The following is a 57,671-nucleotide window of genomic DNA, read 5'->3' as shown; positions in this document are numbered from 1 at the left end:
CGCGAATATTTAACAGAAAACCTCACAGTTTATACATTTAGAAAGAACGAAGCGATTTACAGTGAAGGTGAATTCCCGACTCAACTCATGTGTCTTTTATCCGGGAAGGTAAAAATATTCAAGAACGGTGTCAGCGGGCGTAATCAAATCATCCGCGTAATCAAGCCCGTAGAATACTTTGCCTATCGTGCGTACTTTGCCCATCAGGAGTTTCTGACTGCCGCTGCCGCATTCGAAGCCTCAACGATAGCCATGATTCCCATGTCTACCATCACGAAGTTGGTAAGTAGCAATAATGACTTGGCATGGTTTTTCATCAAACAATTATCTGTAGATTTGGGTATAGCCGACGAACGTACAGTCAACTTGACTCAAAAACACATACGGGGACGGTTGGCCGAATCAATTCTGTTTTTGAAGGAGAGTTACGGGTTGGAAGAAGATGGCTGCACACTCAGCATCTATCTGTCCCGTGAAGACTTGGCCAGCCTCTCCAACATGACAACTTCCAACGCCATTCGTACATTGACTAATTTCGCCTCTGAGAAAATCATCGCGATAGACGGCCGGAAAATCAAAATCATATCGGAAGACAGATTGGAAAAGATATCTAAAATAGGATAGGTCTCATGATTATTGTTTCCGAGCCGTTCAACCCGGTATGATGAAATTCACCCATTCTTGATGTATACCTATCTTCATGGGCGTAGAACCGTTCTCCCATACCGCTCCGTCCAAGCTGATCATAGCCTTTCCGTTATCAAAAAAGTCCACTTCTTTAGTCCTATACGACTTTACGGCTTTATGATTCAAGAAGCGACCTCGGAAAAGCATCCATAAAGCTTCCACCATTTGGCTGATTTCCGGATGCGACACGACTGAAACATCCAATAATCCATTGTACGGAACTCCGCTCGGAGTCTGGCCATACCCTCTGGCACTACTGATACATACCGTCATTACACTTTTCTCGATGTCATCCAAATTCACTTTGAAATGCATCTTGTGTTCCATACGCTGAAACAGCAACAAAAACATAGACGATAAATGAGAAAGGGTCAGCATACCCCAAAAACGGCGCGTCTTGTGCTTGATATTCATAATGTTCGCCACCAAACCGACATTCACACAATTTAAAAAGAAACGGGGATGGGCATCCCCTATCCGCTCCGGCACACAATACCCAACGTCCACTTTACGGACCCTTCGCTTTATCAGCCAATCTATCGTTTGCTTGTAATTATCTTCCTCAAATCCCCAGAAATGTGCAAAATCATTTCCCCAACCGTTAGGAATAACCCCGAAAGCAACGTTTCGACGAACCTCCTCTCCTTGCGATAGTACTCCGTTTAACGCACGGTTTAATGCAGCGTCGCCTCCCACAATGACAATCGTTGTATAGCCATTTGAAGCAAGCATACCCGCCAGGCGTTCTACGGATTTCGGCCCTTCGCTCTGCACGAAATCATAAAGTACGCCTTTCTCCGTCAAATATGAGCGTATAGCCTCCCACTCTTTATGTATGTGACGGACACCGTCTTTCGGACAGTATATAATCCCCCATCTTGATGGTTCCATAATCCTATTCACTAAAAACGCACAAATATACGCAAAACTATTTATTCTCTACTTGAATATTCTTCTAAATCTTCACGGACACAGCCTATCTTGAATCTGACCGATTTTCTTTTCCATAGGCCAACCTGCGTCCAACCAGTTTATCTTAATGCCACGGCGCTCCATTCCGCGGAACCAAGTCATCTGTCGCTTGGCAAACTGATGGATAGCGGTTTCCAAACCACGGAACATCTCCTCATACGCCAACTCTCCGAGTACGTATCGTGTCAGATACTTATACTCCAAGCCATAATATATCAGGTCTTCCGCCGGTATCCCCTCGTCTAACAGCCTTTTTATCTCATCAACCATCCCCTCATCCAAACGTTGCCTTAGACGTTCTGTTATTTTTTTACGTCTCAAATCCCGCTCTATGTCCACCCCTATGACCAAGGAACGGATTTCGGGAAAAGCCCTCGCCTCCGTAGGATGCAAACGATAATACTCCTCTATTTCTATCGCGCGTATCGCACGTTTCACGGTATCGACATCCGTCGTATTATGAAGCACCTTATATGAACCCAGTATCTTTGTCAGTTCGGGGAGGCTCTTTCGAGCCAAGTTTGCACGCAAATCCGGATTTTCCGGTACGGGCATCAGGTTATATCCTTTCAACACGGACTCGATATATAAGCCTGTACCTCCACATAATATAGGAAGCATACGACGTGCTTTCAACGCTTCATAAACTTTCAAGAAGTCCCGCTGATACTCAAACAAATTATATTTCGTACCCGGTTCTACTATATCAATCAAATGATAAGGAACAGAACAACCATTGACGACATAGTCTTTCAAGTCTTTTCCGGTTCCCAAATCCATACGCCTGTACACCTGCCGACTGTCACCACTGATTATCTCCGTCTTCAGTTCGCAGGCCAAAGCCACAGCTAATGCAGTCTTTCCCGACGCCGTAGGCCCTAATATCGTAATAAGGTCATAGTTCATCGTATCATCGTTTACCATATTATAATAATGAAAGCAAAGATACGAAAAAAGCCACCCTCTCAAAAGGAGGATGGCTTCATTTTTATCGTAGCAAACGGAATTAACCGTTAACTTTCTTCATGTGAGCGATCAATTCCAATACCTTGTTAGAATAACCGATTTCATTGTCATACCAAGAAACCACCTTAACAAAAGTATCTGTCAAAGCGATACCTGCCTTAGCATCGAAGATAGAAGTACGAGTGTCACCCAAGAAGTCAGAAGAAACCACTGCATCTTCAGTATAACCCAGAACACCCTTCAATTCGCCTTCAGAAGCAGCCTTCATTGCAGCGCAAATCTCTTCGTACTTAGCCGGTTTTGCCAAGTTTACAGTCAGGTCTACTACAGAAACGTCCAAAGTCGGAACACGCATAGACATACCGGTCAACTTACCGTTCAATTCAGGAATAACCTTACCTACAGCCTTAGCAGCACCTGTAGAAGACGGGATGATGTTGCCAGAAGCAGCACGACCACCACGCCAATCCTTCATAGAAGGACCGTCTACAGTCTTCTGAGTTGCAGTAGTAGAGTGAACAGTTGTCATCAAACCGTCTGTGATACCCCAGTTGTCATTCAAAACCTTAGCGATAGGAGCCAAACAGTTTGTCGTACAAGAAGCGTTAGAAACGAACTGAGTACCCTTTACGTATTTGTCGAAGTTTACACCACAAACGAACATCGGAGTAGCGTCCTTGGAAGGAGCCGACATAACTACGTACTTAGCACCTGCATCGATATGAGCTTGGGCCTTCTCCTGAGTCAGGAACAAACCTGTAGATTCAACTACATATTCAGCCTCAACTTCGTTCCACTTCAAATCAGCCGGATTACGTTCTGCCGTTACACGAATCTCTTTACCGTTTACAATCAACTTGCTGTTTTCAACATCAGCTTCGATTGTACCTTCGAAAGCACCGTGCATAGTATCATACTTCAGCATGTAAGCCAAGTAATCTACCGGACACAAGTCATTGATACCTACAATCTGGATGTCACTTCTGTTCTGAGCAGCACGGAATACGAAACGGCCGATACGACCGAAACCATTAATACCTACTTTAATCATTTTACTTAATCTTTAAAATTAAAGGTTCTAATATAAGTTATCTAACTCTTTTCTAATATTTTGCAGCACGAATATTTTGAAGTCAGCCTTCTCTCGGCTTGCGCACTGCAAATTTATGAATTTCTTTTGAAATAGAGCATATAAAAAAGGAAAAAATTAAAAGGAACGGAAATACAAGGAAGTCCCTGATGAGCGAAGCACCATACGGTCACCATCGAGCCGCACGACCTCAAAAGTCACATCTCCGGAAGGTATGCCAAAAAGCTTCAGCTTATCTACATCCGCCTCTTGAGACGGATTCCCTTTTACCCTGAAATTATACATACGCAAAGTTGCGGAACCTTCATTATAATCATACCTACACACGTACGTCCCATAACCGTTACCACCCAAATCCCGAATCTCGGACACACCGAGCTGAAATGCCCAAAACAGACGATTACATTCCGAATGCCCGTCCGTAGCCTCATCCTCTATACTCTCCTGTTTCCAATATCCTTCCAAATCAGGATATTCCGGTGCCTTGTCCGTACAAGACAAACAGAATGAGACGGTCAGGCATACACAAATCCATTTAAAAATCAAACTATTTATTTTATACATATTCCCTCCTTTCTTATGGTTATCATACCACCGCCGCTATTACCAAGATAATTACCGTGATCCACGGCCGCCGAAACGGAAAAATGCCATCCGGCCAATGCCTTGGGCGAATACGTCACTTCATACAGCGAACTGAACTGTTTGCATATCTTATCCAAAGGATTGACGTATGTTCCCCAATGAAGCGCGTATGACATCAGTACGCGATAGGCCCACTCGTCTGACGGTGTCCCGCTGAAAGCCCAATGGTTGGCACGCACACGGTTGCTCCGGAACTTAAGGCTGCCATCACGGTTGTAGATTGGTCCGGGCAACAATGGGTTACCGATTCCCATACCATAATGTTGCCAAGACTGGTAAAAGAAATTATTATAGTAATCGTCACAAGCACTTACTTGCATACCCGGAAAAGCCGCTCCCGGAAAACGTTCGTCTCCGTCATACAAAATAGGACCCGACTGGTCTTTCGTAGCCAATCCTTCCCAAAGCAAAGTATTGACCCAACGGTTCCGGGGCAAAGTAATCTCAAATCCTAAGTGCCCGTCTTTCCAACGTCCGTATTGGAGGAACATTTGTGAATGGTCGTCAAAGAAATGTTCATAATATGCACGGAACTTCCAATCGCGCCAATAATAATTCAACGCAAAGTTCCAACTGCCCACATGATTGCCTTCCACATTCACCTGATCTCCCCCGGTAGTGCCGTCTCCCCCGGCTTGGGCCAAGAAAACTTTGGCATAATTCTTCAATCCATGAGGCATCTCGTACACAGTCTCTTTCCACTCACCGTCTTTCAAAGAGAAGGTATGCTGCGTTCCTCCGAACTGCGCCGACATCAGCATGCCGAGTTCTGCTTCCAAAGGAAACCTTTCCTTGTTTCCCACCTTGAACATCAACTCCTTACTGTGATAAAGAATGTCTTCCACGTAGGCTTGGTGGTTTGCCCCCGCAAAATCACGTTGCCAACGGTCATCCGTAAAACGCCCGTAAGCGATATAGCCTTTAAAAGCAAACCACCCTTTTGTTCCCGGTACCGTATAATAATCCGCAATCTCTGCCCTAACCTGAGGAACAGGCCGCGCATTATTTCCTTCCACCATTCCGCCACTGCTCAACAGCGGGTTCTTCCCCAACGGATTGCGTTCCTTGTTCCCGATGCTCAAATTAAGAACTCTCCACGAAAAGTCCGCATAAGCCTGTTGCACGATAAATTCGGAAGGGCTGTTCACGGCCGCAGCCAAATCCAATCCGGCTCCAATCCGCCAACCATGATTAAAATATTTACGGTAAGCAAGTCCCGCACGCAAATAAGCACTGTTCGATTCCTGGCTTGACAGGCCGTTCCGGTTGGCTGTAAACCACAACGGTGCATAATCTCCGGAACTGGCATTCGCAGACATTTCCACATTGTACACCAATGTAGAGTCATTTTGTGCACAAACAATAGAAGAAAACACTACAGCCAATCCGAAAACCGCCCCTACTTTTTTCACCATTTTTATATTACTTTTATATAATCCGCCTCCCCCTAAAAAGAGACAGCATCTCCTCTAACCTAAATCCACTTATTTTTTAAATCGCTAAGCTTGGAATACATCCTCCTCATCCATAAGGAAGGTAATGACAAATATAATTTCGTTTTCAATGGCACGTCATAACCATACTTGCCAATATCCTCCTTCAATTCCATGTAGAAACGACTATGCCTCCACAAGCGGCACGGCTGACAACAAGCCACATCCAAGAGGTTGACCAACCTGTCGCTTATCGTATCCGACATGTATGTAGCCCACAAATGCTCGGGAATAGCGCCTTTACGTAATTCATGGATGGCTAAGGCATAACCCGCGTTCCATTTAAAATTCGCACAAGTCGTGTCCGCCCCTTTGTCATACACTTTCTCATATATTACATTCACGGGCTTACGTGTTTGAAAAATGACCCTTAACCAAAACACGTAGTCTTCTCCCATGTTGATCTCACGAGGAATATCCCACACCCAAGATGTCAAGACAGAACGACGGAACAAGCATCCCCATGGCACACCGATAGGCCCTTCCGCCCTTACCACCATATGACGGAATTCTTCTATGGAAATCTTAGGGCACCGCCTTCCCTTCGAAAATTTATAGCCATTCCCCAAAACAACATCCACGTCGTCAATAGCCTTGGCATACAAACGGGAAATAGCATCCTTTGGAAGCGTATCATCCGAATCGACATACCCAATCCATTTAGCCTGAGACATTATCGTCCCCACGCCACGCGCAGCAGAACGCCCCTTATTTTTTTGATGGATAACCTTGACACGACTATCTCTTCTAGCACAGTTGTCACATAAAACTCCACTACCATCATTACTTCCATCATCCACCACTATTATTTCCAAATCCGGAAAATCCTGCCCAAGTACACTGTCAATACAGTCTACAACCGTGTCCTCTGCATTATACACCGGAATGACTACCGAAACTTTCGGTAATCCGATGCTGCTACCAATGCTACCATTCACCATATATCTCCTTATAAAAGAAAAGGTAGCTGCGCATATCACGCACGGCTACCTCATAGTGGGTATACGATTGTCATTCCCATTCTATCGTCGAAGGCGGTTTGGAAGAGATGTCGTAACATACACGGTTCACTCCTTTCACCTTATTTATTATATCATTGCTCACCTTCGCCATGAAATCGTAAGGCAAATGTGCCCAATCGGCCGTCATTGCATCCGTACTGGTCACGGCACGCAAGGCTACAGCGCGTTCATACGTACGCTCGTCACCCATCACGCCTACGCTTTTCACGGGCAACAGGATTACACCGGCCTGCCAGACTTGATCGTACAACCCCCAGTCTCTCAACCCTTGGATAAAAATATCGTCGGCATCCTGCAACACACGTACCTTCTCCGGCGTAATGTCACCCAAGATACGCACGGCCAGTCCCGGTCCGGGGAACGGATGACGGGTAATCAAATGTTCCGGCATTCCCATCTGCCGCCCTACGCGGCGCACCTCGTCTTTAAACAACCATTTCAACGGTTCACAAAGTTGCAGGTTCATCTCCTCAGGCAAACCGCCCACATTGTGGTGGCTCTTGATTGTTTTTCCCGTAATATTCAGGCTCTCGATACGGTCGGGATAAATCGTTCCCTGCGCTAGCCACTTGGCATCGGTTATTTTCCGAGCCTCTGCATCGAACACCTCCACGAAGTCGCGGCCGATAATCTTACGCTTCTGCTCCGGATCGGTCACTCCTTCCAAATCCTTGAAGAACTTCGCACTGGCGTCCACGCCAATCACGTTCAGCCCCAGACACTCGTAGTCGTGCAACACATTCTTGAACTCGTTCTTACGCAACATCCCGTGGTCTACGAAGATACAGGTCAGGTTCTTACCAATAGCCTTGTTCAGCAACACGGCGGCCACGGAAGAATCCACACCTCCGCTCAACCCGAGAATCACACGGTCGTCTCCCAACTGTTCCTTCAGTTCCGCAACCGTGGTGTCCACAAACGAAGCCGCACTCCAATCCTGTTTGCTACCGCAAATGTCCACTACAAAGTTTTTCAACAACAACGTTCCTTGCACGGAATGGAACACTTCCGGATGGAACTGCACACCCCACAACTGCTCACCCACAGCTTGATAAGCGGCGTTCACTACTTTGTCGGTGGAAGCAATCACCTTAAAACCCTCTGGCAATTTCGTGATGGTGTCACCATGGCTCATCCACACTTGCGAATTTTCCTCAAATCCTTTGAACAGAGGATTCTCTTTGTCGAACGAAGCCAAATTGGCACGCCCGTATTCACGCGTCCCGGCCGGTTCCACATTGCCGCCTAAAGTATAACTCATGAACTGTGCGCCATAACAAATGCCCAACACAGGGTATTTCCCGCGAATTTCGTCCAAGTCGATTTTAAACGCCTCCTTATCATATACGCTGAAAGGCGAACCGCTTAAAATCACACCGATAACCGACGGATCTTCTTTCGGGAACTTGTTATAAGGCAATATCTCACAGAACGTGTCCAACTCACGGACACGGCGTCCGATAAGCTGCGTTGTCTGTGACCCGAAATCAAGAATGATGATTTTCTGTTGCATAAAAAGATTTTTATCTGATTTTGTACGCAAAAGTACAACAATTTATCGAGACGGGCAACATTCTGCCGACAAGAAATCCTCAGCCTTCTTCAAAGTATCCTGCTTCCCCACGTCCAGTATTTTAAGCCCGGGAAAAGGATAAGCATAAATCGGTTCGCGGTCGCACACCGAAAGGTAAAAGTCTATCACGGAAAACTTGTCCGGCCAAGCATCGAAATAAGGGAACAACTGCGGAGAAAACAAATGTACACCAGCAAAAGCATACTTCCGGCAAGCCTCCACGTCCAACCCTTTGTAGGGCGACTTCACTTCCCCGGTCTTGACGTTCGTCCACCCCACCAGACGGTTTTCCTCATCGAACAACAGATAACGTTGCGTCTGCCGTTCGCTCACTAGCAATAAAGCCGCCGCTCCTACCCCGTGCCGATAAAAATCCCGCAAATCCACATTGCTCAATATATCCACGTTGTGTACCAGAAACGGGCGTTCCGCGACACCGCTCTCTAATAAAAGAGGTATGGCCTTCTTGATACCTCCTCCTGTTTCCAGAAGTTTCCCGCTCTCGTCGCTGAAACGGACATCCGCACCGAAAGCGTCATGTTCCTCCACAAACCGGATAATCTGGTCAGCAAAATGGTGCACATTAATCACAATCTCCGTAAATCCGGAAGCCACCAGTTTACGAATCAATATCTCCAACAAGGGTTTTCCTCCCACCGGGACAAGCGCTTTCGGCATCGTGTCCGTCAAAGGCTTCAGGCGGGTTCCCAACCCCGCTGCAAAAATCATGGCTTTCATATTTGCAAATATACTGATATAATCTCGTTCAAGACATCACATTTCACACGTTTTATCCTTCCGAACAAAAAAAGAATAAAAACATTGGCGTTCCACGGAATAATCCGTATTTTTGTAAAAACGACACACTATGGATGCAAAGTTGAAAGACATAGCCGAATATATCGTTATCGCCATCCACGAATTTGCCAAGCGACATCAGTTGGAAGAAGAGCAAGCCTACCGCTCCTGAATCATTATAAAGCCATCGACTTCTTGGAAAGCCAGTACGACGTGGCACACACACACAAAGCTTCGATGACATCATCGAAGGTCTGACCACCCTTTGCCAACGCCACGGAGGGGCTTTAGTATGATTTTGTATCACGGAACAACATAGATTTCGGCACCTTTCTCAAAAAATTGGCTTTCATGAAAGGCATCACTTTCCAATACTTTTTCGGCATGCAACGTGCCATAGACCTTTTAGAAAAAATATGAGCGAGATTGAATATATGAAAGAATGTATGGCACGTGACTTAGTCGTCATGTTTGTGGACGAACAGAAAATGTCACTGCACGGAACGTTAGACGCTCTATACCAATCCGAAACCTACGCCAAACTAAAGGACACAAGGTCCGGTCTTTATTTCCAAAGTCCCGTTTACGTTTACGGATTCTTGCGCAAGGAGATATTGACGGGCAAGATGTAGCAAAAGAATATACAAAAGCGGAAAAATAAGCCAAAAATCCCAAACGGGATATTTTGCCAACTTTTCCGGCAGAATTGCCATGCGATTATCCGGATTTTTATCGGATATTTGCAATGTTCAATAAAAGTATTCACAAAACGTAGAATTATGAAACTGGTAAAGCCCATTATCGCCGCGCTGTGCCTGGCCTTAGGCCTCAACGCATGCGCCAACAACAAAGAAAGTAAAAAACAAAACAAGAAAGGAGCAAATATGGAAATCGTTCATTTAACCAAAACAGAGTTCTTAAACAAGGTATATAACTATGAGACCAACCCTAACGATTGGAAATATGAAGGTGACAAACCGTGCCTTGTGGATTTCTACGCCACGTGGTGCGGCCCGTGCAAGGCCCTTGCACCGGTGTTGGAAGAGTTGGCTAAGGAATACGACGGCAAAATCTACATCTACAAAGTAGACGTGGACAAGGAAGAGGAACTAGCTGCCACATTCGGCATACGCAGCATCCCCACCCTGTTGTGGATTCCGAAAGACAGCAAGCCGATCGTCACACAAGGCGCCATGCCCAAAACGGAACTGAAGAGGATGATAGAAGAGACGCTTCTCAAAGCGAAACCCTAATGCCACGCGCACACATCCGTCCGACTATAAACGAACGGCATGGAAACAAAGGGATGGGAAAAGAAATTACTCCCATCCCTTTCCTATTCCGGCATTTTGGACTATATTTACCCATCTAACGCAAAACCGAAAACATGGACTTCAAATTCAACACACGCATGGACGGTTTCTTCGCCCTGACGACGCGCCTGCATGAGGACACGGCATTACAAGGCGGAAAGGGGTTCTATAAGTTCATTTGGGTGAGGGACGGAAAACTGGACATCGAAGTGGACCACGTAGTCATGCACCTGCGAAAAGGCGAGCTTGTCACCCTCTCTCCCCTGCACCATGTGGACATGCTCCGCGCAGAAGGGCACTATCTTTCAGTGCTTTTCAACAGCAATTTCTACTGCATTTACGGTCACGGGGGCGAATCCTCCTGCCACGGCTTCCTGTTCCACGGTTCATCAAACATCCTGCACCTCTCATTGGACGCTACGGAGACGGAACGCCTGTCCCATATCACCGACACGTTGGCCGAAGAATGCGCCGTGGCCGACAACCTGCAAGAGGAAATGCTCCGCCTGCTGCTTAAACGGCTCATCATCGTATGCACCCGTATGGCACGCCTACGGTTGGAAACCGGTAAAGGCAGGGAAAACGGCTTCGACATCATCCGTCAGTTTTACGTGCTCGTGGATAACCATTTCAAAGAAAAGAAACAGGTGCAGGACTATGCGGAAATGCTCTACCGCTCTCCCAAGACCCTTTCCAACCTCTTCTCGCTCTACGGGCTGGATTCACCGTTGCACATCATCCACGAACGCATCGATGCCGAGGCACGCCGGCTGTTGCTCTATACCTCGAAGAGCGCCAAGGAAATCAGTGAGATACTTGGATTTGAAGATTTGGCCACGTTCAGCCGTTTTTTCAAGAAAATGAACAGGAAAAGCATCTCCGACTTCCGAAGAGAAGAGAAAAAGGAGGATGACCGTCCGACAGGCTTGGCTTGAAGGCCTGTCCTTCTGTCTAATTTTATCTATACCTACGAAATATAAAACCCTACGCCCGACTTACCCCTTGACAGCAGGCAGTACTTGCGTGATATTTTGCTCACGATGACATATCCGTACTTCAATGCCGAACTTCTCATGCAGATGCTCGGCCAGATGTTGGGCGGAATAGACGCTGCGGTGACGGCCGCCCGTACATCCGAAAGCAAACATCAAGTCAGTAAAACCGCGCCGGAGATAACGCGCCACATGGGCATCTGCCAATTTGCAAACGCTGTCCAAGAACATCAGAATCTCTCCGTCCTCTTCCAAAAAACGGATAACGGGTTCGTCCAAGCCCGTCAGGGATTTGTACGGTTCATACCTTCCGGGATTGTGCGTACTGCGGCAATCGAACACATAACCGCCTCCGTTCCCGCTGGTGTCTTCGGGAATCCTCTTCTTATAGGAGAAACTGAACACGCGCACGACCAACGGCCCCCGGCCATCGTACCGGGAAACCGAAGCCGGACCGATGTCCGCACGGAGCCTATCGGCTACACGCTCCATTCCTGCGTCCTTTCCGCACGGTTCGTCCGGCTGTGCGGGAACTTCTGTCTGGAAAGCGGGCAATTCCACCATCCGGCTCAACACGTCATATAAATAAGGATAAGGACACTCGCCCTCCGAGAGCCACTCGCGCAAATTCCGTATGGCCGGGGCGATGCTGTCCAAGAAATGCTTCTTCCGCTCGAAGTACCCCCTGAAACCGTATGCCCCCAACACCTGCAACGTGCGGAACAGGACGAACAGCCGCATACGTTCACGGAACCGTCCTTCGTCCACGTCCGTGTACAGCCGTGCCGCATCGAGGTACGTCGCCATCAGCTCGTGGCGCAGCTCCGGGGCGTAATGCGCCGAAGCCTGCCACAGGAAACTGGCCACGTCATACTCCACCGGCCCGCGCCGCCCGCCTTGGAAGTCGATGAAACGGGGCTGCCCGTCCCTGTCCAACATGACGTTGCGCGCCTGGAAATCCCGGTATTGGAACGCGTGCTTGTCCGGGTCTCCCACCAAATCCTCGGCCATCTCCGAAAACGCCTCTTCCAACCTTACCTCGTTAAAGTCCAATCCAGTAGTCTTCAGGAAGCAATATTTGAAATAGTTCAAATCGAAGAAAACAGCCGTCCTGTCCATGGAAGCCATCGGGTAACACTGTCCGAAATCCAAGCCTTCTGCCCCGACAAACTGGATGCGTGGCAGTTCCGCTATCGTCCGACGCAACAGCTCCTTCTCTTCAAGGGCGTAGCATCCGCCTTTTTCGCGACCGTCCGACAGTGCGTCGAACAGGCTGCGATGCCCCAAATCGTCCTGCAAATAACACAAGCGGCTCGTCGAAACGGCCACGACCCGGGGCACGGGCAACCGTTTCTCCCCGAAATGCCCGGCCAGATAAATGAAAGCCTCGTTCTCCTCCCGTGACGTGCCCACCACGCCTATCAGGGAATCCCCCCCGGCATCCCTGAACCGGTAATACGTACGGTTGCTTCCGGCTCCGGGCAACTGCTCCACGCTTTGCGGTGCACAGCCCCGCCAGTCTTCGTATAATCGCAACAACTCTTCCATGCCTCTCAGTCTTTATGTCTCCAAATGGCCATCACCTTGCGCTGTATAGCGCACACGTTCAACACGCTGACCGCCACACAGAGCACCACACCCAAGGCGCATGCAGGCCAAAGGCTTGCCTCCTCCATCTGGGGGAACAACAATAGGATCATATCCAAATAATAACCGCGAAGCCACGTCAGCAGGCCGATGGCCAACAGCAATACCAGCACGTTCATGCCCACCGTCAGGACCTGGTAAGGCAGGCCGACCCGCCAAGGGCTGTAACCGATGAGCAACAGGTTTTCTAACTTCGTCGTATTCTTCTGCACCAACAGGTAAATGCTCAGCATCAGGATGTAGAATGACAAGACGCTGATGAGCAGTCCCACACTCATCACCACACCCGACACGATTTTCAGGAAATAAGTGGTCTTTCCGGCATCCAACTTGTCTTCTTCCGTGTCATATCCTTTTTCCTGCAAGAAACGCGCGATGGCATCGTCTGCCGGATTGTACACTTCGACGATAAGCCGCGTGGGTCCGGCATCCCCGTCCGGGGCATACAGACTGTTGCTCCACTTCATGAAACTCTCGGGCACCAAGATGGTATTCAGCCGGTTGCTGAAACCGATGACCCGTCCTTTCATCACGCCCTCCCGGCCATTGCCCCGCAAACGTACGTTCAAGTCCAGCATGCTGACCACTCCTTCCGAAAGCTTAGGCAGCGAACGGCTTTGGGCAAAGCCGAAATTGTAGATAGTCAAGTAGCTACGCGGCAAAATGATGGGCACCACGGGGTCGCCCTCCGCGAAGTGCCAGTCTTTCAGGTCTGCGTCCACAAAACGGTCGGGCACGGATTCAAAGAACATTTCCGTACTCATGTAAGCCATGCCTTCCACGCCCATGCTCGCACTCACCTTATATCGGCTTGAAGTGAAAGCCCCCACGCTCTTGCAAAACTTCTGCGCCTTGATTTCATCGATGTCCGCCGCAGAAAACGCATTGCTCCGGCCACCGAAGGTACTGACCATACTGATCCGCTTGGAGACAATCAGATAATCTTTCTTGATGAAACTGTCGCCCTGCGTGAAAACAGGCAGGACGTCATAATAAAATTGTACACTCAACAGGACGATGAGCATACCCAACAAATTGGCAAAGAAGAAACCTGCAAACTGAGGTACGCTGACGTGCCGACGCAATAATTTCCAAACCAAACTCATAACCTGAATGTCTTTTCGTAGTCTAATGCGATATGCTTGCCGATACTGGTCACGATGACACCCGCTCCCTGCGAGCGGGCTTCCTCCATCATGATTTCTCCCATCGTCCTGCCGTTCTCCTCGTCCAGATGGCTTATCGGTTCGTCAGCCAACAAGAAATCGAAAGGCTGCACCAAAGCCCGGATCATGGCCACCCGCTGCTGCTGGCCGAAACTCATGCGGCTTATCGGAGCATGCAACTTGTCGCCGATGCCCAACGCGTCGAACCAAGCTTCTATCTGTTTTTTCTTCTTGAATCCCGTCAAATTGTTTTTAATCGCCACGTTCTCGTAAGCCGTCAACTCGGGAAACAAACGGAGTTCCTGAAACAAATGACTCAACGAACGTTTCCGCAGCTCCACCCAATCCTTCACCTTATAATTACGGATGTTCTTCCCGTCAAAGCTGATGATACCCTGATAGTCGTTACGATAACCGATGATATAACTGCAAAGGGATGATTTGCCGGTACCGGAACCGGCCTCGACCAAATACAAATGCCCCCGCTCGAACGTCACTTCCCGGTGCCAAATCTCGCTCCGGATGTCATCCCGTAAGGCAAACACCTCCGGCAACGCATTCTTCAATTCTATCTTGTCCATTATTTCAATAAATCCTTCAATAGATTCCGATTCCCACGCGTATGCAACTCCAAGGTCAGACGGCGGGCATCGGACGACCTCAGCACTACTGCATCGAACAAATCCAATACCTTTCGGCCTTCGTCCACACCGCTTTCCCGGCACAACGCACCCATCATCGGGTCACGTTTGACCTGTTCCAAATTCACCCACAAGAAGAAACGGCTGTCCTTTATCCGGCTGTTCCATTCCGAGAGGGTCTCTGTCTCCGGATTGCTTACCCAACCCGTCATTCCCTCTTCAGGCGTGACGTAGAGCGTCTCCCCTTCTACCCCGAAATAGGTCTGTACGCCATTGGCTGCCAAATAAAAGCGGTCGTTCCCGAAATCACGGAAAGTCCATGCGCCGTTTCGCGCAGCGCTTTCCTTCCAATATGCGGCTTCTTTCAAAAAGTCTTTCTCTGCCAGATGGGCCGTCACGAGGACATTGCCGGGATTCTGCAAGGCGGAAGCCGGAACGGTAACAGCCACGTCCCCCTTGATGCTGCGAATAATCAAGTCTGCATCCACACCCATGTTCAGCCCGATCAGGAACGTACGCGCCACGGGATTCTGCCGCAACATCTCCAACAAAGAGCCGCCGTCCACATTCACGCAAGCCCACGCCAAAGCATCCTCCGGCACCCGTCCGGCAAATTCGCCGTCCAACGGTTTGCCCAAGAAAGCCAACCGCTCATAATACTTATTGATGTCACTGTTCTGCGAACTGATTTCCGCCTCCACGGTCACCCCATGCGGAGAGAGGTTCAAACCGGCACAGACATACACATCGCTCAGATTCGCATGTTCGGGCAAGCCCTCCAAAAATCCCACACCACGGAAGTTGGGCAACACGTCCAACCGCGACACGACGCGGAAAGAAGCATCCTTACGGTCCAACTCAGCAAAGAGGGGCGAAGACATCCCGCTTTCCGCCTCTTTCTGCCTGAAACAAGCCAGCATGTCATAGCGCAACGCATCCATGTCGGCTTTCAGGCCCGGCCCCATCATAAGCAACGCACCGCCACCGAAACCCACTATCCAACTGCCGTCCCATACCGTCCAAGAGTAGCCCCGGTAGTCTTCCACAGGCGTGCACCGGCCTTTCTTTGCGGCCTCGTCCAACAAACACCGCAAGTCCGCCTCGTCTCTGACAGCAGCCAACAAGCCAACGTATTCTTTGGAAGAAACAAAGGCATACATTTTCTTCGACCAGTCGATTCCGGTCTGTCCGGGTTCCAACCCTTCCGGCAACAGTTTCTTCCAATCCTGCATGCCCATGTCGTTTTCTTCCGACAAGCGCACCCAGTCTACGGCTGCCAAAGCCAAGGGACGCGATGGCAAGGTACGGCGGTAATCGTCTGCCGTAAGAAACTTGTAAAGCCCTATTGAAAGGGCCAAAGCCAACACCACGGCCACGCCCCATATCCATTTCTTTTTCATCCTATCTCTGTATTGTGTTAATCTTGCAACCTTTTATACGCAGGCGTGGCGGATGTGCATCAGATGGACGGCCACCAACCCCGCCGTCTCCGTACGCAGGCGGCTCCGGCCCAAACTTACGGAACGGAAACCGTGGGCCTGCGCCAACCGCACTTCGTCGATGCTGAAATCCCCTTCAGGCCCCACCAACACCAAAGCGTCTTGTCCGGTATCCAATTCGTCCAACAGAAAAGGCTTTCCGCCGTCCATGGCCTTGTCTTCGGATGCCTTGGCCACACCGGCCACATCGGCTTCGTCATAACAATGCGCGATGAACTTCTGCCCGGCGAACGGACGAGCCACAAAACGCTTGAAATCCTCCATCCCGTTCAACAGCGGCTTACGAGCCTTATGGCTCTGCTTCATGGCCGACACCAAAATCTTGTCTATGCGCTCCGTCTTGACCACCTTGCGCTCCGAGTAACGGCAATCCAAGAACGTCAGCTCGTCGAAGCCGATTTCGGTGGCCTTCTCCGCCAACCACTCTATCCGGTCCATATTCTTGGTAGGAGCCAAGGCCAGATGCAGGTGCCCGCTCCACTCCTTGGGATGCGGAACGGCTTCCAAGACCTTAAAGAGGCATCGTTTTCCGGTGGCCGTTGTAATCTCGGCTTTATAAAACATTCCTTTCCCGTCGGTCAGGCGAATCTCATCTCCCGCCTGCAAGCGCAAGACCCGCAAGCAATGTGCAGCCTCATCTGCCGGCAATTCGTCATCCACCGCGACGTCCGGCGCATAAAAAAAACGGATTTCCTTCATTTCCTTCGTTCTATTTCGTCACGCAACTGCGAGGCCAATTCATAGTTTTCGTCTTCCACAGCCCTTTTCAATGCCTCCTTCAATGCCTCCACGCTCACCGAATTTACCGGAATGGAATACATCCCCTCTCCTATTTCACGCATGTACTGGTGCTCCAATAACGCTTCGCCAATGGTTATCGGGCAATCGAATGTATAGGCCAGAATCAGGCAATCGGATGCCTTGCAATAACGAATCATGTGAAAAACGCTCCCTTCGCGGTAAAGGACGTGACAGTAGGTTACGCCTCCCTCCACGGCGGCTATGCGCACTTCTTCTATGTCCATATTGCATTGCGTGAAAGCTGTCCGCATAATGTCGGCCATGGAAGAGGGCAAAGTATTCTTTTTATTCCCCTTCATCTTCATCAACAAGAGGAAAGCCTCGCTCCTCTCTATCAGGACCGGCAAAATACGTTCACCGTCCTTTTCTTTCAGAACGGCCATGTATGCGGCACCGTCTTCCGTACATTTGGACACGGTCAGCACTTTCAGTTCTTTTACCGCCTCGTTCATCTTACTCATCAATCTTTAACTACATGTTTATACTTAAAAAATATGGCAAACAAGACAGCCACAACCAAAGCATAGGCTGCAAATATATACCAACAGGTGTTCCACCCGGCTATGACCTCTTGTCCGGAGGCCGTTTCCGGCAAAGCGTACACAAAACGGTTGATGACGGCCTGAGCCGACAACGTCCCTATGGTAGCGCCCAAACCGTTGGTCATCATCATGAACAACCCCTGCGCACTGCTGCGTATGCTGATGTCCGTCTCCTTGTCGACAAACAAGGAACCCGACACATTGAAAAAGTCGAAAGCCACCCCGTAAACCAACATGGACAGGACGAACAACCACACGCCCGGCCCAGGATTGCCCAACGCAAAGAATCCGAAACGGAACACCCACGCCAACATCGCTATGAGCATCACCCGCTTGATGCCGAAACGGCCCAAAAAGAACGGTATCAACAAAATGCAAAACGTCTCACTGATTTGCGATATGGAAATCAGGATATTGGCATGCTGTACCCCGAACGTGTCCGCATATTCGGGAATGCCCCCGAAAGAGAAGATGAAAGGACTGGCAAAACCATTGGTGATCTGCAAACAGATGCCCAGACACATGGAAAAGATGAAAAACAAAGCCATACGCTTTTGACGGAACAGCGTGAAGGCACGAAGCCCTAAGGCTTCCACCACGCTCTTGCGTTCCGCCGCATGGCTTACCGGGCATGCCGGAAGCGTCAAAGCGTAAGCGGCCAACAACATGCTCAGGACACCGGAAAAGGCGAACTGTCCCGCATTCTCCTGCATGCCGCCCAAATCGACCGCCCACATGGAACAAATGAAACCGACCGTACCGAACACACGTATCGGAGGGAAATCTTTCACCGTGTCCAGACCGGCCCCCTCCAAGGCGGAATAAGCCACGGAATTGGCCAATGCTATGGTGGGCATGAAGAAAGCCACGCTCAGCGAATAAAGGGTGAACAAGGTGGAAAACGAGGCTTCCGCACCGGCTTCAAACCCATAAAGCGAAGCCCCCAACATGAAAACGCCCGCCAGAAAATGGCAGAGGCTCAACACCTTTTGCCCCTGCATCCAACGGTCTGCAATAATACCTATCAGCGCGGGCATGAACAAAGACACGATGCCCTGGACCGAATAAAACCAACCGATGTTCTCGGCCATACCGATTTTCACCAAATAACTTCCCATAGAGGTCAGATAAGCCCCCCACACGGCGTATTCCAGGAAGTTCATCACCGTCAAGCGCATCTTTAATCTCATAGCTCTCACGTTTTATGTATTCCACAGTCTATTATGATATGCAAACTTACACAAAAAAATCCGTTTCCATGCCGGTACGGACAAAAAAAGCGACACAAATATCCATTAAAAAATCCCAAACCGCAGATTACCTCAACCTGCAACGCAACACCACGTGGTTGCCGTCTTCCGACACAGACGGCACATTGCATACCATTGGATGTAAATATAAATAAAACCCAAGAAATGCACAAGGATTTTAGATGAATTTTACCGGCAACTTATTCAAAATGAATCGTAAACAAACAATAAAAGAATGCTCTCCGGCATCCTCCACAACCCATAAAATCAATCTGCGCCAAACGATTTTCCGTTCTCAGCCAAACGATTTTTCATTCTGCTGAGATTGATTTTCCATTCTCAGCAGAATGATTCATGTAAAAAAAGAAGAGCGAAAAGCACCGGGCAAGGGCACGGAACTTATTCTTCCGGTGCGGAAGGCCATTTGAAACGGAACATATACAGCCGCTCCCCCTCCTCGTCGGGCACCACATAGGAATAATAATAAGGCTCCACATAACCGGCCATCCGGAATCCCAAGGGTACGTCTACATCACCTACCAATACCCCATCGCGGTAAACCTGCAACCCGTCTGTAACCGAACCGCCGCCTTTCCGGTAAGAACGGAACAACAATCCCGTCTCGTCCACATATTCCACAGCATTATAAAAGCCCCTCGACATACGCTCGGCCAACCTTTCCTTCCAAGGCTGGTCATAACTGTCCCAACGGAGGTAGTTCAAATCCATGTCCCGTCCGGCAAAGCCGAAACAGGCCAACTGGTTATAATCATGGTCGTAACGGTACACCAAAGAATCGGCCTCGAACGACACGTAAAAATCCCCATTGTCCGCAATATCGAAAGCCAGTTGTGAAAAAAGCGTTTTGGTGAGGGGCTTGTCATAATAACTCTCAGGATACCCGAATGCCAACAACCGGCCGAAATCATGTTTGCCCAAGTCCACTTCCCGTATGTGAGCCGCTTTATCAAGATAAAGTTCCGTGTCTTCCAAATAATTATACCCCCATAATTCGTGCACCGTGCTATATATCTTATCACCATGGGAACGGAAGTGCATGTCCGACCCGTGGACGTAATACACAGGGTCGGAAAAGGCCGTCTCGTCCACCTTATCCTTGTCCTTGCGCCCGTTGTAGGAGATAAAGAACTGATCTTTGAAAAGGAAATCCTTGTCATAGACATAATGCCATCCGCTCGAATTATTGAGCAGGATTCCTCCACCGCCGAGCATGCAGCATCCATAGACATCTCCCGCTTCCGTCTCATTACGGGCATGCCCTTTCCCCAACTTCTTGTCACGCAACCGTCCCGTGGACTCGTAACGGTACACCACACAAAGTTTCTTGTCCACCACGTAGAGGTAATCGTCGTATACGCCCGACTCAATCATATAAGAAGTGGGCACCGTGTCCAACCACAAGGTATCCACGTCCACTGCAGACACCTCGACATCGGCCACCGAATCCGGTGTAAGCCGGAAGTTCGGGTTCGTATCCTTGCACCCGTAGAACAAAGCCGACAAAAGTGCCAACATACAAGTCTTTCTCATGATATCCAATATTTAACGGGACAAACTTACGGAAAATTCCGTCTGCAAGCAAAGAATCGGACTACTTTCTTTTGCACCGGGCCGACAGCCTGCCTTTCATTGAAAAGGGGGCACATCCCGACGGATGCGCCCCCTTAAAAAAAGAAGGTTGTCATCTCGACAACCAATCTTTCATTAACCTTAAATCTAATACCATGAAAAACACAGTACAAAGGTATGGGTTTCCCGTATATATTGCAAGTGTTTTGCTAAAAAACTTCTTGTATTTAACCTTATTTTACAAATAAGAGCCTTTTTCATCACTCTACATAGAGCACCAACCCCTTCAAATATTCCCCTTCAGGATGGTAGATATTGACGGGATGGTCGGCCGGTTGATGCAACTGATGAAGGATACGCACGCGGCGTCCGCTCTGCGCGGCGGCAGTGAACACGGCGGTACGGAAGTGGTCCTTACTTACCACTTGCGAACAACTGAACGTGAACAGGATGCCGCCCGGCTTGATTTTACTGAAAGCCTTGGCGTTCAAACGCGCATAGCCTTTCAGAGCCTGCCGAAGCGCATCCTTATGTTTGGCAAAAGCCGGAGGGTCGAGAATAATCAAATCATACTGGTCTCCCATCGCATCCAAATACTTGAAAGCGTCTTCGGCATACGCCTCGTGGCGGCCGTCGCCCGGAAAGTTCAGTTCCACGTTGGCACGGGTCAGGTCTATCGCCTTGGCCGAACTATCCACGGAATGCACCAACGTGGCTCCGCCACGCATGGCGTACACGCTGAATCCTCCGGTATAACAGAACATATTCAGCACGGCACGCCCGTGGGCATAATGTTCCAACAGCGAACGATTATCACGTTGGTCTACGAAGAATCCTGTCTTCTGGCCTTTCAACCAATCTATATGAAACTTCAAGCCGTTCTCTACCGCCACGTTTTCCGTGCTTCCGCCCACGATAAAACCGTTTTCCTGCCCCAGCTCCGCCTTGAAAGGCAGGGTGGTTTCGCTCTTATAATACACGTTTTCCACTGTTCCGCCCGTCACGGCCACAAGTGCCCGTGCTATTTCGTGACGCGCCACGTGCATGCCCACGCTATGAGCCTGCATGACGGCTGTCTTTCCATACACATCCACCACCAGTCCGGGCAAACAGTCTCCTTCGCCATGCACCAAACGATAGGTATCATTTTCCTTTTCATGTCCGGCCACTCCGATGGCGCATCGCAAGTCGTAAGCCACTCGCAGGCGGTCTTCCCAATAGGCTCCGTCCACCGCTTTGTCCTCGAAATCCAGCACCCTGACGGCAATGGAACCGATTTGCCAATGCCCCACGGCTATAAAATCGCCCTCGGACGTCAACACGCGTACCACCTCCCCTTCTTCAGGTTCTCCCTCTATATGATGGACGGCTCCGGAAAAAATCCAGGGATGAAAACGCTCCAGACTTTCTTCTTTTCCTTTTTTTAAATATAAGTTCTTATACATAGTCTTTACCCTCATTTATTTATGATTCCTGCACTACGGCAAGTTCATAGTCGTTATTTTCTTTCAATGTTTCCAGTTCCCGATACAACCGTATGCACGCCCAAGCATCAGTAGCCGCATACAGTTTCTGCCCCTCGGTCAGCACGTCCGCCTCCCAGTTGGTGAGACGCTGCCCTTTACTGATCTTCTGCCCGAAGATATTGGCATACAGCTTTTGCAGGCTCATGTCCTCGATACCAAAAGCACGGACATAATCCTGCAAATCCAGGAAGGCCCGAGGCTCGAACTCGCCACGCTTGTGGAGCGAGGCAAAGTCGTCGCGCAACGACAAACCTACTTTCAAGACATTTTCGTCCTGTAACAGACGTTTCACACTATCGGTCACTCCGATATAATTCAGTCGAAACAGGAAACATGTATCATCGGTAGAAACCTGTAACAAAGCCACTTTGTTCACACATCCCTTACGGAAGGAAGGGCGTGTTTCGGTATCCACTCCCAAAACGGCCGAAGCCAACAAATAATCTACCGCCCGAGACGCTTCCGCCTCCGTCTGAATCACAAAAATACGCCCCTCGAACAGGGCACGCGGCAAAGCCGCTATAAGTTTCTTGTCAAACTTACTATACAGTGTTTTCATCTTATTTTGGAAAGGTTAATCTACATCTAATTCCTCATCTTCATCGTCTTCCGGGCTGTACCTGACACGATGAAGGGCACGCATGGCATTCGTCAGCGTCTGCCCCCAATACAGCACGAACGCATTCCGCACTTCGGCCACAGCCTCGTACATGTTTTCCTCCAATCCGATACGGTAGGTCTCCACAAAATTCTTCAGCGCCTGATAAATATCCGCCAAATCCTCTGAAATTGTTTTTACGGCCGGCTCGTCGCTGAATTTCACTCCCTCATTGCAAAAATCCAGGTAATCGTCCCTCCCGTCCAATAAGGAAGAAAGCGTCAGACGGACAAATTCATAATCCTGCTCCGAAACGAAAGCTTCGGGAAGAAAGTCCTCCGCCCCCTCAATATCCTCCAACAAGGCAGCCTTCAAATAGAGTAAAGGCAAGAGTTTTAATACGGTATCCGTGAAATCCCGGCACTTCCTCCCTTCCGATTGTTCCAAATAGGCACAAAATTCGGCTGCCACGGTTACAAATTCCACAGTATTCCGAGAATATACTATCGTTTTCTTATCATTCACATTCATGGTGCTCTCTCATCATTTTCTAAAAACCGCAAAGCTACAAAAATTTGAGCGAAAAAATAGCAAAATTGATGATTTTCATTTACTTTTGTAGTTGTTTTCATACCGACAAGCCAAGATGAGTAAAAAAAATCCGACGATACAAACTACCAAATTAGGAAACAAAGTACAGAGAGGAAAAGGAAAAAAGCCCGAAAGAAAGACAGATACGGAAGGAAATGTGCTGAATGCCGGAGAAGAACCGGTGGGACATAAGGAAACCCTGCGCTTTTTTTTCGGACTGGTACTCTTAATCCTGGCTCTTTTCATGCTGTTGTCTTTCACCTCCCACCTGTTTACGGGCGCGGAAGACCAATGCCTGATAGAACAAGGAGCGATGGAGGGATTCCTGAATTATGCCGGAGCCGTGGGAGCCTACTGTGCCAATTATTGGATAAACCGCTGTTTCGGATTCTCGGCCTTCATACTTCCCGTATTTCTGATTATTGCAGCCATGAAACTTACCCGCGCCTATAAGGTCAGGCTGTGGAAGTGGTTTCTGAACTGTTCCATACTCATCATCTGGTTCTCCGTCACCTGTTCTTATTTTTTTCAACAAACATTTGAAAACTTAAATGACTGGAACTTCATCAACCCGGGCGGTGACCATGGCCTGTTCATCAGCAACTGGCTCAACCAACGTATCGGCAAGGTGGGAACATTCATGGCATTGCTTCTGACGGCCATCGCCTATTTGGCCTATTTAAGCAGTGAAACGATACAGTTGGTACGGAGAATATTAAACCCTGTGGACTATATCAAATCGAAACTTCCATCGAAAACAGCCACCAACGAGAACGAACCGACAGGAAATACTGCCATTCCTAAAACGACCGATGAAGCTGACGGCATCATAGAGGAAGACGAAGAAGAACATTTGGTTCAAACCATTGATTTCGACATGAATGTTCCTACCCGGGAAGAAGATAAAGAAAATACGGACGAAGAGGAAGAGGCTGACGTCGTAGACAAACGGGCTGAATCCCCTACCCTCCCTCCAAAATTGGACATCGTAGAAACAGAAAAAGAAGAACTTGCCGATACAAGCGGCAAGGGTGCCTTGGAACCTTACGATCCGAAGTTGGACTTGGAAAATTACCATTACCCTACGCTCGAACTGTTGGACAAACGTAACGATGAAGATGCGCCCATCGACATGGAAGAGCAAAATAAAAACAAAGATCAAATCATTGAAGTGCTCCAGAACTTCGGCGTAGGCATCTCTTCCATAAAGGCCACAGTAGGACCAACCATCACGTTGTATGAAATCACTCCGGCAAAAGGCGTACGCATCTCGCGTATCAAAAACTTAGAGGATGACATCGCACTGAGCCTGAGCGCACTGGGCATCCGTATCATCGCCCCCATACCGGGCAAAGGAACTATCGGTATAGAAGTGCCGAACGCACGGCCTCGCATGGTGTCGATGGAAAGCATCCTGAACAGCCGGAAATTCCGCGAATCGGACTACGAACTGCCCATCGCATTAGGCAAGACCATCACGAACGAGGTCTTTATGGTGGATTTGGCCAAAATGCCTCACCTTTTGGTAGCCGGTGCCACCGGACAGGGTAAATCCGTCGGACTGAATGCCATCATTACTTCCTTATTATATAAGAAGCATCCGGCGGAACTGAAGTTCGTCATGGTAGACCCGAAAAAGGTGGAATTCAGCATCTACTCACCCATCGAGAACCACTTCCTGGCGAAAATTGCCGACGGAGACGACGAGCCTATCATTACGGACGTACAAAAGGTGGTGGCCACGCTGAAAAGCCTATGCTGTGAAATGGACACGCGCTACGACTTGCTGAAAAAGGCCCGTGCCCGTAATATCAAAGAGTATAACGCCAAATTCAAAAACCGTCAGCTCAATCCGGAAAACGGGCATCGTTTCATGCCATACATCGTAGTCGTCATCGACGAGTTCGGAGATTTGATTATGACGGCCGGAAAAGAAATAGAACTGCCTATCGCCCGCATCGCACAATTGGCCCGGGCCGTGGGAATCCACATGATCATCGCTACCCAACGCCCGACCACCAATATCATTACGGGTACCATCAAGGCAAACTTCCCGGCACGCATGGCCTTTAAAGTAAGTGCCATGATCGACTCCCGTACGATTCTAGACCGCCCCGGAGCCAACCAACTTATCGGACGAGGCGACATGCTTTTCCTGAGCGGCAGCGAACCGGTACGGGTACAATGCGCTTTCGTCGATACACCGGAAGTGGAGCGAATCACGACCTATATCGCCAAACAACAAAGTTACCTCGGCCCGTTCGAACTACCCAAAGTGGAAATGGAAGGGGAAGAAAGTAACGCAGGTGCTGTAGACATGACCCATCTTGACCCACTGTTCGAAGAGGCCGCACGCCTTATCGTGGCTACTCAACAAGGTTCCACGTCCATGATACAACGTAAATTCGCCATCGGATACAACCGTGCGGGACGACTGATGGACCAACTGGAAAAAGCCGGTATCGTAGGAGCGGCACAAGGCAGCAAGCCCCGGGAAGTGCTGTGTATAGACGATACCGACTTGGAGATGAGACTGAACAATTTAAGATAACCTGATAAAGAAACTGAAAAGATGAAAAAGATATTATGGCCTGCGGCTTTGTGCCTTTCCCTTATCCCGGCAAAGGCGCAGCAAACGCCCGATGCACGAAAGATACTGGACGAAACAGCCTCCCTGTTTACGAGCAAAGGCGGTGTCAAAGCTACTTTTAAAGCCGACAATTTCACCGAAGGCAACCTACAAGGAAGTGCCACGGGCACGATGTGCATTCAAGGCAACAAATTCCAAATGACCACACCGGACATGATTACCTGGTACAACGGTGAAACGCAATGGAGTTACATGAAAGCCAACGAAGAAGTCAATGTAAGCGTACCTACTCCGGAAGAACAGCAAAGCATGAACCCCTACACGTTCGTCAACTTGTACAAAGAAGGATATCATTATCAACTCAAGAAAACGACCCTACGCGGAAAAAACTGTTATGAAATCACGCTGACCGCCCGCAACAAACAGAAAACCCCGCACACGATCATCCTGGATATCGACAAGGATAACCATAGCCTGATGTGCATCCGCATGCAACAACGTAAAAAAGGACAGTGGACACGTATCTCCATCCAACAGTTGCATACCGGACAATCGTTCGCAGCAACAGATTTCGAATTCAACCCGAAAGATTACCCGCAGGCTGAAATCATAGACCTGAGATAAGCCTGCTTATACATTAATTATATATACATACAAACCCCAAAAGATTATGGAACATATCCGTTGTTTGATTATCGGTTCCGGCCCTGCCGGATATACAGCGGCCATCTATGCTGGCCGTGCCAACCTTAACCCCGTATTGTACGAGGGCATACAGCCCGGCGGCCAGTTGACCACCACGACAGAAGTCGAAAATTTCCCGGGTTATCCCGAAGGCATAGCCGGTCCGGACCTGATGGAGGACTTACGCAAGCAGGCCGAACGCTTCGGAACGGACATCCGTAACGCCATTGCCATTAAAGCGGATCTAAGCGGACGTCCCTATAAAATCACATTCGACAACGACAGTACAGTGGAAACCGATGCGCTCATCATTGCCACCGGTGCCACCGCCAAATACTTGGGCCTGGATGATGAAAAGAAATATGCCGGTATGGGGGTCAGTGCCTGCGCCACCTGCGACGGGTTCTTTTACCGTAAAAAAACTGTAGCCGTAGTGGGCGGTGGAGATACGGCCTGCGAAGAAGCCACCTATTTGGCCGGACTGGCAGCCAAGGTTTATCTGCTCGTGCGCAAACCTTTCCTCCGCGCTTCCAAAATCATGCAGGAACGAGTACTGGAAAATCCTAAAATAGAGGTACTATTCGAACATAACGCAGAAGGCTTGTTCGGCGAAAACGGAGTGGAAGGCGTACACGTGGTAAAACGCAAAGGAGAAGCCGACGAGCAACATTACGACATTGCCATCGACGGGTTCTTTTTGGCTATCGGACATAAGCCCAACTCCGATATCTTCAAACCGTGGGTAAAGACCGACGAAACCGGCTATATCCTTACAGAGGGGGACTCTCCACGCACCGGTGTACCCGGTGTTTTTGCGGCCGGAGACGTAGCTGATCCACATTACCGGCAAGCCATCACGGCAGCTGGAAGCGGCTGCAAAGCGGCCATTGAGGCCGAACGCTATCTGGCAGAACACAAGTTATAAAAGGCAATACATATAAGTAGAAACAGTGCATTCTTCCATTTTTATACGGAGAAAAACGTTGAAAAGTTTGGCAGAATGCACTGTTATTCGTAACTTTGCAGCCGATTTAGTCCAAAGAGGCTCAAAAAAGCGAGGCCACAATGGCATCCGCCTCATGGAAAAACCCGTTTAATCCATTAAAAATGTACGTAATTGTAGAAATTAACGGTCAGCAGTTCAAGGCAGAAGAAGGCAAAAAGCTGTTTGTTCACCACATCCAGAACGCCGAGACCAACCAGACTGTTGAATTTGAGAAAGTGTTGTTGGTAGACAACAATGGTAACGTTACCGTAGGCGCTCCCACCGTAGAAGGTGCAAAAGTGGTTTGCGAAGTTGTATCTCCGTTGGTAAAGGGCGACAAGGTATTAGTGTTCCACAAGAAGAGAAGAAAAGGTTACCGTAAATTGAATGGCCATCGCCAACAGTTCACGGAATTGACCATCAAACAAGTTATTGCTTAATCCCTAAAAGTTAGAAGAAAATGGCACATAAAAAAGGTGTGGGTAGTTCTAAGAACGGCCGTGAATCGGAATCAAAAAGATTAGGCGTAAAGATTTTCGGTGGACAGAAGTGTGTAGCCGGTAACATCATTGTTCGCCAACGCGGCACAGTTCACTATCCCGGTACAAACGTAGGTATGGGTAAGGATCATACTCTTTACGCATTGGTAGACGGCGTAGTCACTTTCAAGAAAGGTGCTTACAAAGGTCGTCAAGACAGAAGCGTTGTTTCTGTAGAAGTTAAAGCTGAAGCATAATAACGAGTTATTGCAAACAGCATAAATAAAAGCCATTCTGAAAAGAATGGCTTTTATTTTGCCCTTTGTACAAAAGTCTGTCTCAACCGACCGACCTTGTCACCAGTACTTTGTCGATGCGCGCTCCGTCCATATCCATAATCTCAAATACGAAACTATTCCATTCCAACTTCTCTCCACTACGCGGAATACGCTGCAAACGGTCAAGTATCAGACCGGCCAACGTATGATAGCCGGAAGCTTCATACAAATCACCGCAGTCGAAGTAACACAACAGGTCGTATAAAGAACATTGGCCATCTACCAACCAACCTCCGTTGTCTGCACGTTTGATAATTTCCGGCTCATCTTCTTCATTATCCATACTTCCCACAAGTCCTTCAAATATATCCTTCAAAGTAACCAACCCCACAAAGTCACCGAACTCATCGCAAATCAATGCTCGGCTGATTTTTTTCAGCTTCATTTGCTCCAGAACTTTATAGATGCTCATTCCCTCATGGAAATATACAGCCTCCCGTGCCAAATCACCGACTTTGAAGTCTTCTTCACTTAACTTCATCACCAAATCCTTCAGCCAAATCATTCCCTTCACATGATCCAAATCACCGTCTGCCACCGGATAAGATTCATATAAATCCCGTTTCAGCACCTCCTGTATCTCCCGGGCCGACATTGCTGTATCCAACCATACCACGTCGCTTTTATGCGTCATGATAGAACCAATCTTCAAATCTCCCAACATGAAAACGCGTTGCATGATGTTCTGTTCCACGGGTTCTACAGCCCCTTCTTCCGCCCCTTCCTTAATGATAGATTTGATTTCTTCCTCGGTCACTTTTCCGTCATCTCCCTTTATTCCCAACAGATTAAAGATGAGTTCCGTACTCTTGGCAAGCAACCAAACGAAAGGAGAGGCTATCATCGCCAACACATTCATAGGTCGTGCCATCAACTTGGCCACGGCTTCCGCCACGCTCAAGCCGATACGCTTCGGGACCAACTCACCGAAAATAATCGTGAGGTAAGTCACCACCACCACAATCGTACCTTGCGCCAATACGGCAGCATAGGCAGAAGAGACACCACATGAAAGCATAAAATCCGTCAAGTCCGTAGCTATCTTATTACCGGAATAAATACCGGTCAAAATGCCAATCAGCGTAATGCCAATCTGTACGGTAGACAAAAATCTGTCGGGATTGCCAGACAGGTCCAAAGCTTTCTTTGCCGCCTTGCTCCCCTTCTTCGCATCCGTGGACAGACGAGACTTCCGCGCTGAAATCATGGCCACTTCCGACATCGAAAATACTCCGTTCAACAAAATCAATCCGATAATAATTAAAATCTCACTCATCCTACTTTTTCCGTCTATAATCTATAATTATTTATTTCTTTCAACAGTCCCATAAAAATGGAATTCGGCATTCTTAGAATGTCATGGCTATCACTTGAATAAACAAGATAAGAAAAACCATTGCAATGGGATAGACCGTAGCATATGCCACACCGGGAATGTTACTGTCCACCATAGAATCTGCTGCAGCCAGTCCCGGTGTACTCGTCATCCCTCCGGTAATCGTTCCTAAGAGATCTAACACCGAAACCTTAAAAATCAAACGCCCCACCAAAACCGATATCAGCATGGGTACTATCGTAATAGCCGCTCCCACTCCGAACAGCACCCAACCGCTGCTCTGAAATGTCGCCACCAAAGTCTTCCCGGCCGAAGTTCCCACTTCCGCCAAAAACAGAAGTAGCCCTAACTGCCGGAGCAAATGATTGGAAGGTCCTGACATGGACCATAATATGGGGCCGGTCTTTCCTATCGCACTCAACACCAAAGCCACGATAAGCACTCCTCCTGTCAACCCGGGAGAAAAAGACATTCCGTCACCGAACGATATATTCAGCTTACCGAACAATACGCCCAATACGATTCCCATGGCAATGGGGAAAAAATCGGTATCGGACAACAATTTGGCATTATTGCCCAACATGCAAGCCAAACCACTCAATCCGTCTTTTTCGCCCACCACCATCAGTTTGTCTCCGAACTTCAGGGCCAAATCGGGTGAAGGGGAAAGGTCTATACCGCTCCGCCTTACCCGCGTCACAGTACAGCCGAAGTTCTGGTGCAAATTCAAGTCCCCCAGTTGCTTGTTAATCATATTCTTGTTGGTCAACAGCAAAGACTGGATGTCCTGACTCTCTACCAACGGCAATTCGCCTTCCTTACGTTCGCCCAATAATACACCTAATTGAGAAAGGGCATCTTCGCTCCCCACGGCCTGCACCCAATCTTCGGCATGCAAAGGCGTATGCCCCATCGGGATTAGAATTTCTCCACCTGATTTGACACGCGACACCACGGCACCCGTCATGCGCCCTACATTCAGCTGCGCCAAGGTATGTCCGAACACCTGAGGATTAGTCACCTTGAAAATACAAGTCTGCAACTCCGGATACTTGCTCCGCCGTTCTGCTTCCAACCTACGGGCCTCCTGCTCAAGGTCCACACGCAACATCTTCGGCAACAGTTTGACAAAAAGTATCACCCCGATGACTCCGAACGGATAGGCAATACCGTATGCAATAGAAGCCAAAGGAGAGTTCGTACTGTCGATGGCCACAGCAAGCCCCGGCGTACTGGTCAACGCACCGGCTATCAACCCTACCACACTGGGAGTATCGATACCCAAAGCATATTTCAATCCTACGGCGGTCAACGAAGCCGAAGCCACTATCAACATAGTAATCAGAATCAACGTCTTGCCCTTCGTGCGAAAAGAATCAAAGAACCCCGGGCCCGCCTGAATACCTATGGTAAAGATGAACAACACCAATCCGAAGTTGCCTAATTCCTTAGGAATAGAAACCCCGAAATGCCCGAAGAGCAAAGCAATGAAAATAACAGCCGAAACATCAAGGGAAACTCCGCGAATTTTAACACGCCCCAACATAAAGCCCAAGGCCACAATAAGAAACAAGGCAAAATAAGAAGAATTCAATAGTTCTGTCCACATAGAATTATAATCATGAATGCGCTTTGCAAAGATAGGGATAAAAACGAAAGTCCTCCAAAAGTTTCATTAAAAACTTTCAGAGGACTTTATTATTATATGATGCCGCCCGAAAGCGACTTTCATCCATTACTCATTCATCGTCAGTGCTGCCCGGCTATTACCAACCTCTTCCACGGCCTTCACAGTCACCGCTACGTAGTCGGAAGATGTCTTGAACTTAGGCATGTCCGGAGCTACGACCGTAATCACCATGTCATCTTCTCCATTCTCATCGGCAAAGACCTGGTTGGTCGGATTAACACCATAATAGTACACGCCCTTCTTGGCATCGAATTTGGATTCGCCCGGCTGCAACGCATTACCGAAACTGAGTCTCAACACGCCGTCCTTCACGCTGCAACGCACGGCTCTTGCTATCACGGAATCCTTAGCCTCCACACTGAAGCCATAGTTTTCCCCCTTCACGAAACGTACACGAGCCGGAACGCTGACACGAGCCTCGTTGAACGCCACTGTCACCACTTCACTTGCATTTACGGCTGCCACCATCATCATGGCGCTAACCATTGTCATTAACTTCTTCATAATTTCAATCTTTTTACCTTTAATATATACTTGGCCTCCATGGCCTCTCCCAAAAACAATACAAAGGTACGGAGGTTTCCTCCCGAATGCAAGCAAAAAGACCTCTTTTAACACGCTCGGAGAAATAATATTGACCTATATCAAGAAATCCCGTTCATTCGTTTGTCTTTTATGTCAAAACAGTTACAATATGTTAGCAAACGGAGCTACCAGGCGTTTCTTACCGTATCACTTTTCTCGTCCTACGACGGTTCTTTTCGCCTTTTGACAAAGAAATAAGGAGTTTTTCAGGCTTTTCTTGCGCTCCCTACCTTTTTTTTAATTAATTTTGCAAGTTCAGGAAAATAGGATTATAAAACAAATAACAGTATGCTTACATTAAAACTCATCAACGAACGGACCGAATGGGTCATCAAAGGTCTGGAGAAAAAACATTTCCCCGGAGCCAAAGAAGCTATTGACAACGTGTTGGCCACCGACAAGAAACGCCGGGAGGCACAAACCCAGTTGGATATCAATTTGTCGGAAAGCAAGAAACTGGCCGCACAAATCGGCGCGTTGATGAAACAAGGCAAGAAAGAAGAGGCTGAATCCATCAAGACAGAAGTGGCACGGCTCAAAGATACCAACAAGGCATTGCAGGAAGCCATGGAGCAGGCACAGGAAGAGCTCACGGCGCAACTCTGCGCCATTCCCAACATCCCGTACGATATCGTGCCCGAAGGTAGCGGCGCGGAAGACAACGTGGTGGTGAAAATGGGCGGAATGGAAACGGAACTGCCCAAAGACGCGCTCCCACATTGGGAACTGGCCAAGAAGTATAACCTGATTGATTTCGACCTCGGCGTGAAAATCACCGGGGCGGGCTTCCCCGTATATCGCGGCAAAGGCGCACGGCTCCAACGTGCCCTCATCAACTTCTTTCTCGACGAGGCGCGTAAATCGGGCTATGAGGAAATCATGCCTCCCACAGTGGTCAACGAGGCTTCCGGTTACGGCACCGGACAGTTGCCCGACAAGGAAGGGCAGATGTACCACTGCAACCTCGACAACTTCTATCTCATCCCCACCGCCGAAGTACCCGTGACGAACATCTACCGCGATGTCATCCTCGACGAAAAGGACCTGCCCGTCAAGAATTGCGCCTACACGCAATGCTTCCGCCGTGAAGCCGGTTCCTACGGTAAGGATGTGCGCGGCCTGAACCGCCTGCATGAATTCTCGAAAGTGGAAATCGTGCGCATCGACAAGCCTGAGCACTCGGAACAGTCACATCAGGAAATGTTGGCCCATGTGGAAGGCCTGTTGCAAAAACTGGAACTCCCCTACCGCATCCTGCGCCTTTGCGGAGGCGACATGAGCTTCACGTCTTCCATCTGTTACGACTTTGAAGTCTATTCCGAAGCCCAAAAACGTTGGTTGGAGGTCAGCTCCGTGTCCAACTTCGACACTTACCAGGCCAACCGCCTGAAATGCCGTTACCGCCGTACGGATGACAAGAAGACGGAACTATGTCATACGCTGAACGGTTCGGCTTTGGCTTTGCCACGCATCGTGGCCGCCATCATGGAGAACAACCAGACACCCGAAGGCATCCGCGTGCCGAAATGCCTCGTGCCCTACTGCGGCTTTGAAATGTTGGACGGGCAACCGTGCTGAGCCATACCTATTATTATAAATCCAAACGAATAGAGTTATGAACAGAATCATATCCAAGACCCGCTTCTCCGAAAAAGTCTTCAAGTTCGAGATAGAAGCCCCACTGATTGCCAAAGCTCGGAAAGCCGGCCATTTCGTCATCGTCCGCGTGGGCGAAAAAGGGGAACGCATGCCGCTGACCATAGCCGGTGCCGATCCGGCCAAAGGTACCATTACCTTGGTGGTACAAGAAGTAGGACTTTCCTCCACCCGTCTGTGCCACCTGAATGAGGGGGACTATATCACCGACGTGGTCGGTCCGTTGGGCAAAGCCACTCATATCGAGAAATTCGGCACGGTGGTATGTGCAGGAGGAGGAGTAGGCGTAGCCCCCATGCTTCCCATCATCGAAGCCCTGAAGGCAGCAGGCAACCGGGTGATTTCCGTGTTGGCCGGACGAAGCAAAGAACTGATTATCCTGGAAGACGAAGTACGCAAGAGCTCTGACGAGGTCATCATCATGACCGATGACGGCAGCTATGGCCGCAAAGGATTGGTGACCGAAGGCATAGAAAGCGTCATCCAACGTGAAAAGGTGGACAAATGTTTCGCCATCGGCCCGGCGGTCATGATGAAATTCTGCTGCCTGCTCACTAAGAAATACGGTATCCCGACTGACGTGTCGCTGAATACCATCATGGTAGACGGCACGGGCATGTGCGGCGCCTGCCGCATCTCCGTGGACGGAAAGACACGCTTTGTCTGCGTGGACGGCCCCGAATTCGACGGGCATCAGGTAGACTTCGACGAGATGCTCAAGCGTATGGGTGCCTTTAAAAAGGAAGAGACGGAAGAGATGCAACGGTTTTCACAAGCATCCGGAAGCACGCCCGAAAGTACGGACTGCCAAGCAGAAAAAGCCTGTGCGGCCGATGCTTCCCAAATGGATACCACGACTTCGCTCAGCGAGCTGACCAACCGTAATGCACCGTGGCGGCAAGAAATCCGGAAGGCCATGAAGCCGAAAGAACGCACGGCCATCTCGCGTGTCGTCATGCCGGAACTCGATCCCGTGTACCGCGCTACCACGCGCACGGAAGAAGTGAATATCGGACTCAGCGCCGAGCAGGCCATGACCGAAGCCCGACGCTGTCTGGACTGCGCCAACCCGACATGTATGCAAGGATGCCCGGTAAGCATCAACATTCCGTCGTTCATCAAGAACATCGAACGGGGCGAATTCCTCAACGCCGCCCGCGTGTTGAAGAGTACTTCCGCGCTCCCGGCTGTCTGCGGACGTGTTTGTCCGCAAGAAAAACAATGCGAAAGCCAGTGCATCCACCTGAAGATGAACGAACCGGCCGTGGCCATCGGTTATCTGGAACGCTTCGCTGCCGACTTCGAGCGTGAGAGCGGCATGATGTCCGTCCCCGAATGTGCTCCGGCCAACGGTATCAAGGTGGCCGTCATCGGTTCGGGACCTGCCGGACTTTCATTCGCCGGCGACATGGCCAAATACGGGTATGACGTGACGGTGTTCGAAGCCTTGCATGAAATCGGCGGCGTACTGAAATACGGTATTCCTGAGTTCCGCTTGCCCAACAAGATTGTGGACGTGGAGATTCAGAATCTGGAAAAAATCGGTGTGAAGTTCGAAAAGGACTGTCTCGTAGGCAAAACCATTAGCGTACAGGAATTGGAAAACGAGGGCTTCAAAGGCATCTTCGTAGGTTCCGGCGCAGGACTGCCTAACTTCATGGGCATTCCGGGCGAGAACAGCATCAACATCATGTCGAGCAACGAATACCTGACGCGCGTCAACCTTATGGACGCCTCCAACCCGGATACGGACACTCCCATCCATTTGGCCAAGAACGTCATGGTAGTGGGCGGTGGCAACACAGCCATGGACTCTTGCCGTACGGCCAAACGCCTGGGTGCGGAACGGGTGATGATTGTCTACCGCCGTTCGGAAGCCGAGATGCCGGCCCGCCTCGAAGAAGTGAAGCACGCCAAAGAAGAGGGTATCGAGTTCCTCACCCTGCACAACCCGTTGGAATACATAGCCGACGAAAAGGGCGCGGTGAAGCAGGTGGTCTTGCAAAAGATGCAACTGGGCGAACCGGATGCTAGCGGACGTCGCAGTCCGGAACCGATACCGGGCGCCACGGAAACGTTGGACATCGACATGGCCATCGTAGCCGTGGGCGTATCCCCCAACCCGATTGTCCCCACTTCCATCCAAGGTTTGGAGTTGGGGCGCAAGAATACCATCGTGGTGAACGAGGGCATGCAGACCAACATTCCCTGCATCTTTGCCGGAGGGGATATCGTGCGCGGCGGTGCCACCGTCATCCTCGCCATGGGCGACGGTCGTCATGCAGCCAGCAGCATGCATGAGTATTTGCAGAAATAACCTGCATCACATCACATACATCAGCCCGTATGGACCGTGTGGTTCATACGGGCTGATTCGTTAGCGTACCGTACACAACGCCATCCTTCCCCATTTTGGCATTACAAACCCAGTTCCCGCCTCAACCATTCCTCCATCACCGGATCCGGAATGACAACCTGACGTTTTTCCATCTCGATAAGTTCTTTCTTCAATAATGCCCGTTTTACGATGCTCACATTGGCCGACGAGCCCAATTTGTACTTCTGCAAAACGGCACGCGTAGTGAATTCCCTGTGCACACCCTCCAGTACGGCCCGCAAAAAATTCATCTGATATGCAGTGAGGCTCTCTGTCTGCTTTTCGAACAGCGGCGTATTCTGGTCGATGATATCCTGATATGCCCCCTCGAAATCCTGTTCCGTGGCCGTCTCGTCTGTATGAATCCACACCAACCACGCCAACTGCTGCACATACGAAGAATGGTTGTCTACGGCCCGGCATATCTTCCCGGCCAACTCGGCGGAAATATGTTTGCCCGTAGCCTCAAAGCGTCCGCAAATGTAATCGACCCAATCCTCCGTCCCGATCTTGGGCAAATATACCGTATCGCCGAACTTGTAAAAAGGAAGGCTCTTTTTCTCAAAAAGTTCATTCATAAGATGCTTCTTGCTGCCAAACAGGCAATACGACACCGATTTCTGTAATTGCCAAACCGAACGCAAGCGTTTCTGAAAAGCCTTTGAATCTTTAAACTCGGCTATCTGTTGGAACTCGTCGATGCACACGACTACATCGATACCTTTTTTTTGCGCAATCTTTTCCGGAAGTTGCAGGATATCGTCCACATCGTCTGCCTTGGGATTGAGTTCCAACGAGATGGAAAAATCCGTCATAGGCTCCGTGCCCAACGAAATCTTAGGGCTGATCCGCGAAAGGAACAACCGGGCATTTTCCATCCACTCCTCCAGTTTGGAAGAAGTCTGTTTGAGCACAGCCGACGCGAAAGCATCGTAAAATTCCCGTTCGCTACGACAAGAAAAAATATCCAAATAGACTACTTTCAACGTATCAGACTGAGCCAAACGGCACACTTTACGGACCAAAGATGTCTTCCCCCAACGGCGCGGAGAAATCAACACCGTATTCACACCATGCCGGAAGTTGGACAACAAACGAGCTGTTTCCTTCTTGCGGTCGGTAAAATTGTCACCCGAAGTGGCCACACCAAAAACAAATGGCTTATTTTCCATAATCATCCTCTGTTTAACCCATCGCGAAGATAATGATTTTCCCGTTTAGTAACAACTTTATTACTAACAACCTTATTACAAATTGCACAACCGGCAGCTTCAACCTCCTTTTTTCCGCCCACGCGGCACAAGCAGCCCTATATTTTCGTAACTTTGCGCCCGGAAAAAAAGAAACGTAAAATGAACGCAGTCTACACCATCTTGCTGCTCATCAGCAGCAACATTTTCATGACGTTGGCCTGGTACGGCCATCTGAAGTTGCAGCAAACGGGCGTATCGTCCCATTGGCCGCTTATCGGTGTCATCCTTTTCTCGTGGATGATTGCCTTCGCGGAATACTGTTGCCAAGTACCGGCCAACCGACTTGGCTTTGAAGGTAACGGTGGCCCTTTCAACCTGATGCAACTTAAAGTGATTCAGGAAGTCATCTCGCTCATCGTCTTCACGGTCATCGCCACCGTGATGTTCCAAGGGCAAGCTCTGCACTGGAACCATCTGGCCGCCTTCTTCTGCCTCGTGTTGGCCGTATATTTCGTATTCCTTTAACCACAAGCCCCCGTAAAAGCATGCAACTCACGGAAGCACAACTCTTGGAACGCCGTATCTGGCGGCATTTCAGCAAAGGACTGACCCAATACCATTTGCTAGACGACGACGACCACATCCTGCTCGGTTTGTCCGGTGGCAAAGACTCGCTCGCCCTGCTCGACTTCATGGCACGCCGCGCCCGCATCCACCGGCCGAAACTCACCCTCACAGCCCTGCACGTACGCATGACGAACATTGCCTACGAAAGCGACACGGCCTACCTGGAGGACTTCGCTGCCGCACGCGGCGTACGCCTTATCGTGCGCGAGACCTCGTTCGACCCAAGCACCGACACGCGCAAAAGCCCCTGCTTCCTTTGCTCTTGGAACCGCCGGAAGGTGCTCTTCACCGTGGCGCAGGAACTGAGTTGCCACAAGATTGCGTTGGGCCACCATCAGGATGACATACTGCACACGCTGCTGCTCAACCTTTCTTTCCAAGGCCAGTTCGGCACGATGCCCGTACGGTTGCAAATGCGCAAGTTCCCCATGACCATCATCCGCCCGCTGTGCATGGTGCAGGAAAAAGACCTCGCAGCATGGGCGGAACTGCAAGGCTACCGCAAGCAAAAGAAGCTCTGCCCCTACGAGACCGATTCACATCGCTCTGACATCAAACAAATATTCGGACAAATAGAACAACTGAACCCGGAGGCCCGTTACTCAATGTGGAACGCTATGGAGCAAGAAGGCAAGCTCATGGAATAAATCACTGACATACAATATGATAAACAGCCATCCCCGACTAACCGGAGATGGCTGTTTCATTCTGCGCCAAATGATTTTTCAATCTCCTGAGATTGATTTTCCGTTCTGCGCCAAACGATTTTCAAATCTAAGGCGAACGATTTTCCATCCCGTTTTCCACCTCATCCCACCCTGCGTTTTCCGCAAAAGCCATCATTGAAAAACAGGACAAATCCTCCACGTCAACGCTGTTCCACCATACGGATGGTACCGTCTGCATTGTGGTAGAGCCGGTCCACACAAACGGAACGCAACCATGGGTCTCCGGATAGCGCACTATTGTGGTAAAAGGCAAACCACTGGCCTTTGTACTGCACGATGGAACCATGGTTGGTAACCCCCGTTTCCGGACGGGTGGGCTGCATGTAAATGCCAATATGTTTCCACGGCCCGAGCGGATGGTCACTGATGGCGTAACGCATGCGGTTATATCCGGGCACGCCCTCCTGACCCGGTTCATGGTTGTCGGAATAGGAAAGGTAATACTTGCCATTGTATTTGTGAATCCACGCAGCCTCGTGAAAATCCACAAGCCCTTCCATGGTCCGCATCGCGCCGTCCAGTTCCATCATGTTATCCTTCAGCCGTCCGCCCTTGCACGTGCCGCCTCCACCGTTATAGATGTAAGCCTGTCCGTCGTCGTCCACAAACACGCAAGGGTCGATGAGAGGATCCATCCCCTCAATGTACCCCTGCACGGTGAAGTTGGCAGCCGGTTCTTTGCTCGTGGCCACCCCTATTTTCCAACTCCAATGCCAGTCCGTCTCACTCGGATGGGGAAAATAGAAATAATACGTGCCGTCTTTGTAAGCACAATCCGGAGCCCACATGAAGCCGCCCTCCTTACGCCCCCAAGGCACCTGCGAGGCACGGAGAATTTCTCCGTGGTCGGTCCAATGCACCATGTCGTCGGTGGAAAACACATGATACTGGTCCATCAGGTCGCAACCGCGAGCCGGTGCGATGTCATGGGAGGCATACACATACAAGCGTCCATCGGCCCAGACGTGGGCTGAAGGATCAGCCGTATAGATATGGCGGATAAACGGATTCGGAGCCAGGCTGTCTATCACTTCTTTTCCTGTCCCAACTTCACTTGTGACGGTGGAGTGGCGTTGCGCCACGCACGCAGCCAACAAAAGGGCACATACGCCCCATATACTCTTTTTCATACATTCATCTTTGGTTACAGTAAAACTTTATTTCCCAAAAAGCCACCGGACTCCACAAGTGTCCGTCTCACTTGCGCCGCTCTACCATGCGGATGGTGCCGTCGGGATTGTAATACAAACGGTCCACGCAGACGGAACGCAGCGCGGGATTGCCGGACAAGGCAATGGAATGATAGAAAGCAAACCATTCGCCCTTGTATTCCACGATGGAGCCATGGTTGGTGAAACAGTCCGAACCGCCCATGTAAATGCCCATGTACTTCCACGGCCCGAGCGGATGGTCGCTCACGGCATAGCGCATGCGGTTATATCCCTCCTCGCCTTCTTGTCCGGGATTGTGGTTGTCGGAATACGAAAGATAATACTTCCCGTTGTATTTATGCACCCACGTAGCCTCATGGAAATCCACCAGTCCCTCCATGGCCTGCATCGCGCCGTCTATCTCCATCATGTTGTCCTTCAGCCGGCCGCCCTTGCACGTACCGCCCCCGCCTTGGTACAAGTAAGCCTGCCCGTCGTCGTCCACAAACACGCAGGGGTCAATAATCGGGTCCAAGCCCTCGATGTAGCCCTGCACGGTGAAATTGGCAGCCGGTTCCTTGCTCGTGGCCACCCCTATTTTCCAACTGTCATTGGTATACGTGCCGCTAGGATGGGGAAAATAGAAATAATACGTGCCGTCCTTGTAGGCACAGTCCGGTGCCCACATGAAGCCGCCCTCCTTGCGTCCCCAAGGCACTTGCGAGGCGCGGAGAATCTCGCCGTGGTCGGTCCAGTGCACCATGTCGTCGGTGGAAAACACATGATACTGGTCCATCAGGTCGCAACCACGCGGCGGGTCGATGTCATGGGAGGCATACACATACAAACGTCCGTCGGCCCAGACATGGGCAGAAGGATCGGCCGTATAGATATGGCGGATAAACGGATTGGGAGCGAGGCTGTCGACCTGCACAGTCTCCTTTTGTTCGCGGTCTTTGCTGCCGTCCGATGCGGGACGGGAGGCGGTACAGCCCGCCCACAGCAAAGCGCATACTGCATAAACGCATTTCTTCATAAATGTGGTTTGTTAGGTTGTTAAAACAAAAATCTTATCCTGCTCTTATCCCAAGCAAGGATGCCCGTTAGGGATTTTTCAAAACAAAATTATCGAAACAAGGCTGCCCTGCCAAGTTTCCGCAAGGATTTATGGCATCCCCTACCGTAAATTGACGCATTATTGCTATTTTTGCAATCAAACGTACACTTCCGCGCACTACGACATGAACGACTTTGCCGCCATAGATTTCGAGACCGCCAACGGGCAACGTTCCAGCATTTGCAGCGTGGGGCTCGTGGTGGTCCGCAACCGGGAAATTACCATCCGACACTACCGTCTGGTACGCCCCTATCCCAATTACTATAACTATTGGAACACACAGGTTCACGGGCTTTCCTTTCAGGATACAGCCCACGCCGCCCCTTTCCCGGAGGTATGGCGCGAAATCATACCCTTGATTGAAGGTTTGCCCTTGGTGGCCCACAACCGCCCGTTTGACGAAGGATGCCTGAAAGCCGCCTTCCAAGCCTATGGCATGGAATACCCCGGTTACCCGTTCCATTGCACCCTCCGCGCTTCCCGTCTTGCATTCGGCCGGGACTTGCCCAACCATCAACTGCAAACAGTAGCCCTCCGCTGCGGATACGACCTGACACAGCACCATCATGCCTTGGCCGACGCAGAAGCATGCGCCCGGATTGCCCTAAAAATCCTGTGACGGCCGCTCCGGCTACTGTACCAAAAAGACCGTCCCTGCACAGAAAGCATCCGTACAGGGACAGTCCCGGAAAATGAAAAACAGTTATATCTTATCACGATTCCGGCCGGAGCACTTCCACCGGCTTGTCGTTCATGCATCGGCGCACCTGTCCGTAAACGATGAGCGATACCACCACACACATGCCGCACACGATGGCCGCCATCAGTCCCACGCCCGGTGTCTCACCGTAGTGGAAATACTCCATCCATTTGCGCATGAGCAATGCTGCCGGGAAGTAGGCCAACACGCCACCCGCCACGACATAAAGCAGATAAGAACGGAGCTGCGGCCGGAAAACATCACGGAAACCTGCACCCATCACCCGGCGGATGGCCATGCTCCTTCGCCGCAGGCGTAAGGAATAGAGCAGCATGGAGAACACACCTGAGAACGTTATCAGTACGCTGAACACCGTCAAAGCACTCAGAAGATTGGCGTAATACGTTTCCTCTTTGTAATTTCCCGCGATGTATTCGTCCAAAGACGACAAGATGATTTTCTCTTCCGGCACGTCAAAACGGCTTAGCACGCGGCAGACAGCAGCCTCGGCATCTTCACGCTTACCCTCTTCATGCTTGATATATACGGCATCATGCTCAAAGAAATCACATTGATGATTCTCCGGAACACCTACCAACATCATCTCTTCTTCTCCTTTATGGAAATCCGACAAACGGATGTCCACTTCGCCCACAATATTCAATGCCTGATGCTCGTAATGCGTATTATAGTCTGTTTTTAACAGGATGCACTGCTCATTACCCGTCATTTTACCGGTGTACAACCGTGCCTTGCGCACATCCTTCACGTTGAACGCTTGCATGGCAGAGCCATTGAACAGGACTTGCAGTTTACCGGCCTGCTCGGCCTTGGGGGAGAACGTAGCACCATTCTTGGACTTGATTCCAAAAAACTCCATGGCACGGAAAGGAATCTCTGCATATCTCACACCCTTATCCCCACTTTCATAACTTTCTTTTCCTTCAGCCAGTTCTTCTTCCGTCCCTACCGAAATATAGTGCAACGACACCGGATTGAAAATATCACCGGGCATGGCTATTGCATCCGTAATACCCGAACTGGCTTCTTTACGGAACTCTTGGGGCAAATTTTTAAAAATAGACATATAGTTGTACACCTCATCCTGTCCCCGCAAAGTCAGCCACCCAGTGTACAACCGCAAGATGTTGTTGCGCTCGAAGCCCAAATCGGAATGAATCATCCCGGAAATCTGGCGTTGCATCCCCAACGAAAGGAAAAGCAGCAACGCACTCGCGAAACATTGCACCACAAGCATCCACGCGTGCGTCCGCTGTCCCTGAGACTGACCGCAGAAAGACAAGCGATAAGTATTCTGCATCTTCCACACCGGATACCCCATCCCTACGAGGCAAAGCAACACCACGAATCCCGACACCACCGCAAGGCAACGGCCTATCTGCCCGGCATCGCCCAACACATAACCCTCATACCTCAACCACTCTTCGCCCATCGCTGCCAACAACAGCCCGAGGAACACCACCGGTAACATCTCAGTAAGCATCCATTTGGCATTCTGCACATCCGAGGCACCCAAGCTCCGCCGCAAAGCATACTCACGGATTCGTCCTAAAAATATAGACGTGTAAACCGCCAACAGATTCACTACGGCACTCAACACCAATAGCAAAGACACTGCCACAAACGCCAGTTGGTAAAAGTAAGCCCGGACAAAACCGGAGCCGTCTCCCATCTTGTGAAACATACGTAAAGGGGTCAGCACCAGTTTTCCCGTGGGATAACTATCTTTTATATCCACGCGTGAAAGTTCGCTTTCCGTCCGCTCCGGACGGGATGTGCGTACCATAATCCTGAAATTTTCATGAACCGCACTATTCCTCTCATAATCCTCCACCCACAACGGGCTGATAAAGTCATAATGCAAATTGCTCTTTCCCCGGCAGTCCTCCACCACGGCTCCCACTGTATAAAGCAACTGCCGCCACTTCTGTATGTGACATACACTCTCGCCACACACATCTATGCGCCCGAACAACTTGCGGGCCATAGTTTCGGTCAAGACAATCCGGTTATCCGCAGCCGCCACTTCTTCAAGCGAACCGGAAAGAACACGGCATCCCAACAAGGCTACCATCTCCGTAGATGCAGACAGCTCTTGCGCATAAAAAAACGTTTCGGGACGATCCGGCAGGTAAACACGTTCCCGCCCCCCTTGGTAACGGTACATGCCAACCATAGCTTCCTTCCCCAACACACTGCTTACCCTGTCACCCCAACGATACAACAGGGATTCGGTATGCTCCAAAGAATCTTCCCGTTCCACCACATACAAATCCTTATACCCCGGCCGGAAACTGTCATAATGCGTCTCCGTCCACAGCCAGTTCACGCTGAACGTCAGGCACACGATGCTCACCGCCAAACCGGACACAGAGACCATGGCCTGCCACCCTTGGTGGCGCAGGCCGCGAAGGGCCTGCTTGAAATTCTGAATCCATAAACCCATGGCAACCTCCGCTTCTAAAGGTTCTGCAATCCAGCTTCTTCCTCACCCAGCACATGCCCGTCGAACAGATGGATGATGCGGTCGGCATAGCCCGCATCATGCTGCGAATGAGTCACCATGACGATGGTCGTCCCTTCGCGGTGCAGTTCGCCGAGCAAGCCCATCACCTCCTTGCCGTTCTTGGAATCCAAGTTTCCCGTCGGCTCGTCGGCCAGAATCAACTTCGGACGGGTCACGATGGCACGGGCGATGGCTGTGCGCTGCTGCTGTCCTCCGGAAATCTGACGGGGATAATGGCGTGAACGGTGCATGATGTCCATGCGGGCCATGGCCTCCTCCACCCTGCGCTGGCGTTCCTGCTTCGGCACACCCATGTAAAGTAATGGCAAGGCGATGTTCTCCTGCACCGTCAGCTCGTCGATGAGGTTGAAACTCTGGAACACGAACCCCAACATGCCTTTGCGCAATTCGTTCCGTTTCGACTCGCTACAAGAGGACACGTCTTTCCCGTCGAGCATATATTGCCCCGAAGACGGGCTGTCCAACAGGCCGAGAATGTGAAGCAACGTGGACTTGCCACAGCCCGAAGGCCCCATGACGGCCACAAACTCACCCTGACCTATCTCGATATTCACTTTGTCCAAAGCCCAAGTTTCCACTTCGTCTGTCTTGAACACTTTTGTCAATTCATTCACTTGAATCATCGTTTCCATACATTATTCTCATTTATCAATTAATATTTATGTTTAAGCTTCCGGCCGGAGCACTTCCACCGGCTTGTCGTTCATGCATCGGCGCACCTGTCCGTAAACGATGAGCGATACCACCACACACATGCCGCACACGATGGCCGCCATCAGTCCCACGCCCGGTGTCTCACCGTAGTGGAAATATTCCATCCATTTGTGCATGAGCAACGCCGCCGGGAAGTAGGCCAACACGCCGCCCACCACGACATAAAGCAAATAAGACCGGAGCTGCGGCCGGAAAACATCCCGGAAACCCGCGCCCATCACCCGGCGGATGGCCATGCTCCTCCGCCGCAAGCGCAAGGAGTAAAGCAGCATGGAGAACACGCCGGAAAACGTTATCAACACGCTGAACACCGTCAACGCCGAAAGCAAACCGGCGTAATAAGTCTCTTCCTTGTAGCTGTCTGCCATATATTGCTCTAACGGCATCAGGTGAATCTTATCCTCGGGGACGTCGAACCTCCGCAACACGCGGCGTATGGCAGCCTCTGCGTCCTCGCGTCGTCCCGGCGCATGTTTGACATACACCGCATCGTGTTCCACGAAACGGCATTCGTGACGGTCGGGGATACCGACCCACATCAATGGCCGTTCTTCTTCGTGGAAATCGCTCAAGCGCACGTCCATGATGCCTTTCACTTCCAACTTTCCGGCAATATGGTTAGTCCACGTAGTATACATCATTATATTATGCCCGGTATCATCGGAGCCGACATAAAGGTTCACCTTCCTGAAGTCTCCCGCCCGGAACTTCCTGCAAGCCGCCTCGTTGAACATGACCGGCTCCACACCGTCCTGTTCCGGCTGTCCTTCCAACCGCGCACCTCTCAGAATGTGCAGGTGGAAAAAGTCGAAAGCCGCATAAGGAACCTCCATATAATCTATTTCGTTTTCGGGTGTCAACCTGTCATCCTTCTTCCCGTTCCATTCTTCTTCGGTCAACAAATTGATGCGCCTCCGCGAAAAACGGTTGAAAATATCCGCAGGCAAGGCTATGGCATCCGTGATACCGGCTGCCGCCTCCTTCCGGAACTCCTGAGGCAAGTCGTAAAATATGGATTTGAAATCAAAAGGATCTTCTTCGCCGGGCCAGTATTTCCGCCCGGTGTGCAAACGCAATATGTCCTCACGTTCAAAGCCAAGGTCTTGGTTCATCATCCCCGACAACTGGCGTTGCATGCCTAAAGAGATGAACAGCAAGAAAGCCGACGCGAAACATTGCACCACCAACAGCCAAGCGTGGGAACGGCCTGCGGAAGCCCCTCCGCCCAACGTAAACCGATAAGCCCGGCGCACCTTGTGTACGGGATAACCCGTCCCGGCCACCACCAACACGAGCACTGCCCCCACGACTTGTGCGAAACAGACATACACATGCGAAAGATTGCCAGGCACTTGGCCTTCGTGCGCCAACCACTCCAAGGCCACGCAGCCCAACAAAATGCCCGACAAGGCAACGGGCATGACCTCCGTCAGCATCCAAACGGCATTCTGCCATGCCGACGCTCCCAAACTGCGGCGCAAGGCGTATTCGCGCACCCGTCCTAAAAAAACGGAAGTGTACACCGCCAAGAGGTTGACTACGGCACTACACAACAACAAGACGGAAATCAGCGTGAACGCCAAAGGGTAAAAATAAGCGTGCAGGAAAGATTCGCCGTAACCCACCTTATGAGCCGTGCGCAAAGGGATAAGCCGGAACTTCCAGTAACTCTTCTCCTGCGGCAAGTAAATCCGGCTGAACGCTTCCTCCACAACCCTGGGTTCTTCGGTCCGGACATAGACCATGTAAAGACCGAAAGCATTCCACTCCCGTTCACTTTCCTGCACATTCAGCGGCGACAACATATCGTACCCCCTAAACGTCCTACCTTCGTTATCGGCTATTACCGCCCCCACGGCCTGCGTCCCATCCACACCATAACCGGAGGTCTCAAAGGTTTGCCCCACGACATCCGTCCTTCCGAAAATCTTCCGGGCCAGACTTTCTGTCAGAACCACATGCCCGGGCATGGCCAATGCCTTTTCAGGGTCGCCGGACAGCACCGTAAGCCCCAAAGCACGCACCATCCCAGAAGAAGCAGCCAAGCTACTGGCTCGAAAATAGTCCTCTTTCCGACCGGAAGGATACACTTGGATACCCGATGTCATCCCTACCACTCCTACTTCAGCTTTTCCCTCCAACAAACTGTCCATCTGCACAGCCACATTGTAAACGACACTGACTGTCCAACGGGTAGAATCATTATACTGCACCAGATACAAGTCCTTGTAACCCGGACGGAAGTAATCGTAGTTCGTTTCCGTCCACAGCCAGTTCAGGCTGAACGTCAGGCACACGATGCCCACGGCCAATCCCATGGCAGAAATCCCAGCCTGCCAACCGTGGCTGCGCAGATTACGCAAGGCCTGTTTCAGGTTCTGCACCCACAAACTTATTGTTCCCATAGCTTCAAACTGTTTCCTTGGTTTCATTCGTCCCATGCCAATTCCTCCACGTCGCCATAACGGCTGTAGCCGGACGTAATGACACGGTCGCCGGGTTGCAGGCCTTCCAACACTTCATATTGCTTGGGGTTTTGCCTCCCCAAACGGATGAACGTGCGCACGGCACGGCTCTCGCCCGGCACCACCTTATAAATCCACTGTCCGCCCGTCACGGAATAGAAATCGCCACGAGGGATGGTCAGCACCCGTTCCGGGTTACCCAATTCTATCTGCACGCGCAGAGCCTGCCCGAGGCGCAAGGACGGAGGCACCTCGCCCGTAAAAGCCAAGTCCACGGTAAACATGCGGTCCTTGACCTCCGGTACGACGCGCCGCACCGACATGGCATACGGCTTGCCCTTGTAAGTGCCCTTGGCTGGAAGCCCGCTTACGATACGGTCGATGTAATACTCCCCGGGAGTGACCCGCACCTTATAGCGGTCGAGCACCTTGACTTCGCCGATTTCCCCTCCGGCCTGCACCTGTTGGCCGGGCACGACCGTGAGGTTGCTCAACTGCCCCGTGAGGGGCGCACGCACCACGAGCCACTCCTGCTTGGCCTTCACCCGCTCGAATTTCCGGATTTCCTGCTCCCTGTCGTTGCGGATGAGCGAGCGGCGCACGATGGTGGCCGCCGAATCGTGCTGCAGGCTCTCCTGTTCCAGTTCCGCCGCACGGGTCTTGTACTCGTACTCCTGCCGCGCCACCTCCAGTTCCGCCTTGCTCTTGATGCCCATGCGGAACTCCTCTTGGCTCAGGGCATAGCTGTCCGAAATGCGTTGCAACTCATAACGGTTCTGCAACACCTGCTTGCGCAGGAGCAAAGTCTTTTGTTCCATCTCGATTTCCTGCTCACGGTAGGACATGAGTTGCTTGTGCAGGGCGTTCTCCTGCACCTCCATCTCGTCCAACAATTCGGGATTGGATAGCACCAGCAACGTGTCGCCCTGCCGCACCCGTGCGCCCTCCTCGGCCACGATGCGCTCCACATAACCGCTTATCCGGCTGTTCACGCGCAAGGACAGCATGGGCTGCACCACCCCCTCCTGCTCCACGTATTCCAGGAAGTCGGCCTCCACGGCTTCGGCCAGTCCCAACGTATCGGCCGACACGCGCTGTTTCTCGGGCGAGAACAGCAAGGCCACCGTATAGGCAGCCAAGGAGAGGAACACGATGCCTCCCGACACATAATATTTGTGGCGCACGAACCACGGTTTTTTCTTGAGTTGTATGTCCATATATATAATAAGGTATAAACGTTACACATTCAGGTTCAGTCTTTCACCAGTTGCCCATAATCCACCTGCAACGGGCGGCCTTCGAAGAAGTCGTAGAGCGTCAGGCTGCGCAGAGTGTAGTAAAGGCTCCAGTAGGTGTGCAGGGCATTCAGGTAATTCCGGCGCGCGGCATCTTTCTCCTCGATAGAGGCGTTGAGGTCGAGCACACTGGATTTTCCCAACACGTACAGGCGGCGCGCCACCTCGCTGCGGCGCAAGGCCGTGCTGTCCGTGCGGGCCGCCACGCGCACACGTAGCCCCTGCAGGTTGAACTGCCCCACCAACTTGCGGATATTCTGGTCGAAGTCCGTACGGCTCTGCTCCACTTGCGTCTCCACCAAGTCCCGTTGCGAACGGGCCACGCGCACTTGCCCGCGCCCCTTTCCCCAGTCCAGGATGGGCAGGGTGATACCGATGCTCACCGCCTGTTGGTCGAGCGGATGGCGGTAGGTGGAAGAGAAATTCTCCGCCGTCTGCGTCAGACCGAAACGAAGATACAGGTCGGCTTTCAGGCCAGCGTTGGCCTTGGCCTGCGCCACGTTGCTTTCCGCCTCCAACTTGCGCCGCTTCATGTAGAGGATGTCGGGACTGTGGAGATGCGCCCACTGCAAGGCTGCCCCCTCCTCCACCATCACGTCGGGCACTTCCGTGACCATCCGTATCGCGGGCAAGGTATCGCCTTCATGCAAACCCAGATAGGAACGCAAGTCCAAGGCGCATTCGTCCATCTCGATACGGGCATTCAGCCGGTTGGTCTCCTCGTTCAGGCGGTTGATTTCGAGCTGGAGCATCTCGTTCTCGGTGGTCGTACCAATCTGGTAACGCCCCTGTGCGAAACGGTAGAGCGTGTCGGCATGGGCGAAATTCTGGCACGCCGTGGCATAGTTGCTCTGTGCCATGGCCAACGCGAAGAACTTGTCCACGGCCCGTGCGGCTACCAACTCCATCGTCTCCAGATAAGACCGCTGCGCCTCCTCGTAGCGCACCGGTTCGATGCGCCGCCTCCACTTCAGGTTGTTGTACCCGAAAAGTGACTGGCTGTAGCCGATGTTGACCGGCACGCTCTTCCATGAAAAAGTGCGGTCGCTCAGCAAATCCGTACGCAAGAGGGAGGATTCCAAGGACAACGTGCCACCCGTCCAACTGACATTCTGCTGCACGCGCAGGGACAGGTCGGTGTTCAACAGGTTTTGCTCGACGAAACGCACCGACCCGTCTTCCATCGTGATTTGGTTGATGGAACGGTCGAGGTTCGGCCCGGAAGTCAACGTGAGCGAAGGCAAGTAATCAGCCCGGAACGAGCGATAGTCCCAATAAGCCGAGCGGAATGTATGGCGCGCGGCCAACGCGTCGGGCGAAGACTGACAGGCCTGGAGCACCACGTCGTCCAGTCCCCAACCGCCCGTGGGCGGAAGAGGCTGTGCCGCCATCCCCAAGCCCCAACACGCTACGCATGCCACGCATCCTATCCGCATTCTGATGTCCATAAGTCTTTTTATCATTCGGTTACAACCAATCACATCCAATTTGCGTGCCAAAAATGCAAACAACTGTATTCCAAATGGATACCCCATCCACACCGGAAAACAAGTTGTGCGGATTTGCACTTTTTATGTGCGAAAATGCACATCCGCACACATTTTTGCGTAACTTTGCCTCGCATCAAATACCATATTCTATGCCTGCATTAGGAAAAATACTCATCATAGACGACAACGAAGACGTGCTCTTCGCCCTCCATCTCCTGCTTGAACCCTACGCGGAGAAAGTCAAGGTCATGCGCTCGCCCGACCGTATCGTACATTTCATCACCGACTTCCGGCCGGACATCGTACTGCTGGACATGAACTTCACCCGCGACACCGTGAGCGGACAGGAGGGCATGGACTGCCTGCAGGAAATCCTGAAACTGGACCGCCATGCCGTGGTGGTCATGATGACGGCCTATGCCGACACGGACAAAGCCGTGCAGGCCATCAAGGCCGGAGCTACGGACTTCGTGTCGAAACCTTGGGAAAACGACAAGCTGCTGGCCACGCTCCACGCCGCCATGAAGTTGCGCCGCTCACAGACGGAGGTGGGACGGCTCGAGGAGCGTGTGGAAGCCCTCAGTGCCGAACGGGAAACACCGCAACCCCTGCTCATCGGCGAGTCGGAGGGCATGAGGAACATCATCTCCACCATCGGACGCTTGCACGAGGCCAACGTGAACGTGCTCCTGTTGGGCGAGAACGGCACGGGGAAGGACGTAGTGGCCCGTTATCTTCTCGCCCATTCGTCGCGTGCGGCAGAACCGTTCGTGACCATCGACGTGGGTGCCGTGCCGGAAACCTTGTTCGAGAGCGAACTGTTCGGATACGAGAAAGGGGCCTTCACCGATGCCCGCAAAGAAAAGAAAGGACGGTTGGAACTGGCTCACGGGGGTACGCTCTTCCTCGACGAAGTGGGCAACCTCTCCCCCACCGCCCAAAGCAAGCTGCTCACGGCCTTGGAGAAAAGGCGCATCGTGAGGCTCGGCGGCACGCACGAGATTCCGATAGACGTGCGCCTGATATGCGCCACCAACGCCGACTTGCACGCGCAGGTGACGGAGGGCACGTTCCGGCAAGACCTGTTCTACCGCATCAACACGGTGGAAATCCACATCCCGCCCCTGCGCGAACGCGGCGAGGACATCCAACTGCTAGCCGACCATTTCCTGCGGACGTACGCACGGAAATACAAGAAAGACATCCAGCAAATCGCACGCGACGCGAGGGGCAAGCTGCAACGGTATGCCTGGCCGGGCAACGTGCGCGAACTGCAACATGCCATCGAACGCGCCGTCGTGCTCTGCAACGCCGACACCCTCCATGCCGACGACTTCCTGCTGCACGCCCCGGCATCGCCCGTGGCCGACGGCGGGACACTCAACTTGGAAGCACTGGAACGCAACGCCGTGGAAAAAGCCGTCCGCCTGTGCGAAGGCAACATGAGCCGCGCCGCCCAGATGTTGGGCATCACGCGCTACTCGCTCTATCGCAAACTCGAAAAATTAGGCTTATGAAAATCCCCCCTCATTGGCAGGCAGCCGCCTGCGGCGCAGGGTTGTTCCTGACGGCCTCAGCCGCCTGTTTCTGCGCTGCGGAGCAACTGTGGCTCACCGCTGCCGTGTGCGTCGCGGCCTTCATCGGCCTGTATGCTTCCCTCCACCACCGGCAGACACGCCAAATCCGGCTGTTGCGCTCTTTCATACGGGGCATCCGCCACAGCGGGTTGAAAGAGATTCCCCGTTTCGCCCCGGAGGAATCCGGCCACGCCCTCGGCCTGGAACGGGAAATCGAACACACGCTCGCCGCATACCGGCAACAGCTGTTCGACGAGGCCACACGGCAGAAATATTACCAACTCCTGCTCGACCACGTGGACACCGGCATCGTCTCGTGCGACGGCGAAGGGCACGTGGAATGGATGAACCGGGCGGCCACGGCACAAGTCGGCACGTGTCGGCGCGTGCCGGAGGAATGGTTGCGGCGGTCCGGACCGGAGGCGTGCGTAGTGCCGGTGGAACGCCACGGGCAAACGAAAGAGCTCTTGCTCTCGTCCACACGCTTCACTTTGGACAACCGCCCACGGATACTCCTCACGCTCAAAGACATACACCACGTGTTGGAAGAACAGCAACTGGAATCGTGGAAGACGCTCACCCGGGTACTGACCCACGAAATCATGAACTCCCTCACCCCCATCCTGTCACTGAGCGAGACGCTCACCCGGCAAGCCCCCACGGCAGAACCTTCCGCCCAACAGTACGGCCAGATGCAGCAAGCCTTACAGGCCATCTACCGCCGCAGCAAGGGCCTGCTCCACTTCACGGAGAACTACCGCAAACTGACCCGTGTGCCCCCTCCGCAATACGCAGCCATCCGTGTGGACGAGCTTTTCGACGACTTGAAAAAGCTGTTCGAGGGCACGCACCTCACCTTCGACCAACCTTATCCCGGTTTCACGTTCCAGGCCGACCGCTCCCAAATCGAACAGGTCTTGATTAACCTGATTACCAACGCACGCGACGCGTCCCCAAGCCCCGAAAGCGAAATAAAAATCCATTTGCGCCGGAACACGGCCGAGGACGAAGTGCAAATCAGCGTGCAGGACTACGGGCAAGGCATCCCCGTGGAGGCGCAGGAGCGCATCTTCGTCCCGTTCTACACCACCAAACCGAACGGTTCGGGCATCGGTCTGGCCCTATGCAAGCAAATCGTCAACCAACACCACGGCTACATCATCCTGCATTCCGCCGTGGGGAAAGGCAGCATGTTCACCCTCTGCCTGCCGCGCAACGGCCTGCGTGCGCCCCAAACTTGAAACGCACAGGACGAATGCTTTTATACAGATTTTTTACCACCGCCGCACCGTTTTATTGCGCACTGAAAATCAATAACATACAACAGCGAAATCAATCTCCGCAGAACGAAAAATCATTTGGCGCAGAATGAAAAATCGTTTGGCTTAGATTGATTTTCCGTTCTGCGGCAAATGAAACGAGCCTTTCAGCGACAGGAAAAATGTAACGCTTTAGGAAGAAAGAGGATTCCTTTACACCGACCTAAAAGACCGCGTGGAGCGTCCTTTCCACGTTAAATATTATTAGAAAAGGATACAGGATAAAGAATAAATCCCTACCTTTGAATAAATAAGGTATAACCATCAGTTTGAACATGAAGAAATATATATTGCCGGTATTTTGTTCCCTTTTGCTTTCCTTACCTTCGCAAGCGCAGAAGAACGGGCAGGCCATACCAACCCCGACGGCTGAATATTATATGAATCATTACCAGTTTGACGAGGCGGAAGAACTCCTTAATCAGGATATCAAGAAGCTGAAACGCAAACGGCAACCGACCGACGTGGAAGAAGGAAAATTGCAGAAAATAGCCCGGTTGCGCTCCATGATGAGAGCTACGGAACGGGTGACGGTCATAGACAGCCTGGTCGTGGACAAGAATACGTTCCTGAACCACATCAAACTCAGTCCGGAAAGCGGGGAAATCAGTCCGTACGGCACATTCTTCAACCGTCCGGACGAAAACAATTGCACAGTCTACCTGTCCGAATTGGGCAATAAGATATATTTCGCACAACCGGACGAGAACAAATACCTCCGGTTGTTTACCAGCGACCTTGTGGGAGGCCAATGGACCAATCCCCATAAATTGGATGAGTTGGACGGAGATGACGCGCAGAACTATCCGTTCATGCTATCCGATGGCATCACGCTTTACTATGCCGCCCAAGGAGAGGAAAGCATCGGAGGATATGACATCTTCGTGACACGCTATGACATGGATGAGAAGAAATTCCTCTATCCGGAAAACCTTGGCATGCCTTTCAACTCGCCTGCCAATGACTACATGTTGGCCATTGACGAGTTCAACCAACTGGGATGGTTCGTGTCCGACCGGAACCAACCGGAGGACAAGGTGTGTATCTACATCTTCATCCCGAACGATGTCCGCAAGGTGTATGATGCCAATATATACGAGGAGGATGAACTATGCCGTCTGGCCCTTATCCACAGTATCGCGGAGACATGGGGGGACAAGGAAGCCGTGGCACAGGCACGGCAAAGGCTGCAAGCCGCACTGAGTGCACCCAAGGTGGTCAAGAAGCAGAAGGACTTCGAGTTTGTCATAGACAACCGCAACACTTACACCTTGTTGGACGACTTCAAATCTCCGGAAGCACGCAAAAAAATGGCTGCATGGCAGAAGAACCGTATGCAACTGGACAAAGACCGCCAACAACTGCAAACCCTGCGCGACCGGTATGCCAACGGCAACGACGCGCAACGTCAAACGTTGAGCCAACAAATCCTTCAGCTTGAAGCACAATGCGAAAAGGCTGAAACGGCACTGCGTGCGGAAGCCAAAACCATCCGCAATATAGAAATACAATCACACAAAAAATGATCATGTTTATCTTTTAAAACCATAACGCTTATGAACAAGTATTTTGCACCATCAGAGCTTATCATCAACGAAGACGGGAGCATATTCCATCTTCACGTAAAACCGGAACAACTGGCAGACAAGGTCATCCTCGTGGGCGACCCGGGGCGTGTCCCCGTAGTGGCAGCCCATTTCGACACCCAGGAATGCGACATCTCTAGCCGCGAATTCAGAACAATCACGGGTACGCATAAAGGAAAACGTATCACGGTCGTATCCACCGGCATAGGCTGCGACAACATCGACATCGTCATGAACGAACTGGACGCCTTGGCCAACATCGACTTCAACAGCCGCAGGGAAAAAGCAAAGCTCCGCAGCTTGGAACTGGTGCGCATCGGTACATGCGGCGGGCTTCAGCCTTATACGCCGGTCGGCACATTCATTTGTTCCGTAAAATCAGTCGGTTTCGACGGTTTGCTGAACTTCTATGAAGGGCGCAATGCCGTATGCGACCTGCCGTTAGAACGCGCGTTGCTTAATCATTTGGGATGGAGCGGAAACCTGTGCGCCCCTGCTCCTTACGTCATCGACGCACATCCGGAACTGATAGAACGCATAGCTGCCGACGATATGGTACGGGGCATCACCGTAGCCTGCGGTGGATTCTTCGGCCCGCAAGGCCGTCAGCTCCGCATTCCTTTGGCGGACCCCCGTCAGAATGAGAAGATTGAAAGCTTTTCTTACAACGGACTTCAAATCACCAATTTCGAAATGGAGAGTTCCGCACTGGCCGGATTGGCCCGTCTGATGGGACACAAGGCCACGACATGTTGCATGGTGATAGCCAACCGGGTGGCCGGAGAAGCCGATCCAAGTTACAAAAACAAAATCGACGATCTGATTCAGTTGGTCATCGACCGGATTTAAACGATTATACAAGCATGAATATCGATTTCAAACCCTCTGAGGATTCAGACAAAAGCGAACGCTACCGCCAATTTCTCAAACATTACGCCGCGCTTATCGAAGGGGAACGGGACGAGATAAGCGTAATGGCCAACACGGTGGCTGCACTGAAAGAAGCGTTCGGGTTCTTCTGGGTAGGATTTTATCTGGTGAAATCCGAACAAGAACTCACACTCGGGCCGTTCCAAGGGAGCATTGCCTGCTACCGTATCCGGAAAGGACGTGGTGTCTGCGGTACGGCATGGGAGAAGGAATGCCCTCTGATAGTGCCCGATGTGGATCTTTTTCCCGGACATATCGCATGCAGCAGCGAATCCCGTTCTGAAATCGTGATTCCAATCATATATAATAAGGTAATAAAAGGAGTATTGGACATAGATAGTGACAAAGCGGACAGTTTCGACAAAACCGACCGTAAGGGGTTGGAAGAAATGGTCAACCTGATGGCTGCCACACTGTACCAATGACCTATTAAACATTCATATCCCCCTCCGTCCGTCTGCACTACAGACGCGACGGGGAGTTTCTGAAATAGCAAACAGCTCTCATGAACACGCAAGATACAATTTGTGCCATTGCCACTGCACAAGGAGGTGCCATTGGCGTAATCCGCATCTCAGGAAAAGATGCCATCGCCATAACCGACCGTATTTTTACTCCCGCAGGTAAACACCCCCTCCCCCTTTCCGAACGCAAGGCTTACACCATGGCATTCGGACATATCCGGCAAGACGATGGGGAGATCATTGATGAAGTATTGATCGGTTTGTTCAAGTCACCTCATTCTTACACGGGCGAAGATTGCGTGGAAATCTCATGCCACGGTTCGTCTTTCATCTTGCAACAAGTCATGCAACTGCTCATCCGGAAAGGATGCAGGGCGGCCGGTCCGGGCGAGTTCACACAACGTGCCTTCCTGAACGGAAAGATGGATTTGAGCCAGGCAGAGGCCGTGGCAGACCTGATAGCCTCTTCGTCCGCTGCCACCCACCGGATGGCCATGAACCAGATGAGGGGCGGTTTCAGCCGCGAACTGTCTGCCTTGCGCGAACGCTTGCTCCACCTCACCTCCCTGATGGAACTGGAATTGGATTTCAGTGACCATGAGGAACTGGAGTTTGCCGACCGTAGCGAATTGGAAACCATTGCCGGAGATATAGAAAAAGTCATCAGTGGATTGGTCCACTCATTCAGCGTGGGAAACGTCCTCAAAAATGGAATACCCGTAGCGATTGTCGGTGAAACCAATGCAGGAAAGTCCACACTCCTGAACACGCTGCTCAACGAAGAAAAGGCTATTGTGAGCGACATACACGGCACAACGCGCGATGTGATTGAAGACACGGTAAACCTCAGCGGCATCACGTTCAGATTTATCGACACCGCCGGTATACGCGACACCCACGACACAATAGAAAACATGGGGATTGCACGCAGTTTCCACAAGATGGAACAAGCGGAAATTGTCCTATGGGTCGTAGACAATACTTGTGCGGAAGCCCAAATCCGACAACTTTCGCCCCGTATCCTCCCTCTCTGTTCCAACAAACAACTCATCATCTTGTTGAACAAATCAGACCAAGCATCGCCTGTCCCGACAAAGCTATCCGGCTTGCCAGAAAACACTGTCACGCTATCTATTTCTGCCAAAGAAAAAACAGGTATCCAAGAACTGCAAAATCTCCTTGTAAAGGTAGCCTCTGTCCCTGAACTGACTTCTTCCGACCTCATCGTCACGAATGTGAGACACTACGAGGCATTATCTCTGGCTCTCGAAGATATCCACCGCGTACAAAACGGACTTCAAACTCACCTTTCCGGTGATTTCATCAGTCAGGATTTACGTGAATGCCTTTTCCATCTGGCCGAAATTGTAGGCGGTGAAATTACTACAGATGAAGTATTGGGGAATATTTTTAAGAAATTCTGCATCGGCAAGTAACTATCTGATTATCAATGAATTAAATTGATTGTAATCGATTAATATGGCGCTCTTTATGGGGCGCCTTTTTTGTTGCACAAGTATCGTTGATAATCGTTGCTAAGCCTTTTTACGCCATTTTTTGTACCTCTTGTGTACCTCACCACGAAAATCTGAGGATTATCGTTGGCAAGGTCGTGGAGAACTTTTACGCCATTTTACGGGATTTT

Annotated in this window: 50 protein-coding genes (1 of these 50 running past the window's edge); 20 read left to right on the top strand and 30 right to left on the bottom strand. The window is 50.9% G+C overall.

Going from position 1 to position 57,671, the window contains the following annotated elements:
- On the top strand, positions 1 to 624 hold the 3' portion of the coding sequence (locus AC5RDV_RS10570; RefSeq protein ID WP_008624402.1) for a Crp/Fnr family transcriptional regulator. Its footprint begins 78 nt before the window's first position; only the last 624 of its 702 coding nucleotides appear in the window; its start codon lies off the left edge, out of view; it ends in the stop codon at positions 622 to 624.
- Positions 625 to 651: 27 nt separating this feature from the next.
- Here the strand turns inward: AC5RDV_RS10570 and AC5RDV_RS10565 are convergent, their stop codons facing one another.
- From AC5RDV_RS10565 to AC5RDV_RS10530, 8 genes are all read right to left on the bottom strand, one after another.
- On the bottom strand, positions 652 to 1,578 hold the full coding sequence (locus tag AC5RDV_RS10565) for a diacylglycerol/lipid kinase family protein (RefSeq protein ID WP_008624400.1): 927 nt from the start codon (positions 1,576 to 1,578) through the stop codon (positions 652 to 654).
- A gap of 72 nt (positions 1,579 to 1,650) precedes the next feature.
- Positions 1,651 to 2,583: a tRNA (adenosine(37)-N6)-dimethylallyltransferase MiaA gene (gene miaA / locus AC5RDV_RS10560; RefSeq protein ID WP_282748161.1), complete on the bottom strand. Its 933-nt coding sequence runs from the start codon at positions 2,581 to 2,583 to the stop codon at positions 1,651 to 1,653.
- An 82-nt stretch (positions 2,584 to 2,665) separates the two neighbouring features.
- Positions 2,666 to 3,676, bottom strand: a complete 1,011-nt coding sequence (gene gap, locus AC5RDV_RS10555; RefSeq protein ID WP_008624396.1) for a type I glyceraldehyde-3-phosphate dehydrogenase — start codon at positions 3,674 to 3,676, stop codon at positions 2,666 to 2,668.
- Positions 3,677 to 3,832: 156 nt separating this feature from the next.
- The gene (locus AC5RDV_RS10550; protein WP_008624394.1) at positions 3,833 to 4,279 is read right to left on the bottom strand and encodes a lipocalin-like domain-containing protein; all 447 of its coding nucleotides are present in this window, start codon (positions 4,277 to 4,279) and stop codon (positions 3,833 to 3,835) included.
- Positions 4,267 to 5,775, bottom strand: a complete 1,509-nt coding sequence (locus AC5RDV_RS10545; protein WP_008624392.1) for a capsule assembly Wzi family protein — start codon at positions 5,773 to 5,775, stop codon at positions 4,267 to 4,269. The genes AC5RDV_RS10550 and AC5RDV_RS10545 overlap by 13 nt, the downstream gene beginning before the upstream one ends.
- Positions 5,776 to 5,834: 59 nt before the next feature.
- A complete protein-coding gene (locus AC5RDV_RS10540) occupies positions 5,835 to 6,794 on the bottom strand; it encodes a glycosyltransferase family 2 protein (protein WP_282748162.1) in 960 nt (319 codons plus the stop codon).
- Positions 6,795 to 6,864: 70 nt separating this feature from the next.
- Positions 6,865 to 8,388 carry a glutamine-hydrolyzing GMP synthase gene (gene guaA, locus AC5RDV_RS10535; RefSeq protein WP_130893229.1) on the bottom strand — a complete coding sequence of 508 codons (1,524 nt, stop codon included), beginning with the start codon at positions 8,386 to 8,388 and terminating at the stop codon, positions 6,865 to 6,867.
- Positions 8,389 to 8,430: 42 nt separating this feature from the next.
- The gene (locus AC5RDV_RS10530) at positions 8,431 to 9,186 is read right to left on the bottom strand and encodes a nucleotidyltransferase family protein (RefSeq protein WP_282748163.1); all 756 of its coding nucleotides are present in this window, start codon (positions 9,184 to 9,186) and stop codon (positions 8,431 to 8,433) included.
- A gap of 476 nt (positions 9,187 to 9,662) precedes the next feature.
- Between AC5RDV_RS10530 and AC5RDV_RS10525 the strand changes: the two genes are divergently transcribed.
- The 3 genes from AC5RDV_RS10525 (at position 9,663) to AC5RDV_RS10515 (ending at position 11,494) form a co-directional block, all read left to right on the top strand.
- Positions 9,663 to 9,878 carry a hypothetical protein gene (locus AC5RDV_RS10525; protein ID WP_130893231.1) on the top strand — a complete coding sequence of 72 codons (216 nt, stop codon included), beginning with the start codon at positions 9,663 to 9,665 and terminating at the stop codon, positions 9,876 to 9,878.
- 147 nt (positions 9,879 to 10,025) lie between these two features.
- Complete coding sequence (trxA, locus tag AC5RDV_RS10520) at positions 10,026 to 10,499, top strand: thioredoxin (RefSeq protein ID WP_130893232.1); 474 nt, start codon at positions 10,026 to 10,028, stop codon at positions 10,497 to 10,499.
- 134 nt (positions 10,500 to 10,633) lie between these two features.
- Positions 10,634 to 11,494, top strand: coding sequence for an AraC family transcriptional regulator (locus AC5RDV_RS10515; RefSeq protein ID WP_282748164.1), 861 nt, complete (start codon positions 10,634 to 10,636; stop codon positions 11,492 to 11,494).
- A gap of 60 nt (positions 11,495 to 11,554) precedes the next feature.
- Here AC5RDV_RS10515 and AC5RDV_RS10510 read toward each other — a convergent pair whose 3' ends face one another.
- The 11 genes from AC5RDV_RS10510 to AC5RDV_RS10460 form a co-directional block, all read right to left on the bottom strand.
- Complete coding sequence (locus AC5RDV_RS10510; protein WP_282748165.1) at positions 11,555 to 13,099, bottom strand: RapZ C-terminal domain-containing protein; 1,545 nt, start codon at positions 13,097 to 13,099, stop codon at positions 11,555 to 11,557.
- Between the two features lie 5 nt (positions 13,100 to 13,104).
- Complete coding sequence (locus AC5RDV_RS10505; RefSeq protein WP_282748166.1) at positions 13,105 to 14,304, bottom strand: ABC transporter permease; 1,200 nt, start codon at positions 14,302 to 14,304, stop codon at positions 13,105 to 13,107.
- Positions 14,301 to 14,945 (bottom strand): ATP-binding cassette domain-containing protein, encoded by a 645-nt coding sequence (locus AC5RDV_RS10500; protein ID WP_282748167.1) that lies wholly within the window; start codon positions 14,943 to 14,945, stop codon positions 14,301 to 14,303. Before AC5RDV_RS10500 ends, AC5RDV_RS10505 begins: the two co-directional genes overlap by 4 nt.
- Positions 14,945 to 16,405, bottom strand: a complete 1,461-nt coding sequence (locus AC5RDV_RS10495; RefSeq protein WP_282748168.1) for a DUF4836 family protein — start codon at positions 16,403 to 16,405, stop codon at positions 14,945 to 14,947. Before AC5RDV_RS10495 ends, AC5RDV_RS10500 begins: the two co-directional genes overlap by 1 nt.
- A gap of 33 nt (positions 16,406 to 16,438) precedes the next feature.
- Positions 16,439 to 17,194 carry a 16S rRNA (uracil(1498)-N(3))-methyltransferase gene (locus AC5RDV_RS10490; protein WP_428388650.1) on the bottom strand — a complete coding sequence of 252 codons (756 nt, stop codon included), beginning with the start codon at positions 17,192 to 17,194 and terminating at the stop codon, positions 16,439 to 16,441.
- A gap of 5 nt (positions 17,195 to 17,199) precedes the next feature.
- Positions 17,200 to 17,766: a bifunctional nuclease family protein gene (locus AC5RDV_RS10485; protein WP_008629965.1), complete on the bottom strand. Its 567-nt coding sequence runs from the start codon at positions 17,764 to 17,766 to the stop codon at positions 17,200 to 17,202.
- The gene (locus AC5RDV_RS10480) at positions 17,766 to 19,037 is read right to left on the bottom strand and encodes a nucleoside permease (protein ID WP_008629966.1); all 1,272 of its coding nucleotides are present in this window, start codon (positions 19,035 to 19,037) and stop codon (positions 17,766 to 17,768) included. The genes AC5RDV_RS10485 and AC5RDV_RS10480 overlap by 1 nt, the downstream gene beginning before the upstream one ends.
- A 459-nt stretch (positions 19,038 to 19,496) precedes the next feature.
- Positions 19,497 to 20,648, bottom strand: a complete 1,152-nt coding sequence (locus AC5RDV_RS10475; protein WP_282748169.1) for a hypothetical protein — start codon at positions 20,646 to 20,648, stop codon at positions 19,497 to 19,499.
- A gap of 299 nt (positions 20,649 to 20,947) precedes the next feature.
- Positions 20,948 to 22,132, bottom strand: a complete 1,185-nt coding sequence (locus AC5RDV_RS10470) for a class I SAM-dependent rRNA methyltransferase (RefSeq protein ID WP_130893239.1) — start codon at positions 22,130 to 22,132, stop codon at positions 20,948 to 20,950.
- A 19-nt stretch (positions 22,133 to 22,151) separates the two neighbouring features.
- Positions 22,152 to 22,772, bottom strand: coding sequence for a 3'-5' exonuclease (locus AC5RDV_RS10465; protein WP_130893240.1), 621 nt, complete (start codon positions 22,770 to 22,772; stop codon positions 22,152 to 22,154).
- A 15-nt stretch (positions 22,773 to 22,787) separates the two neighbouring features.
- Complete coding sequence (locus tag AC5RDV_RS10460; protein ID WP_282748170.1) at positions 22,788 to 23,342, bottom strand: DUF5063 domain-containing protein; 555 nt, start codon at positions 23,340 to 23,342, stop codon at positions 22,788 to 22,790.
- 115 nt (positions 23,343 to 23,457) lie between these two features.
- Here AC5RDV_RS10460 and AC5RDV_RS10455 point away from each other — a divergent pair, with 115 nt between their 5' ends.
- From AC5RDV_RS10455 to rpmA, 5 genes are all read left to right on the top strand, one after another.
- Complete coding sequence (locus AC5RDV_RS10455; protein WP_282748171.1) at positions 23,458 to 25,953, top strand: FtsK/SpoIIIE family DNA translocase; 2,496 nt, start codon at positions 23,458 to 23,460, stop codon at positions 25,951 to 25,953.
- 21 nt (positions 25,954 to 25,974) lie between these two features.
- On the top strand, positions 25,975 to 26,616 hold the full coding sequence (gene lolA1 / locus AC5RDV_RS10450) for an outer membrane lipoprotein periplasmic chaperone LolA1 (RefSeq protein WP_282748172.1): 642 nt from the start codon (positions 25,975 to 25,977) through the stop codon (positions 26,614 to 26,616).
- 46 nt (positions 26,617 to 26,662) lie between these two features.
- Positions 26,663 to 27,601, top strand: coding sequence for a thioredoxin-disulfide reductase (gene trxB / locus AC5RDV_RS10445; RefSeq protein ID WP_282748173.1), 939 nt, complete (start codon positions 26,663 to 26,665; stop codon positions 27,599 to 27,601).
- Positions 27,602 to 27,783: 182 nt separating this feature from the next.
- Positions 27,784 to 28,101: a 50S ribosomal protein L21 gene (rplU, locus tag AC5RDV_RS10440; protein ID WP_008629981.1), complete on the top strand. Its 318-nt coding sequence runs from the start codon at positions 27,784 to 27,786 to the stop codon at positions 28,099 to 28,101.
- Positions 28,102 to 28,121: 20 nt separating this feature from the next.
- Positions 28,122 to 28,397, top strand: coding sequence for a 50S ribosomal protein L27 (rpmA, locus tag AC5RDV_RS10435; RefSeq protein ID WP_130893245.1), 276 nt, complete (start codon positions 28,122 to 28,124; stop codon positions 28,395 to 28,397).
- An 82-nt stretch (positions 28,398 to 28,479) separates the two neighbouring features.
- On the opposite strand, the gene AC5RDV_RS10430 is transcribed toward rpmA, so the two are convergent.
- The 3 genes from AC5RDV_RS10430 to AC5RDV_RS10420 form a co-directional block, all read right to left on the bottom strand.
- The gene (locus AC5RDV_RS10430; protein WP_282748174.1) at positions 28,480 to 29,754 is read right to left on the bottom strand and encodes a hemolysin family protein; all 1,275 of its coding nucleotides are present in this window, start codon (positions 29,752 to 29,754) and stop codon (positions 28,480 to 28,482) included.
- Between the two features lie 73 nt (positions 29,755 to 29,827).
- Entirely contained in the window at positions 29,828 to 31,423 is a 1,596-nt protein-coding gene (locus AC5RDV_RS10425; protein ID WP_008629987.1) for an aspartate:alanine exchanger family transporter, read from the bottom strand.
- Between the two features lie 126 nt (positions 31,424 to 31,549).
- A complete protein-coding gene (locus AC5RDV_RS10420; RefSeq protein WP_253271124.1) occupies positions 31,550 to 32,008 on the bottom strand; it encodes a hypothetical protein in 459 nt (152 codons plus the stop codon).
- 369 nt (positions 32,009 to 32,377) lie between these two features.
- Between AC5RDV_RS10420 and serS the strand changes: the two genes are divergently transcribed.
- Positions 32,378 to 33,667 (top strand): serine--tRNA ligase, encoded by a 1,290-nt coding sequence (gene serS, locus AC5RDV_RS10415; RefSeq protein ID WP_282748176.1) that lies wholly within the window; start codon positions 32,378 to 32,380, stop codon positions 33,665 to 33,667.
- Positions 33,668 to 33,704: 37 nt separating this feature from the next.
- Entirely contained in the window at positions 33,705 to 36,062 is a 2,358-nt protein-coding gene (locus tag AC5RDV_RS10410; RefSeq protein WP_282748177.1) for a bifunctional dihydroorotate dehydrogenase B NAD binding subunit/NADPH-dependent glutamate synthase, read from the top strand.
- Positions 36,063 to 36,163: 101 nt separating this feature from the next.
- Here AC5RDV_RS10410 and AC5RDV_RS10405 read toward each other — a convergent pair whose 3' ends face one another.
- On the bottom strand, positions 36,164 to 37,294 hold the full coding sequence (locus AC5RDV_RS10405) for an AAA family ATPase (protein ID WP_281794992.1): 1,131 nt from the start codon (positions 37,292 to 37,294) through the stop codon (positions 36,164 to 36,166).
- Between the two features lie 180 nt (positions 37,295 to 37,474).
- Here AC5RDV_RS10405 and AC5RDV_RS10400 point away from each other — a divergent pair, with 180 nt between their 5' ends.
- Together AC5RDV_RS10400 and AC5RDV_RS10395 are read left to right on the top strand one after the other, a co-directional pair.
- Positions 37,475 to 37,840, top strand: coding sequence for a DMT family protein (locus AC5RDV_RS10400; protein WP_040603217.1), 366 nt, complete (start codon positions 37,475 to 37,477; stop codon positions 37,838 to 37,840).
- 20 nt (positions 37,841 to 37,860) lie between these two features.
- Positions 37,861 to 38,589 (top strand): tRNA 2-thiocytidine biosynthesis TtcA family protein, encoded by a 729-nt coding sequence (locus tag AC5RDV_RS10395; protein WP_282748178.1) that lies wholly within the window; start codon positions 37,861 to 37,863, stop codon positions 38,587 to 38,589.
- Between the two features lie 221 nt (positions 38,590 to 38,810).
- Here the strand turns inward: AC5RDV_RS10395 and AC5RDV_RS10390 are convergent, their stop codons facing one another.
- Positions 38,811 to 39,800: a family 43 glycosylhydrolase gene (locus AC5RDV_RS10390; RefSeq protein WP_276788818.1), complete on the bottom strand. Its 990-nt coding sequence runs from the start codon at positions 39,798 to 39,800 to the stop codon at positions 38,811 to 38,813.
- A gap of 67 nt (positions 39,801 to 39,867) precedes the next feature.
- Positions 39,868 to 40,857: a family 43 glycosylhydrolase gene (locus AC5RDV_RS10385; RefSeq protein ID WP_282748179.1), complete on the bottom strand. Its 990-nt coding sequence runs from the start codon at positions 40,855 to 40,857 to the stop codon at positions 39,868 to 39,870.
- 205 nt (positions 40,858 to 41,062) lie between these two features.
- Here AC5RDV_RS10385 and AC5RDV_RS10380 point away from each other — a divergent pair, with 205 nt between their 5' ends.
- Entirely contained in the window at positions 41,063 to 41,557 is a 495-nt protein-coding gene (locus AC5RDV_RS10380; RefSeq protein ID WP_008630014.1) for a 3'-5' exonuclease, read from the top strand.
- 94 nt (positions 41,558 to 41,651) lie between these two features.
- Here AC5RDV_RS10380 and AC5RDV_RS10375 read toward each other — a convergent pair whose 3' ends face one another.
- The 5 genes from AC5RDV_RS10375 to AC5RDV_RS10355 are packed head-to-tail and all read right to left on the bottom strand — an operon-like array spanning position 41,652 to position 50,051.
- Positions 41,652 to 44,105, bottom strand: a complete 2,454-nt coding sequence (locus tag AC5RDV_RS10375) for an ABC transporter permease (RefSeq protein ID WP_282748180.1) — start codon at positions 44,103 to 44,105, stop codon at positions 41,652 to 41,654.
- Between the two features lie 14 nt (positions 44,106 to 44,119).
- The gene (locus AC5RDV_RS10370) at positions 44,120 to 44,809 is read right to left on the bottom strand and encodes an ABC transporter ATP-binding protein (protein WP_282748190.1); all 690 of its coding nucleotides are present in this window, start codon (positions 44,807 to 44,809) and stop codon (positions 44,120 to 44,122) included.
- 42 nt (positions 44,810 to 44,851) lie between these two features.
- A complete protein-coding gene (locus AC5RDV_RS10365) occupies positions 44,852 to 47,305 on the bottom strand; it encodes an FtsX-like permease family protein (protein ID WP_282748181.1) in 2,454 nt (817 codons plus the stop codon).
- Between the two features lie 23 nt (positions 47,306 to 47,328).
- Entirely contained in the window at positions 47,329 to 48,582 is a 1,254-nt protein-coding gene (locus AC5RDV_RS10360; RefSeq protein WP_282748182.1) for an efflux RND transporter periplasmic adaptor subunit, read from the bottom strand.
- A gap of 35 nt (positions 48,583 to 48,617) precedes the next feature.
- Positions 48,618 to 50,051 (bottom strand): TolC family protein, encoded by a 1,434-nt coding sequence (locus tag AC5RDV_RS10355; RefSeq protein WP_282748191.1) that lies wholly within the window; start codon positions 50,049 to 50,051, stop codon positions 48,618 to 48,620.
- Between the two features lie 248 nt (positions 50,052 to 50,299).
- Between AC5RDV_RS10355 and AC5RDV_RS10350 the strand changes: the two genes are divergently transcribed.
- From AC5RDV_RS10350 to mnmE, 6 genes are all read left to right on the top strand, one after another.
- Positions 50,300 to 51,667, top strand: a complete 1,368-nt coding sequence (locus tag AC5RDV_RS10350; RefSeq protein ID WP_282748183.1) for a sigma-54-dependent transcriptional regulator — start codon at positions 50,300 to 50,302, stop codon at positions 51,665 to 51,667.
- On the top strand, positions 51,664 to 52,968 hold the full coding sequence (locus tag AC5RDV_RS10345) for a sensor histidine kinase (protein WP_282748184.1): 1,305 nt from the start codon (positions 51,664 to 51,666) through the stop codon (positions 52,966 to 52,968). Before AC5RDV_RS10350 ends, AC5RDV_RS10345 begins: the two co-directional genes overlap by 4 nt.
- 353 nt (positions 52,969 to 53,321) lie before the next feature.
- Entirely contained in the window at positions 53,322 to 54,572 is a 1,251-nt protein-coding gene (locus AC5RDV_RS10340; protein WP_130893261.1) for a hypothetical protein, read from the top strand.
- 30 nt (positions 54,573 to 54,602) lie between these two features.
- Entirely contained in the window at positions 54,603 to 55,481 is an 879-nt protein-coding gene (locus AC5RDV_RS10335) for a nucleoside phosphorylase (RefSeq protein WP_282748186.1), read from the top strand.
- A gap of 14 nt (positions 55,482 to 55,495) precedes the next feature.
- Positions 55,496 to 55,987, top strand: coding sequence for a GAF domain-containing protein (locus AC5RDV_RS10330; protein WP_282748187.1), 492 nt, complete (start codon positions 55,496 to 55,498; stop codon positions 55,985 to 55,987).
- Positions 55,988 to 56,067: 80 nt separating this feature from the next.
- On the top strand, positions 56,068 to 57,462 hold the full coding sequence (mnmE, locus tag AC5RDV_RS10325; protein ID WP_282748188.1) for a tRNA uridine-5-carboxymethylaminomethyl(34) synthesis GTPase MnmE: 1,395 nt from the start codon (positions 56,068 to 56,070) through the stop codon (positions 57,460 to 57,462).
- Positions 57,463 to 57,671: the final 209 nt, after the last annotated feature.

The sequence above is a fragment of the Paraprevotella sp. genome, from assembly GCF_986071375.1.
This window is presented reverse-complemented; position numbering and strand designations above follow the sequence as displayed.

Coding starts and splice junctions, on each gene's coding strand:
- miaA (WP_282748161.1), bottom strand. CDS start 2,583: ATGGTAAACGATGATACGATGAACTATGACCTTATTACGATATTAGGG.
- AC5RDV_RS10465 (WP_130893240.1), bottom strand. CDS start 22,772: ATGAAAACACTGTATAGTAAGTTTGACAAGAAACTTATAGCGGCTTTG.
- AC5RDV_RS10525 (WP_130893231.1), top strand. CDS start 9,663: ATGAGCGAGATTGAATATATGAAAGAATGTATGGCACGTGACTTAGTC.
- AC5RDV_RS10550 (WP_008624394.1), bottom strand. CDS start 4,279: ATGTATAAAATAAATAGTTTGATTTTTAAATGGATTTGTGTATGCCTG.
- AC5RDV_RS10330 (WP_282748187.1), top strand. CDS start 55,496: ATGAATATCGATTTCAAACCCTCTGAGGATTCAGACAAAAGCGAACGC.
- AC5RDV_RS10495 (WP_282748168.1), bottom strand. CDS start 16,405: ATGAAAAAGAAATGGATATGGGGCGTGGCCGTGGTGTTGGCTTTGGCC.
- AC5RDV_RS10545 (WP_008624392.1), bottom strand. CDS start 5,775: ATGGTGAAAAAAGTAGGGGCGGTTTTCGGATTGGCTGTAGTGTTTTCT.
- AC5RDV_RS10360 (WP_282748182.1), bottom strand. CDS start 48,582: ATGGACATACAACTCAAGAAAAAACCGTGGTTCGTGCGCCACAAATAT.
- AC5RDV_RS10500 (WP_282748167.1), bottom strand. CDS start 14,945: ATGGACAAGATAGAATTGAAGAATGCGTTGCCGGAGGTGTTTGCCTTA.
- rplU (WP_008629981.1), top strand. CDS start 27,784: ATGTACGTAATTGTAGAAATTAACGGTCAGCAGTTCAAGGCAGAAGAA.
- AC5RDV_RS10505 (WP_282748166.1), bottom strand. CDS start 14,304: ATGAGTTTGGTTTGGAAATTATTGCGTCGGCACGTCAGCGTACCTCAG.
- mnmE (WP_282748188.1), top strand. CDS start 56,068: ATGAACACGCAAGATACAATTTGTGCCATTGCCACTGCACAAGGAGGT.
- trxB (WP_282748173.1), top strand. CDS start 26,663: ATGGAACATATCCGTTGTTTGATTATCGGTTCCGGCCCTGCCGGATAT.
- AC5RDV_RS10345 (WP_282748184.1), top strand. CDS start 51,664: ATGAAAATCCCCCCTCATTGGCAGGCAGCCGCCTGCGGCGCAGGGTTG.
- AC5RDV_RS10380 (WP_008630014.1), top strand. CDS start 41,063: ATGAACGACTTTGCCGCCATAGATTTCGAGACCGCCAACGGGCAACGT.
- AC5RDV_RS10430 (WP_282748174.1), bottom strand. CDS start 29,754: ATGAGTGAGATTTTAATTATTATCGGATTGATTTTGTTGAACGGAGTA.
- AC5RDV_RS10350 (WP_282748183.1), top strand. CDS start 50,300: ATGCCTGCATTAGGAAAAATACTCATCATAGACGACAACGAAGACGTG.
- AC5RDV_RS10390 (WP_276788818.1), bottom strand. CDS start 39,800: ATGAAAAAGAGTATATGGGGCGTATGTGCCCTTTTGTTGGCTGCGTGC.
- guaA (WP_130893229.1), bottom strand. CDS start 8,388: ATGCAACAGAAAATCATCATTCTTGATTTCGGGTCACAGACAACGCAG.
- gap (WP_008624396.1), bottom strand. CDS start 3,676: ATGATTAAAGTAGGTATTAATGGTTTCGGTCGTATCGGCCGTTTCGTA.
- AC5RDV_RS10470 (WP_130893239.1), bottom strand. CDS start 22,132: ATGTATAAGAACTTATATTTAAAAAAAGGAAAAGAAGAAAGTCTGGAG.
- AC5RDV_RS10485 (WP_008629965.1), bottom strand. CDS start 17,766: ATGAGTAAGATGAACGAGGCGGTAAAAGAACTGAAAGTGCTGACCGTG.
- AC5RDV_RS10405 (WP_281794992.1), bottom strand. CDS start 37,294: ATGGAAAATAAGCCATTTGTTTTTGGTGTGGCCACTTCGGGTGACAAT.
- AC5RDV_RS10410 (WP_282748177.1), top strand. CDS start 33,705: ATGAACAGAATCATATCCAAGACCCGCTTCTCCGAAAAAGTCTTCAAG.
- AC5RDV_RS10455 (WP_282748171.1), top strand. CDS start 23,458: ATGAGTAAAAAAAATCCGACGATACAAACTACCAAATTAGGAAACAAA.
- AC5RDV_RS10425 (WP_008629987.1), bottom strand. CDS start 31,423: ATGTGGACAGAACTATTGAATTCTTCTTATTTTGCCTTGTTTCTTATT.
- AC5RDV_RS10335 (WP_282748186.1), top strand. CDS start 54,603: ATGAACAAGTATTTTGCACCATCAGAGCTTATCATCAACGAAGACGGG.
- rpmA (WP_130893245.1), top strand. CDS start 28,122: ATGGCACATAAAAAAGGTGTGGGTAGTTCTAAGAACGGCCGTGAATCG.
- lolA1 (WP_282748172.1), top strand. CDS start 25,975: ATGAAAAAGATATTATGGCCTGCGGCTTTGTGCCTTTCCCTTATCCCG.
- AC5RDV_RS10385 (WP_282748179.1), bottom strand. CDS start 40,857: ATGAAGAAATGCGTTTATGCAGTATGCGCTTTGCTGTGGGCGGGCTGT.
- AC5RDV_RS10400 (WP_040603217.1), top strand. CDS start 37,475: ATGAACGCAGTCTACACCATCTTGCTGCTCATCAGCAGCAACATTTTC.
- AC5RDV_RS10395 (WP_282748178.1), top strand. CDS start 37,861: ATGCAACTCACGGAAGCACAACTCTTGGAACGCCGTATCTGGCGGCAT.
- AC5RDV_RS10340 (WP_130893261.1), top strand. CDS start 53,322: ATGAAGAAATATATATTGCCGGTATTTTGTTCCCTTTTGCTTTCCTTA.
- AC5RDV_RS10475 (WP_282748169.1), bottom strand. CDS start 20,648: ATGAGAAAGACTTGTATGTTGGCACTTTTGTCGGCTTTGTTCTACGGG.
- AC5RDV_RS10375 (WP_282748180.1), bottom strand. CDS start 44,105: ATGGGTTTATGGATTCAGAATTTCAAGCAGGCCCTTCGCGGCCTGCGC.
- AC5RDV_RS10460 (WP_282748170.1), bottom strand. CDS start 23,342: ATGAATGTGAATGATAAGAAAACGATAGTATATTCTCGGAATACTGTG.
- AC5RDV_RS10530 (WP_282748163.1), bottom strand. CDS start 9,186: ATGAAAGCCATGATTTTTGCAGCGGGGTTGGGAACCCGCCTGAAGCCT.
- AC5RDV_RS10370 (WP_282748190.1), bottom strand. CDS start 44,809: ATGATTCAAGTGAATGAATTGACAAAAGTGTTCAAGACAGACGAAGTG.
- AC5RDV_RS10515 (WP_282748164.1), top strand. CDS start 10,634: ATGGACTTCAAATTCAACACACGCATGGACGGTTTCTTCGCCCTGACG.
- AC5RDV_RS10480 (WP_008629966.1), bottom strand. CDS start 19,037: ATGAGATTAAAGATGCGCTTGACGGTGATGAACTTCCTGGAATACGCC.
- AC5RDV_RS10355 (WP_282748191.1), bottom strand. CDS start 50,051: ATGGCGGCACAGCCTCTTCCGCCCACGGGCGGTTGGGGACTGGACGAC.
- trxA (WP_130893232.1), top strand. CDS start 10,026: ATGAAACTGGTAAAGCCCATTATCGCCGCGCTGTGCCTGGCCTTAGGC.
- AC5RDV_RS10420 (WP_253271124.1), bottom strand. CDS start 32,008: ATGAAGAAGTTAATGACAATGGTTAGCGCCATGATGATGGTGGCAGCC.
- AC5RDV_RS10565 (WP_008624400.1), bottom strand. CDS start 1,578: ATGGAACCATCAAGATGGGGGATTATATACTGTCCGAAAGACGGTGTC.
- AC5RDV_RS10510 (WP_282748165.1), bottom strand. CDS start 13,099: ATGGAAGAGTTGTTGCGATTATACGAAGACTGGCGGGGCTGTGCACCG.
- AC5RDV_RS10540 (WP_282748162.1), bottom strand. CDS start 6,794: ATGGTGAATGGTAGCATTGGTAGCAGCATCGGATTACCGAAAGTTTCG.
- AC5RDV_RS10365 (WP_282748181.1), bottom strand. CDS start 47,305: ATGGGAACAATAAGTTTGTGGGTGCAGAACCTGAAACAGGCCTTGCGT.
- serS (WP_282748176.1), top strand. CDS start 32,378: ATGCTTACATTAAAACTCATCAACGAACGGACCGAATGGGTCATCAAA.